This is a genomic window from Streptomyces sp. NPDC017529 (genome assembly GCF_044329785.1).
Lineage (GTDB): Bacteria > Actinomycetota > Actinomycetes > Streptomycetales > Streptomycetaceae > Streptomyces.
Genome location: NZ_JBIRJY010000004.1, coordinates 616,401 through 672,101 on the forward strand (window position 1 = coordinate 616,401; position 55,701 = coordinate 672,101).

Sequence of the window (55,701 nt, forward strand, 5' to 3'; positions counted from 1 at the left end):
GGTGTCGGTGACGTTGCTCGCCACCGGCTTGCCGGGCGCGGAGGGCGGGGTGTCACCGGGCTGCGTACCGTCGCAGGGGCCGCCGTTGAGCTTGCAGCCGGTCACGTCCCCGCCGCCGGAGCCGGTGCCGATGAACCCGAAGCTGACCGAGGCACCGGGGGAGATGGTGCCGTTCCAGCTGAGGTTCTTGGCGGTGTAGTGCCCGGCCGAGCCGCTGACCTGGGCGTCCCAGGCGGAGCCGACGGTGGTGCCGGAGGGGAAGTCCCACTCGACGGTCCAGCCGTTGATGGTGGTGGTGCCGGTGTTCTTCACCGTCCACTGCCCCTGGAAGCCGGTGCCCCAGTCGGAGACCTTGGTGTACGCGGCGGTCGCCGACTCGGCGGCGTGCGCGGGGGAGGCACCGGCCAGGCCGATGAGCGCGGCCACGGGCAGGAGGAGGGCGGTGAGGGCCGCGAGGGCTCTTCGTCGGGCGTGGGTGGTGCGTGTCAAGGTTCCGGGTGTCACGGATGCTCCCAGGTAAGGGGGTGGGGAAGGTGGGGGAACCTGCGCCGCCCGGTGAGCGCTGTGGGGCGCGCTCACCGCAAAGATGTGAAGGGAGCGTAAAAAGGTCCAGACCTACGGTCAAGAGGTCTGGACCAAAGTGGGTGGTGCCCTCCGCCACGCGGGACCGCGGTGGCCGCCACCCGTCTCAGCCGTCGCTGACACCCAATTCCTGCGCCAGTACCGCGGCTTGCACCCGGCTGCGCAGCTCCAGCTTCCCCAGCAGGCGGCTGACGTGCGTCTTGACGGTGGCCTCCGCCATCTCCAGGCGCTCCGCGATGCCGGCGTTCGACAGGCCCAGGCCCAGGCAGCCCAGCACCTCGCGCTCGCGGCGGGTCAGGACGTCCAGGACGGCCGGGTCCGGCGCGGAGCCGCTGCCCGGCTGCCGTACGCCGCGGGGGTTGGCGAACTCCGCGATCAGCCGGCGGGTCACCGCCGGGGCGATCAGCCCCTCGCCGGCGGCCACCGTGCGCACCGCGTCCAGCAGCGCCGCCGCCTCGCTGTCCTTGAGCAGGAAACCGGCGGCGCCCGCGCGCAGCGCCCCGAACACGTACTCGTCCAGGTCGAAGGTGGTCAGCACCAGCACGTCGGCCAGGCCCTCGGCGACGATCTCCCGGGTGGCCGAGACGCCGTCCAGCTTGGGCATCTGAACGTCCATCAGCACGAGGTCGGGCCGCAGCTCGCGGGCCAGCCGTACCGCCTCCTCGCCGTCCGCCGCCTCCCCCGCCACCTCGATGTCGGCGGCGGAGCGCAGGATCAGCACGAGGCCGGCCCGTACGGCGGACTGGTCCTCGGCGATCAGTACCCGGACCGGGCGGCCGGTGGCAGCTGTCATCGTTCCTCTTCCTCCTCGCGGACCGGCAGGGTGGCCCGCACCCGCCATATCTTGCTGCCGGCGGGCTCGCCGCCGTCCTCCGGACCGGCCTCGAACCGGCCGCCGAGCAGCTCGATCCGCTCTCGCATGCCGATCAGGCCGGCACCGGAGCCGGGCGCGCGTGGTCCGGGCCGGTCGCCGAAGGGGCTGGTGACGTGGACGGTGAGCGGGCAGCCGGGGTCGTGGGCGATGCGGACCACGACCTCGCCGGGCGCGGCGTGCTTGAGCGCGTTGGTCAGGGATTCCTGCACGATGCGGTACGCGGCCAGTTCGACCGGCGCGGGCAGCCGCGCGCCGCCGCCCGCAGCCCTGGCGTCCTCCAGGGCGAACGTCAGGCCGCTGCTCGCCCCGTTGACGCGAGCCTGCGCCAGCAGCGCTTCGAGCCCGTCCAGGGACGGTGTGGCCTGGGCCTCCGCCGTACCGCCCGGAGCCTTCTCGTCCCGCAGCAGACCGATCAGGCGCCGCATCTCGGCGAGTCCCTGGACGCTGTTCTCGCGGATCACGCCGAGCGCCTCCCGGCTGGCCGCCGGGTCGTCTATGGCCTGCGCGGCCGTGGAGTGGATCGCGATGGCGGACAGGTGGTTGGCGACCATGTCGTGCAACTCGCGTGCCATCCGGGCGCGTTCCGCCACGATGGCCTGCGTACGGTCCATCTCGGCCAGCAGCGCGACCTGTTCGGCCTCCAGGCGGGCAGCCAGGGCGGCGTTGCGGTGCTCGCGGATGATGACGCCCGTCCAGGCGGGGCCGACGGTGATCACGCCGACGCCGACGCCGATCAGCAGGGCCTGGGGGTCCTGCAGGATCGCCGGCGGGACGACGGTGGCGACGACGGTGAGCAGGATGCTGATGACCGGTACGCGCCGGGCGGTGGCCGGCGGCCCGTACAGCACCGCGGCGTACACGATGTCGGTGAACATCACGACCGTGGCGATCAGCCCGGAGCTGCACACGTCCACGGCGAGCGCGGCGGTGGCCACGGCCAGCGAGGTCCGCGGGGCGACGCGGCGCAGCAGCTCGGCACCGGCCATGACGGCCAGCGCCACCAGTGCCAGCCGGCCGGGCAGGTCCAGCAGCGGGGGGCCGGTGCGCAGCCCCAGCCCGTACAGCAGCAGGCCGCCGAGCAGCCCGCAGACCGCGATGCGCACATCGTCGCGGTGCGGTCGCGCGAGGGCGGCGAAGGGTCGTGCGGTCACGCCTCCATCAAACACGGCGGCGCGCTCCGCTGCCTCCACGGCCCGGCCGAACCGGGGCGGCCGCGCGGTACATCGAAAGATGCAGTGCGGGATCATCGCGTGCGACGAGGTGACGGCCGGTTTCCGGGGCGAGGCTGGAAGGGACAGGAAAGAAGGGGAGTCCCGTGATCGTCGCGTTGATCATCATCTGCGAGGTCGGCTTCTGGGTACTGCTGGCCATCGGGCTGAGCCTGCGGTACCTGGCGAAGCTGCCGCGCACCGGCGCCGCCGTACTGCTGCTGGAGCCGGTGCTGGAGCTGGTCCTGCTGGTCGCCACGGCCGTGGACCTGAAGAACGGCGCGCAGGCCGACATCAAGCACGGGCTGGCCGCCGTCTACATCGGCTTCTCGGTCGCGCTGGGGCACCGCACGATCAAGTGGGTGGACGTGCGCTTCGCCCACCGCTTCGCGGGCGGCCCCCCGCCGGTGCCGGCGCCGAAGTACGGCAGGGAGCGCACGGTCTTCGAGTGGCAGTCGGCGGGCCGCTGGATCCTCGCCGCGCTCATCGCGATCGGCCTGCTGCAGCTCGCGGCCTGGTACGTGGGCGATCCCGCGCAGACCACTTCGCTGCACGACTGGCAGACCAAGATGCTCTTTGTCATCGGCATCAACCTGGTGATCGCGGTGAGCTACACGATCTGGCCGAAGAAGGCCCCGGCCGGCCACCTGCCCCCGGGCGGCGCGCAGGACCGCGACCGCGCGGGGGCGGGCTACCAGGGCCCGCCCGCGTCCAAGTAGCCCGTCCTACCGCTCGCCGCCCGGCACCCACAGCACGTCGCCCAGCTCCTTGTTGGCCGTGCGGGCCAGAATGAACAGGAGGTCGGAGAGGCGGTTGAGGTAGGTGGCGGTGAGGTGGTTCATGGTGTCGCCGTGCCTTTCCAGGGCGGCCCAGGTGGAGCGCTCGGCGCGGCGGACGACCGTGCACGCCTGGTGCAGCAGCGCGGCGCCCGCCGTACCGCCGGGAAGGATGAAGCTGCGGAGCTTCTCCAGGCCCTCCAGGTAGTGGTCGCAGTCGGCCTCCAGCTTGTCGATGTAGGCCTGTTCGACGCGCAGCGGCGGGAACTCCGGGTTCTCCACCACCGGCGTGGACAGGTCGGCGCCCACGTCGAAGAGGTCGTTCTGCACCCGGACGAGGACCTTGGCCACGTCCTCCGGCAGTGAGCCCAGCGCGATGGCCACGCCGATCGCCGCGTTGGCCTCGTTGGCGTCCGCGTACGCCGCGATGCGCGGATCGGTCTTGGCGGTACGGCTCATGTCGCCGAGGGCGGTGGTGCCTTTGTCGCCGGTACGGGTGTAGATGCGCGTCAGATTGACCATACGGGCGAGCCTACGCCGCGGCCTTGCGGAAGGCGCGGGCGCAGACGGCCCCGGCCAGCAGGGCGAGCCCGGCCGCGACCAGCGCGCCGTACAGCACGGGTGCCCCGGTGTAGTCGCCGACGTAGGCCGCGCGGACGCCGTCCACGAGGTAGCGCAGCGGCATGGCGTGCGAGAGCGCGTCGAGCCAGCCGGGAGCCAGGGCCATGGGCAGCATCAGGCCGGACAGCAGCATCGTGGGCATCGTGGCGGCGTTGACGACGGGCCCGAACTCCTGCGGCGTGGCGACCTTCATGGCCAGCGCGTACGAGAGCGAGGACAGCGCGACGGCCGTCGCGGCGACGAACGCGAAGCCGATGAGGACGCCGCCCAGCGGTGCCCGCAGCCCCATTACCAGCGCCGCCAGCACCAGCAGTACCGACTGGAGGGTGAGCAGCGCCGCGTCCCGCAGCACCCTGCCCAGCAGCAGCGCGAGCCGGCTGACGGGCGTCGCCCGCATCCGGGACACCACGCCGTACTGCTTCTCAAGGATGATGGCGAAGCCGCAGAACGACGCGCCGAAGAGCGCGAGTTGGAGCAGCAGGCCGGGCACCAGGATCTGCCAGGAGCTGCCCTCGGAGGCCAGCGGCATACCGGTCAGCAGCGGGCCGAAGAACAGCAGGTACAGCAGGGGCATCAGGACGCCGAAGAACATCTGCGTCTTGGAGCGCAGGGTCTGCCGGGCGTAGCGCCCGAAGATCAGGGCCGTGTCGGACAGGGCGGAGGGCATGCGGGGGCTCCTGGGGGAGGGGTGGTCAGACGGTTGCGGGGGTGCTGTCGGCGGGTGCCGGACCGCGCCCGGTGATCGCGAGGAAGGCGTCCTGAAGGGACGCGCAGGGCGAGCCGGCGTACTCGGTCTTGAGTGCGCGCGGGGTGCCCTCGGCGACGACCACGCCCTGGTCCACGACGACGAGGCGGTCGGTGAGCGCGTCCGCCTCGTCGAGGTAGTGGGTGGTCAGGACGACGGTGGTGCCGAAGTCCGTACGCAGCCGCCGGACCAGCTCCCACAGGCCGGCCCGGCTGCCGGGGTCGAGCCCGGTCGTCGGCTCGTCCAGGAAGAGCACCGCGGGCCGGTGCGTCAGGCCCAGCGCGATGTCCAGGCGCCGCCGCTGCCCGCCGGACAGCGCTCCGCACCTGCGGTCCAGCAGCCCGTCGAGGCCGAGGGCGTGCGCCAGTTCGCCGGCGCGGGCCGCGGCCGCGGCCTTCGTCAGGCGGTAGAGCCGTCCCTGGGTCACCAGCTCCTCGCGTACGGAGACGGCGGGGTCCACGCCGCCGGACTGGGCGACGTATCCGCTGTTGCGCCGTACGCCGGCCGGGTCGCGGGCGAGGTCGCAGCCGGCCACGGTCGCGCTGCCGCCGGTGGGGGCGAGGAGCGTGGTGAGCATGCGCAGGGTGGTGGTCTTGCCGGCGCCGTTCGGGCCGAGGAGGCCGAGGATCTCGCCGCGCTCGGCGGTGAGGTCGATGCCGCGTACGGCTTCGACGGTGCCGCGCGGGGTGGTGAAGGTCCGGGCCAGCCCGGACGCGGTGATGACTGCCATGCGGGACAGAAAAACAGAGAGCCTTAAAATTTGCAATGGCCCCAAAATTCCATGGGGTCCAAGAAGGCCTAGGATGGGCGCATGGCAGAAGGGCTCAGGGAGCGCAAGAAGCGGCAGACCCGCCAGCACATCTCCGACATGGCCACCGGCCTGTTCCTGGAGCGCGGCTTCGACGCGGTGACCATCGCGGAGATCGCCGAGGTCTGCGACGTCTCGGTCAACACGGTCTACAACTATTTCCCGGCCAAGGAAGACCTCTTCATGGACCGCGGCGCCGGGCTGGTGGACCGCCTCGCGCGGTACGTGCGCGGCCGGGACGAGGGGGAGTCCGCCGCCGCCGCCGTCCTGCGCGAGCTGCGCGAACAGGTCGAAGCGGTGTCACCCGTCGTCGGGCTGGCCGAGGGCTACGACCGCTTCATGCGCGTCATCGAGGGCGCCGCGGCCCTCAAGGCCCGCCTCTGGCACCTCCAGCAGGAGCAGCTCACCCGCCTGGAGGAGACCCTGCGGCAGGAGGCCGGCGCGGCGGCGGACGACTGGCTGCCGCTCATGGTGGCGGGCCAGCTCAACTGGGTGCACGCGACCCTCACGACGTACATCGGCCGCGAGATGATGGCCGGGCGCGCACCCGACGAGGTGTCACGCGAAGCGCTCGCCCTGCTGGACGAGCTGGAGGACGCGCTCGGCGGAAAGGTCCTCAACTACGCCGTGCGCGGCGGCCGGTGAGGCCGCTCGGTGTGATGTCCGTCATCTGAGACGTGACGCGCATCTCTAACCCTCCTATCGATCGCCGGTGGGCGCTAACGTCACTGCCGAGAGCCGTTACGTGCACAGCGTGTTAGGGGACAGCCAGTGGCAAAGAAGCTCGCCGTCATCGGGGCCGGACTCATGGGTTCCGGCATCGCGCAGGTCTCGGCCCAGGCGGGCTGGGACGTCGTCCTCCGCGATGTGACGGACGGGGCGCTGGCCCGCGGCAAGGGCGGGATCGAGGCCTCGTACGAGAAGTTCGTCGCCAAGGGGAAGCTGGCGGCGGACGAGGCCGGGCGCGCGCTGGCCAGGATCACCACCACGACCGATCTGGACGCGGCCGCCGACGCCGACATCGTCGTCGAGGCGGTCTTCGAGCGGATCGACGTCAAGCGGGAGATCTTCCAGAACCTGGACAAGCTGGTGAAGGACGAGGCGGTGCTCGCCTCCAACACCTCCGCCATCCCGATCACCAAGATCGCGGCGGCCACCGGGCGCCCCGAGCGGGTGGTGGGCACGCACTTCTTCTCGCCGGTGCCCATGATGCAGCTGTGCGAGCTGGTGCGCGGCTACAAGACCAGCGACGAGACCCTCGCCACCGCTCGCGCGTTCGCCGAGTCGGTCGGCAAGACCTGCATCGTCGTCAACCGCGACGTGGCGGGCTTCGTGACCACCCGTCTGATCTCGGCGCTGGTCGTCGAGGCGGCGAAGCTGTACGAGTCCGGGGTGGCGAGCGCCGAGGACATCGACACCGCCTGCAAGCTGGGCTTCGGGCACGCCATGGGGCCGCTGGCCACCGCCGACCTGACCGGCGTGGACATCCTGCTGCATGCCACCGACAACATCTACACCGAGTCGCAGGACGAGAAGTTCGCGCCGCCGGAGATCATGCGGCGGATGGTCGATGCCGGCGATATCGGACGCAAGAGTGGGCAGGGCTTCTACGAGCACTGATACCGCGCCGGACGGCTACGGGCCCGCGCGCCGCCGCTGACACCGCGTCAGGTGCCGGGCCCGGCACCGCTCCGGTCCCGGTAACGGGCACACCGGTCACCGGTGGCACACCCGTCCCGGCAGCCGGCGCGTCAGCCGCACGGTCCGGCGGCGTCACCCCCAGGGGTGAAATCGGTATCGGTTCGCTTACAGGCGGCAACTTCGCCGCATGAGAGGCAGTCAGTTCTGTAGACGTAACGATCGAGCACTCATCACCCGGGGAGCGCATATGCACATCAGGGGCGACCACGCCGAGCTGGTCGTCGGGGGCCGCCTCGACGTCCGCAGCGCGGCGGACGCCCGTACCGTCCTGCATGCCGCCGTCGACGCCGGCCAGGGCGACCTCGTGCTGGATCTGACCGCGCTGGACTCGTGGGACGCCACCGGGCTCGGCGTGATCATGGGCGCGCACCGCCGCGCCGGGCGGGCCAACCGCCGGCTCGTGCTGCGCGGGGTGCCGCCGCAGATGCAGCGGCTCCTGGTGGCCACCCGCCTGCACCGCATCCTCGCCATCGAGGGCGGTATCGAGGCGGAGTCGCTGCCACGGGTCTGAGGACGTCGGCGTACGGACGCGCCCCGGCCCCCGGCGCAAGATCAATGCCGCATACGCGAAGGATTCTCACAACACTGTGACGTTCCGGGCAGGAACGGACCCCGGCGCTTCGTAGATACTGGGCGAAGGTCTAAGGTTCGGTTCTCCGCCGTCCGGTTTCCACGCCACGGCGGGCACCGGACCAGAAGCGGCGGCCGGGGAGCACCCCGGTCGTAGGCTGGGGGAGTGCGGACGGCCGGGCAAGCAAGCGGTCGACAGCACGCCAAGCGCATCTGGGGGGCTTTTCACCATGGACCCGAACAGCAACCGGGGACCTGAGGAGTACGGGGAGCAGGAGCACCCCGGCCGGCCGCCGGTGCCCGCGCGCGGCGGCTCCGGCGCCGCCCCCGGCGGGCCCGCGCGCATCGTACAGCTCGTTTCGGGCCCCTACCTGCTCACCGTCAACCCCGTCGACGGCAGCGAGATCGAGCCCTGCCCGCCCGGCGAGCAGCCCGCCGTCCCCGGCAAGCACGGCCCCGAGGAGCGCGCCGAACTGGCCCGCGCCGCCGAGCCGCCCGCCGTGCCGGTCTCCACGGGCCGCCAGGGCGCCCTCCTGGAGCGCGAAGAGGAGACCGACCGGCTGGTGCGGCTGCTGTCCCGCGGCAGGTCCGTCCGCGTCACCGGCCCCTCGGGGTCCGGCCGCACACGCCTGCTGGACGCCGTCGCCACCGCCTGCGAGGGCCTCGCGCCCGACGGGGTGGTCCGGCTCTCCGGATACCACCGCACGCCCACCGACGTGATGTACGAGCTGTTCGCCGCCGTCCACCGGGCGCCGCTGCACCGCCCCGACCGCGGCGAGCTGCTGCGCCTGCTCGGCGAGATCGGCGCCATCGTCGTCCTGGACGACCTCGAATTCGGCGGCGCCGCGCTCGACGAACTGCTGGGCGCGACGCCCGAGTGCGCCTTCCTGCTCGCCGCCGCCCCCGACGTCGCGGCCCCCTCCGCCGGCTCCCACCTCGAAGAGGTCTTCCTCGGCGGGATCGGCCGCACCGCGTGCAGAGAACTGCTGGAGGGCGTCGTCGGGCGCCCGCTCGCCGACGACGAGGCCGCGTGGGCCGCCGACCTGTGGTTCGAATCCGAGGGGCTGCCGCTGCGCTTCGTCCAGGCCGGCGCCCTGCTGCGGCAGCGCCTGCGCGGCACCCCGGGCGTGTACGACGAGTACGGCGTCTACGCGGACCAGCCGCACGAGGCGTCCCCGGAATCCGACGACGTCCGGGGCCTGCCGCTGCCGACCGTCGCCGAGGCCGCCTCGCCCGCGCCGCTGCTCGCCTCCGGGCTGAGCGCGGCGGCGCGCGAGACGCTGCGTTTCGCCGTCGCCCTGGGCGGCGAGCTGCCGCACCAGGCGCACCTGCCCGCGCTCGCCCAGGACACCCACGCCGACGCCGCCCTCGGCGAGCTGCTGGACTGCGGGCTGATCACCCCGGCCGGCGCCCACTACCGGCTCGCCGCGACCGTGGCGGACCAGCTCGCGGCCGCCGGGTACGAGGAGGGCGCGGGCGAACGGGCCCTGACCGCGGCCCAGCACTACGCCTGGTGGGCCGGCCACCCCTCGGTCACCCCCGAGCGGGCCGCCGCCGAGTCCGACGCGATCCTGGCCGCGATGGGCGTGCTGACCGGCAGCCGGGACGGCGGCCACCCCAGCGCCGCCGTGCTGCTGGCCCGTACGGCCGCCCCGGCCTTCGCCGCCGCCCTGCACTGGAGCGCCTGGGAGCGCAGCCTGCGGCACGGCGCCGAGGCCGCCAGGATCGCCGGCGAGGTCGCCGAGGAGGCGTACTTCCACCACGAGCTGGGCGTGCTCGCGCTGTGCACCGGCAACCTGGACCGGGCCAGGGCCGAGCTGGAGGCGTCCATAGGGCTGCGCGGCGTGCTCTCCGACCGGCGCGGCGCGGTCGCGGGACGGCGCGCCCTGGCCCTGGTCGCGGACCGCTCCGGCACGTTCACCCCGCCGGCGGGCACGGCGGCGGCCGCCGCCGAGGAGATCCCGGACGCGCGCTCGGAGGAGTCGGCCTCGCCGCCCGGCGGGGTGCCGGCCGCCCTCGCGGCGGCGCCGGCCGTCGACGCCACCGCGCCGACCGTGATCACCCGCAGTGCCGCCCACGGCATCGGCAAGGGCGGTGGCAAGGGCGGTGGCGCGGCCAAGGGGCGCCGGGCCCTGGTGCTCGGCACCCGGCGCAACCTGGTCGCCGCGGGCGCGGGCGCGCTGCTCGTCGCCGTACTGGGCACCGTCGTCACCCTGGGCGCCGTCTCGGGGTCCGACGGCGGCGCGGGCGACAAGGTCAAGACCGAGCAGTCCGCCGAGACGGGCAAGGAGGGCGGCGGCCTGCCCGCCGACCAGCCGGGCAGCGGCACCTCCCGGCCGGGCCAGGGCAGCCGCCCCGGCACCGGCCACGGTTCGCCGGCCCCGGCCACGCCCGGCACCAGCGGCAAGCCGGGCACCGGCGGCCCGACCGCCCCGAGCACCGGCGCGACGGACCCGACGACCCGGCCGACGGACGGCAGCAAGCCGCCGACCGGGCCGAGCACCCGGCCCACCGGCCCGAGCACGTCCGGCAAGCCGACGGACAAGCCCACCGACAAGCCGACGGACAAGCCGACCGACAAACCCACGGACAAGCCGACCGACAAGCCGACGGACAAACCCACCGACAAACCCACGGACAAGCCCACCAGCGGCGACCCGACGGGGACGTCGGGCAACCCGGCACCCGGCAGCGGCGGCGGCAGCGACCCGGAGACCACCGGCGCCGGGAGCGGCCCGACCGACACCTGAGCACGGCCGGCACCTGAACACGGCCGGCACCTGAGAAACGCGCATCGGCCGGGACCCGCGCGGGTCCCGGCCGATGCGCGCGTTCCGGCCCCCGGGAGGCGGCCGGAACGGACTCAGAACAGCCGCAGCTTGTCGTCCTCGATGCCGCGCAGCGCGTTGTAGTCCAGGACGACGCAGCCGATGCCGCGGTCGGTGGCCAGCACCCGCGCCTGCGGCTTGATCTCCTGCGCCGCGAAGACGCCCTTCACCGGGGCCAGATGCGGGTCGCGGTTGAGGAGTTCGAGGTAGCGGGTGAGCTGCTCGACACCGTCGATCTCGCCGCGCCGCTTGATCTCCACGGCGACCGTCCCGCCGTCCGCGTCACGGCACAGGATGTCCACCGGGCCGATGGCGGTGGGGTATTCGCGGCGGATGAGCGAGTAGCCCTCGCCGAGTGTCTCGATCCGGTCGGCGAGCAGCTCCTGAAGGTGCGCCTCCACGCCGTCCTTGATGAGGCCGGGGTCCACCCCCAGCTCGTGGGCGGAGTCGTGCATCACCTCTTCCAGGGTGATGATGAGCTTCTCGCCGCCCTTGTTCTCCACCGTCCACACACTGCCGTCGCCCTCCTTGAGGGTGCAGGGCGGGGACATCCAGTTGAGGGGTTTGTAGGCACGGTCGTCCGCGTGGATGGAGACCGAACCGTCCGCCTTCACCAGGATGAGGCGGGGGGCCGAGGGGAGGTGGGCACTGAGCCGGCCCGCGTAGTCCACGGAGCAACGGGCAATGACGAGACGCATGGTGCGCCACGCTACTCGACCGGGGGCCGCGGGCGCGATTCGCCCCTGGAGGGCCCCGCCCGCGCCCGGCCGGTTGTCTCTGCAATCTCCTGGTGCGGGCCGGGTGCGCGGCATAACGTGGAAGCAGGGGGTCGTGATACGGACACGCTCCGTCGTGATCCTCCCGTCCCATCCCTGAGGCCCTGCCCCGGCGGGGCCGCGAGAGGAGAACCTCATGTCGCTCGACGTCTCACCGGCCCTCCTCGAACAGGCCGAGCGAGGCGAGGTCGACGAAGCGGAATTTGTCGACTGCGTCCGGACCTCCTTGCCCTACGCATGGGGGATGATCAGCTCCCTGGTGGCCCGGCTGAAGGTGGACGGCGGCCAGTTCGCCGACAACCAGACGCCGCCGCCGGACGAGCAGGCGCGCGGTCAGCTGCTGCGCGCGCTGGCGAGTGACGCGATACGCGGGTCGTTGGAGCGTCATTTCGGCGTGCGTCTGGCGTTCCAGAACTGCCACCGGGTCGCGGTCTTCCCGCTCGGCCCGTCGGCGGACGACAGGCTGGCCAAGTTCACCTCGATCCGGGGCCAGTTGCTGAACCAGTCGCCCCAGTTGCGCGACTGCTGACCGGATGCTGCCGCTGCGTACGCGGGATGTGGCGCCGTACGGTGCCGGTGCGCCGGTGGCAGCGAGGAACAACCGGCCCGAGGCCACGGGCGGTTGTGACATGCCGGCGGCGTCCCGCGGCCGAGGTCCCGAGGACCGGCGCCAACGCGCCGGGCGCGGGGGGGGGACCGCGCCGCGGCGCCACCGGCGGACGCGGCGGGCCGGGCGCACGGCCGGCCCGCCACGCCCGGCTCACCCGAGGTGCGGCAGCACCTCGGCGCCCAGCCGCCGTACGTTCTCCTCGGTGGCCGCGAGATCCCCCGAACCCTCGACGAGCAGCGCGAAGCGCCGGATGCCGGTCCGCTCCGCCGAGGCCGCGAGCCGGTCGGCGCACAGCCGCGCGGGGCCCACCGGGTGCAGGTCGCAGAGCAGTTCCGTGTACGCCAGCGGGTCGCGCATGGCGCGGTAGCGGCCGTCCACCGTCTCGTGGGCCGCCAGGCCGCGCCGCAGCCAGCCCGGCATGGCCTTGGTGAGGATCTCGGCGGCGCCCTGGACGGTGTCGGCGATCTGCACCACGCCGGCCGAGACGTGCTCCGCCGCCGCGACCTCGGCCGGGTCCCGCCCGGACGCCAGCGCGGACCGGCGCCACAGCGCGACCATCTCCGCCTTGTCCTCGTCACCGCAGTGCATGCCCAGCAGCATCGGCAGGCCGCGCTCGGCGGCCAGCCGCACCGACCCGGGCGAGGTGCACGCCACGACGACCGGCGGGCCGGTCGGCCGCTCCAGCGACTCGCTGGGCCGCGGCACCACCGCGACCTCCCGGAAGGAGTGTCGTTCCCCTGCGGCGCCGACCCGGGGCTCGCGCAGCCAGCGCAGCAACAGGTCCAGCGACTCGGGGAAGTGCTGTTCGTAGGCGGCCAGTCCCGAGCCGAAGACCTCCAGGTCGACCCACGGGCCACCGCGGCCGACACCGAGGGTGAACCGCCCGCCGGAGGTCAGGTGCAGCAGCGCCGCCTGTTCCCCGAGGGCGACCGGGTGCTGCGTCGGCAGCACGCTGACGGCCGTGCCGACGCCGATGCGGTGCGTCCGCCCCAGCAGCAGCGCGGCGAGCGTCGCCGCCGACGGGCACACTCCGTACGGCACGAAGTGGTGCTCGGCCAGCCAGACCGCATCGAGCCCGGCCTCCTCCGCGACCTCCGCCGAGCGCACCGCCCGGTGCAGTGCCTCCCCCTGTCCCTGGCCGGGAAACTGAGCGGCCAGGATGAAAGCCCCAACGCGCATCGCTCTTCTGCCTCCTCGCAGCCGACGCGACATCCCCCTAATACGCAACAACGTGTGACACGTGCCAAGGGCACGGCCTGGGGGCGAGGTTTCCCGATGATCGCAGGATTGTGGTACGCGGCATCGCCCCCTACGGAGCCGCGTAGGGTGGTGACGGCCCGTGACCCCGCAGATTTCCCGAGGTGCCCAGTGTCTCCGCGTCGAAACCGTCCTCGCGGCGGTGAGAAGCCAGCCGACTTCGCGGGCGGGGGCCGCTACGGTCTCGAACGTACGGAGGAGTGGCGCGGGGAGGAGTGGGTCGTACGGCACCTGGGGGGTGGCGGGGCGGCCAAGCACTACCGGTGCCCGGGATGCGACCAGGAGATCCCGCCGGGGGTGCCGCACGTGGTGGCCTGGCCCCGGCACGGGGACGTGGACGACCGCAGACACTGGCACAAGGCGTGCTGGAACGCACGGGACCGCCGGAGCGCGAAGCTCCAGCGGTCCCGTAACGCGCCGAGGTACTGAGGGTGCGCGTCAGACGTCGCGCTTCTCCAGCGCGGCGTACGCGCCGCCGAGGACGACGGCGGTGACGCCCGCGAGGACGAGCAGCGGCTGCCAGCCCTCCGGCCCGCCGGCGAGGAACGGCTGGCCGTAGATCGCGCCGAGGCTGCTGGGGATCGAGTACTGGATCATCGCCTTCGCGAGCGGCTGCAGGCTCTCCGAACCGATCATGAACACGGCCAGCAGCATGGGCAGCAGGACCAGGCCCGTCATCGCGCTGATGGCGCCCGCCGAGTGCCGCAGCAGCGAGCCCGCGCCCATGGCCAGCAGGCTCAGCAGGGCCACGTACAGACCGGCGCCGACCGTGGCGCGCAGCCACTGGTCGCCCGTCGGCGCCGGGCCGTCGAGCATGCCCGCGTGCAGCAGCGAGACCAGGGTCGTGGAGACCGTGGTGATGACGAAGGTGAGCCCGAACAGGACGATCGCCTTGGCGGTCAGCACCCGTGCCCGGCTGGGGCAGGCCGTGAACGTCGTACGGATCATCCCCGTGCCGTACTCGGAGGAGATCACCAGCACGCCGAGGGGGATGACGCACAGCGTCCCCAGCAGCAGGCCGAACCAGGCACCGCCCAGCAGCGGGTCGAAGGTCTGGTCGGTGGTGGACAGCGCCAGCGCCGTCAGCAGGCCGACGCCGACGACCAGGATGATCATCGCGCCCAGCGTCCACATCGTGGAGCGCACCGAGCGGATCTTCGTCCACTCGGAGGCGAGGGCGTGGCCCAGGTTCGTGCGGCGGACCGGGATCGGCGAGACGTAACCCGGGGCGGCGCCACCGGGACCGCCGCCCTGCCAGGCCGCCGGGACCTGCGGCTGCCCGCCCGCGTGGGCCTCCTGGCCGGGCTGCTGGTACGGCTGCTGCGGGGGCACGGGGCCCGCGGGCGGCTGCTGGGCCTGGAGCATCATGGTGCCCGCGTCCTTGGGCGCGCCGTGCGGGGCGTTCTGGGCAGGCGTGCCCTGCGGGGCCGGCGGCTGCTGGGCCTGAAGCATCATCGTGCCCGGAGCGCCGGCAGGCTGCTGCTGCGCCTGGAGCATCATCGTGCCGGGAGCGCCGGCCGGCGGCTGCGCCGGCGGCTCCGGAGCCCCGGCGGGAGGCATCGGAACGCCGGCGCCGGGGGCGTCGGTGTCGTGCGGCTCAGGCTGCTGCTGCGGCTGCTCCGGCTGCTGAGGGCTGGTCATCGGGCGTCCTCGTGGTGGGGCTTGGAGATGTCGGCGGGGGCGGCGGGCTGGGCGGGCGGCATCGGCGCCGGCGCGCCGGCCTGCGGCTGCCCGTACGGATTGGGCTGCCCGTACGGCGCCCCCTGGCCGGCCACCGGCGGCGGATAGCCCTGGCCCGGCGCGCCGCCGGGACCTTGCGGCGCATAGGGGTTGGGCTGCCCGTACGGGCCCGGCTGCGGCGCCCCGGGCGCGTACCCCTGCGGCGGCTGACCCGGCATACCGGGGCCCTGCTGCCCGTAACCGGGTGCGACCTGCTGGAGGCCCGCCCGCTGGTCGGTCGTCGAACGGTAGTCCACGACGCTCTGCGTCAGCCGCATGTACGCCTCTTCCAGGGACGCCTGGTGCGGCGACAGCTCCCACAGGCGGATGTCCGCGTCGTGGGCGAGGTCGCTGATGCGCGGGAGCGGCAGCCCGGTGACGCGCAGCGCGCCGTCCTGCTCCGGTACGACCTGGGCGCCCGCCTCGCCGAGCAGCGAACCCAGCTTCTCGCGCAGCGCCGGCTCGGTGTCGGGGGTGCGGACCCGGGCGAAGTCGGCGGAGTTGGCCGAGATGAAGTCCTTGACCGACATGTCCGCGAGCAGCTGCCCGCGGCCGATGACGATCAGGTGCTCGGCGGTCAGCGCCATCTCGCTCATCAGGTGCGAGGAGACGAAGACCGTACGGCCCTCGGAGGCCAGCTGCTTCATCAGGTTGCGGACCCACAGGATGCCTTCGGGGTCCAGGCCGTTGACCGGCTCGTCGAAGAGCAGCACCTGCGGGTCGCCGAGCAGCGCCGCCGCGATGCCCAGCCGCTGGCCCATGCCGAGCGAGAAGCCGTTGGAGCGCTTACGGGCGACGTCCTGGAGGCCGACCACGCCGAGCACCTCGTCGACCCGGCGCGCCGGGATGCCGGAGAGCTGGGCGAGCGAGAGCAGGTGCTGGCGCGCGCTGCGGCCGCCGTGCACCGCCTTGGCGTCGAGCAGCGCGCCGACGTGCCGCGGGGCGTTGGGCACCTTGCGGAACGGGATGCCGCCGATCGTGACGCGCCCCTCGGTCGGGGTGTCGAGTCCCAGGATCATGCGCATCGTCGTCGACTTGCCGGAGCCGTTGGGCCCCAGGAAGCCGGTGACGGTGCCCGGCCGCACCTGGAACGACAGCTTGTGCACGGCCGTCTTGGCGCCGTAGCGCTTCGTCAGGCCGACTGCCTCGATCATTCTCCGCCCCTCAGAAATGGTTCGGGGCAGAGGTGCTCTCGTACCCCCGTAAGGGTTAGGAGGTTATCGGGCGGCTGACGGTTCCCGTCAAAACGTGGGCGCAGGGGCGTGTGGGGCCGCCGGGACTCAGGCGTCCCGCTTCTTGAGCAGTACGTATCCGCAGAACAGCACGGCGGCCGTCCACGCGAGCATGATGGCGAACCCGCCCCACGGCCCGTACGGTACGTCGCTGCCGGCGGGCGGCACCACCTGCATCACCTTCTGGCCCGCCTGGTCGGGCAGGTACCAGCCGACCTTCTTGGTGGCCGAGACGTTCCCCAGGATGTTGGAGATCAGGAAGAAGAACGGCATCAGGATGCCGAGCGACAGCATGGGACTGCGCAGCATCGTCGCCACGCCCATCGAGAACACCGCGATGAGCGTCATGTAGAGACCGCCGCCCACGACGGCGCGCAGCACGCCGGGGTCGCCGAGGGCCGCCGCGTGCTCGCCCAGCATGGCCTGCCCGATGAAGAAGGTGAGAAAGGCCGTCACGAAGGAGACGGCGAGGGCGAGCAGCGCCGCGACGGCGATCTTGCAGAAGAGGAAGACGCCGCGCTGCGGTACGGCGGCGAGCGAGGTGCGGATCATGCCGGTGCCGTACTCGTTGGAGACCACCAGCACCCCGAAGACGATCATCGCGAGCTGGCCCAGGCCCATCCCGGCGAAGCTGACGTTGGTGGGATCGAAGGCGAGCCGGTCGCGCGGCGACATGGTGCCGAAGTCGTTCGAGGCGAGCAGGCAGATCAGCGCGCCCAGCGCGACGGTGACGACCAGCGCGATGCCCAGCGTCCACACCGTGGACCGCACCGAACGGATCTTTGTCCACTCCGACCGCAGGACCTGGGGGACCGCCGCCATCGTCACGACCCCCGCTTCTTGTTCCGCCAGCCGGCGCCCCAGCCGTCTTGGCCGGGCGGCCCGCCGGCGGGCGGCGCCCCCGGCGTGCCCGGAGGGGGCGGCGCGCCCGGCAGGCCGTCCTCCGGTGCCGCCGGGCGCGGCCCGTCCGAATGCGCGTGGTACTCCACCGACCCGGCGGTCAGCTGCATGAACGCCTCCTCCAGGGATGCCTGCTGCGGGCTCAGTTCGTGCAGGACGAGACGGTGCCGCGCGGCCAGCTCGCCCAGGTCGGCGGCGCTCGCCCGGTCGACCTCCACCGCTTCGCCGGCCGGCGCCGCCGCGTACCCGGCCTCCCCGAGCACGTCGAGCAGCCGCTCGCGCTCCGGCGACCGCATCCGTACGTACGAGCGGGAGTTCTGCCGGATGAACTCCGGCATCGAGGTGTCCGCGAGCAGCCGGCCCTGCCCGATGACGATCAGGTGCTCGGCGGTCAGCGCCATCTCGCTCATCAGGTGCGAGGAGACGAAGACGGTACGGCCCTGGGCGGCCAGACCCTTCATCAGGTTGCGGATCCAGTGGATGCCCTCGGGGTCGAGCCCGTTGACCGGCTCGTCGAACATGAGGATCTCGGGGTCGCCGAGCAGCGCCCCGGCGATGCCCAGCCGCTGCCCCATGCCCAGCGAGAAGCCCTTCGAGCGCTTCCTGGCCACCGCGGTCAGCCCGACGGTGTCCAGTACTTCGTGGACGCGGGCGCGCGGGATGCCGTTGCTCTGCGCCAGGCACAGCAGGTGGTTGAAGGCGCTGCGGCCGCCGTGCAGGGCCTTGGCGTCCAGCAGGGCGCCGACGTGCCTCAGGGGCTCGGACAGCTGACGGTAGTGCCGCCCGTCGATACGCACCCGGCCCGACGTCGGATGGTCCAGGCCGAGCACCATCCGCATGGTCGTGGACTTGCCGGCGCCGTTGGGGCCGAGGAACCCGGTGACGATGCCGGGCCGCACGGTGAAGGTCAGCCCGTCCACGGCGAGCTTTTCCCCGTAGCGCTTGGTCAGCCCCGCGATCTCGATCATGTACAGCACGCTAAACGCGGTCCTGGGGCCCCGCATCTCGGGCGAATCGGGCACCAGGCGGCCGGTGTCCGGATGTGCCCCACGGCTGCTGAAAGCATTCCGCCCGCCCGGCCTCCCGAGGGAAGGCGGGGCGGGCGGGCGGTGCCTGTGCGCCGTCGTACGAGGTGGCGGCCGTCACGGGGACGGGCGGGGGAACCCGTCGGCCGGCCGCACCGGCGTCACAACGACGAACGGCGCCTCAGCGCGACTGCTGCGCCGGGACGCCGCGGGTGATCGGCTCCTCGTCCGAGGGGGTTCCGGCCGCGGCGACCGCCGCGCCGGTCAGCGTGGCGAGCATCTCGCGGACGTTCGTCAGCTGGGCGTTGATCGAGTCGCGGCGGTTGGTCAGCGCCGCCAGCTCCCGCTCCGACTCGCTGCGGATCCGGTCCGCCTTGGCGTTCGCGTCGGCCACGATGTCCTCGGCCTGGCGCTGCGCCGTCTCCACCGTCTGGCGGGCCCGGCGCTCCGCGTCCGTGCGCAGCTTCTCGGCCTCCAGCCGCAGCTGCTCCGCCCGGTGCTCGATCTCCGCGAGCCGCTTCTCGGCCTTGGCCTGACGCGAGGCCAGGTCCCGCTCGGACTGCTCGCGGCGCTTGGCCAGGTTCGTCTCGAAGTCCGCCGCCGCCTGCGCGGCCTTGGCGCGGGTCTCCTCGAAGAGGGAGTCCGCCTCCTCCCGCTTGGACTGCGCGTCCTTCTGCGCCTCGGCGCGCAGCGCGGTCGCCTCGCCCTGGGCCTTCTCGACGATACGGGCGCCCTCGTCCTCGGCCTTCGCCTTGCGCTCCGACGCGAACTGCTCGGCGTCGTTGCGGACCTGCTGGGCGGCCGACTCGGCCAGCTCGCGGTGCTGCTCGGCGGCCCTGCGGGCCTCCTCGCGCAGGTCCTTCGCCTCTTCCTCCGCGAGCCGGAGGATCTTCTCGACGCGCGCGCCGAGGCCCGCGTAGGACGGTTCGGCGTCGTTGACCTGGGCCTGGGCGTTCTGCGTTTCGAGGTGCAGCTCCTCGATCCGCTTCTCCAGGGAGGTGATGCGGGCCAGGGCGCTGTCGCGGTCGGCGACCAGCTTCGAAATGCGGTCGTCCACCTGACCGCGGTCGTACCCACGCCGCACGAGCTCGAAGCCGTAGGGGGAGGAAGTGTCGCTCATGGGGTTCCTGTCGAAAGAGACCGGTGAGGTGATAAAGGGAATCCTAGGGGCCGCAACGGCGTGTCATCGAGTCAATGCGCGTTTGAAGTGGAGAATGGCCCCTCATTCGGGTGGCTACCCCTCAGACTGCTTGCCACTCGAACGAGTTGCGCCCGCTCCCGCTGCGGCCTTCGCCCCCTCCTTGCCGCCACCGTTCGCGGGTGCCTCGAAAGATTCCAACGCTTCCAGGACATCCTGGACACGGGAGATCTCCGCGTTGATGTCCTTGCGGCGCCGCACCAGCACCTCCAGCTCGCGCTTGCCCTCCTCGACGATCCGCTCCGCCTCCGCGCGGGCCTCGGCGCGCAGCCGCTCCGACTCCCGTACGGCCTCGGCCTTCTTCTGCTCGGCCTCCTTGAGCAGCCCCTCCGCCTTCTTCACCGCGGCGATGCGCACCTTGCTCGCCTCGCTGCTGGCGTCCGACACCATCCGCTTGGCCTTCTCCTCGGCCTCCGCCTGCTGCTGCGTGGCCTGCGCGATCAGCTTGTCGACGCGCTCCCCGGCGTTCTTCATCGTCTCCGACGACTCGCGGCGGGCCCGGTCGTGCAGCTCCTCGACCTCGCTCTCGATACGGGCCCGCAGCTCCTCGGCACGGTCCCTTATCGCGGTGGCGTCCCCGCGGGCCTCGCTCAGCAGCGTGTCCGCGTCCGTACGGGCCTTCTCGACCATCGCGTTGCCCTCGGCGGTGGCCTCGGCGGCGATCCGCTCGGCCTCCTTGCGGGCCGCGCCCACCATCTGGTCGGCCTGCTCCTCGGCGGCGGTCGCCGCCTTCAGCGCCTCCTCCCGGGCCTTGGCGATCAGCTGGTCGGCCTGTTCGGCGGCGTCCGCGCGGCGCTGCGCCGCGTCCTTGCGCGCCGCGTCGACGGTCTGCTCCGACTCCTCCAGGGCCTCGGTGCGCAGCCGGTCGGCCTCCGCCTCCGCGTCCTCCTTGAGCTGCGCGGACTCCGCACGCGTACGGGTGGCGTGCTCCTGCGCGGAGGTGACGGTCTCCGCCGCCTCGGCGCGCAGCCGGTCCGCCTCGGCGGTGGCCTCGGCGATCATCCGGTCCGCCTGCTCGCGGGCGTCGGCCCGGGTGCGGTCCGCGTCCCGCTCGGCGTTCGCGGTGGCCTCGGCGGCGTCCGCACGCAGCTTCTCGGCCTCGCCGCCGGCCTCGGACATCAGCTGGTCGGCCTGCTCGGCGGCGTCCGAACGGGTCTTGTTCGCCGCCTCCCGCGCCTGGTCGCCGATGCGCTCGGCCTCCCGGCGCGCGGTCTCCAGCGCCTCGGCCGCCTCGGCGCGCAGCCGCTCGGCCTCGGCGGTCGCCGCCGCGACCAGTTCCGCGGCCCGCTGCTCGCCCTCGGCGCGCAGCCGTTCGGCGGCCTCCTGGCCCTCGCGGACCGTGCGGTCCGCGTCGTCCTGCGCCGAAGAGGTCAGCTCGGTCGCCTCGGTGACGATCCGTTCGGCCTCCGCGCGGGCCTCGGTGAGCAGCCGGTCCACCTGCTCGGCGGCGTCCGAACGCATCCGGTTGGCGTCGTTGCGGGCCTCCGCGCGGGCGCGGTTGGCGTCCTGCTCGGCCGAGGCCAGCGCGTCGGACGCGTCCGTACGCAGCTGCTGCGCCCTGGCGGAGGCGTCCGAGACCAGCTTCTCGGCCTGCGCGGTGGCCTCCGCGACCAGGCTGTCGGCCTGCTCGGCGGCGTCCGTACGGGCCTGGCCCGCCGCCTCGCGCGCCTCGTCCAGCGTGCTTTCGGCCTCCGCGCGCAGCCGCTCGGCCTCCGCGATGGCCTCCGAAACCGTGCGGTCCGCCAGCGACTTGGCGGCCTCGGCCTCCTCCTGCGCCTCGCGCCGGGTGCGCGCGGCGTCCTCGGAGGCGCGCTCGCGCTCCGCGTAGGCGTCCGCCCGTACCCGGTCGGCCTCCTCCTGCGCCTCGGTCCGCGTACGCTCCGCGGCGTGTTCGGCGGCCGAACGCAGCCCGGCGATCTCCTCCTCGGCCTGCTCGTGCAGCCCGGCGACCGCGTCCCGCACCTGCTGGGCGGTCTGCTCCGCCGCGGCGACCAGCTCGGCGGCGCGCCGGTCCGCCTCCTCGACCAGCCGCTCCGCCTCGGCCTGCGCCTCGCCGACCCGCGTACGGGCCGAGACGAGCAGCTCCTCGCTCTGCTCGCGCGCGTCCGTGCGCTCCTGGTGGGCCTCCTCGCGGGCCTCGCCGAGCAGCTCCTCGGCCTCCCGGCGGCGGCGGGCCGCCTCCTCCTGGGCGGCGGCCAGCGCCTCGGCGGCCTCCGCGCCGGTGCGCTCCGCGGCGGCCGCGGCCTCCGCGCGCACCCGGTCGGCGGTCTCCTTGGCCTCGGTCTTCAGCCGCTCCGCCTCGGCGGCGGCGTCACTGCGCAGCCGTACGGCCACGGACTCGCCCTCGGCGCGCGCGGCGGACGCGTCGGTCGCCGCCTCCGTACGCAGCCGCTCGGCCTCGTCCTCGGCCTGCTGCTGGAGCACCCGCAGCCGCTCGGCCGACTCGGCCTTGAGCCTGGCGGCCTCCTCCTGGGCCTCCCGGCGCAGCCTCTCGGCCTCGCCGCGCGCGTCGCGCAGCGACTCCTCGGCAGCGGCGACCTTCTCCGCGGCCTCGGCGTGCAGCCGGTCCAGTTCCTCCTGCGCCTCGGCCCGGCGCTCGGCGGCGGCCTCCTCGGCCTCCGCACGCAGCCGGCGCGCGGCCTCCTCGGCCTCGGCGCGCAGCGCGGCGGCGGCCTCCTCGCTCTCGCCGCGCAGCTCCTCGGCCTCCGTGCGGGAGCGTTCCAGCGTCTCCTCGGCCTGCTTGCGCAGCGCCGTGGCCCGCTCGACGGCCTCGGTGCGCAGCCGCTCGCTCTCCGCGCTCGCGCCCGAACGCGTCTCCTCGGCGTCGGACTTCGCCTTGGCCAGCAGCTCCTCGGCGGTAGCGGCCGCCTCCTCGATCTGCTGGACCGCCTCGCGGCGCGCCTCGGCCCTGATCCGGTCGCCCTCGTCGACGGCCTCGGCCCGCAGCTGCTCGGCCTCCCCGCGCAGCCGGCGCGCCTCCTCCTGGAGCTCGACGGTCTTGGCGCGGTACTCCTTCGTGTCGTCCTTGGCGGCGCCCTTGAGCTGCTCGGCGGTGTCGTGCGCCTCGCCGCGCAGCCGGTCCGCCTCGGCCTCGGCCTCCCCGCGGACCCGCTCGGCCTCCTCGGCGGCGGCCTTCGTGATGGCCTTGGCGTCCTCGGACGCCTTGGTCAGCACCTCCTCGGCGGACCGCGCGGCCTTCGCGAGCTGCGCGGCGGAGTCCTCCGCAGCCTTGGAACGGGCGGCCTCCTGCGCCTCGGCGACCAGCCGCTCCGCCTCCGTACGGGCGTCCGCGCGCAGCTGCTCGGCCTCCGCCTTGAGGGCGTCGGCCTCCTTCGTGGCCTCGCCGACCAGCCGGGCGATCTCCGCCTTGGCCGTCCGCAGCCGCTGCTCCTGGTCCGACTCGGCGGCCGACAGCCGCTTGGCGGCGCTCTCCTGCGCCTCGGAGACCAGCTTCTCCGCCTCGGCGCGGGCCTCGCGCAGCGCGCGGTCGGCCTCCTGCATCCGGGCCTCGGCGGTCCGCGTCAGCTCGGCTGCCTGGCGCCGCGCCTCCTCGGACTCCGTGCCGACACTGGTGCGCAGCTGCTCGGCCTGGTCCGTGGCCTCCTGGGCCTGGCTGGAGGCGGCGTTCAGCAGCCGCTCGGCGTCCGTACGGGCCCGGCGCAGGATCGCGTCGGCCTCGGTGCGCGCCTGCTCGGCCTCGCTGCCCAGCCGCGCGCGGGTCTGCTCGGCCAGCCGCTGCGCCTCGGCGCGGGCGGCGGACAGCGCCTGCTCGGCCTCGGCCCGCGACTCGTCCAGGAGCCGGCGCGCCTGCGCCTCCGTACGGGAGCGGAGCTGCTCCGCCCACGCCACGTTCTCGTTGACGTGCGACTCGACGGTCTGCCGGCGCTCGTTGAGCTCCTCGTCCAGCCGGCGGCGCCGCTCGACCGCCTCGGCGTGCAGGTCGGCCTCCATGCGCGCCTGGCGCTCGGCCTGCTCCTGCAGCAGCCGCTGCGTCTGGGCGCGCGCCTCGCGCACCTCGCGCTCGGCGTCGGTACGCAACTGGTCGGCCTGGATCTGGGCGTTGCGCAGCAGCTGCTCGGCCTGGTGGCTGACGTTGTCGTAAGCGGGGCGGGCCGCGATGGTGCGCCGCGCCTCGTGGAGCTTGGCTCGCAACACCTCGACCTGGTATCCGAGGTCGTCGGCGTGCTGGACCGCCTTGTCCCGCTCCGTCTTCAGCCGCTCCATCTCGGCCTCGAACTGCGAGAGGTGGTCGTCAGCCTCGTAGCGGTCGTTGCCCCGCACTGCGCGGTCCCATCCGTCCCCTGGTCATGGTGGCGGCCGGCTCCCATCTGCCCGTTCGCAGCGCGAAATGCCTCGTGCGCAACGCGTGCTGGAGCTGACCCTTCCGAAGAAATGGTGTCAGATCATCGGCGGAGTGTGGACCGAGCCCCGACCCGGCCCCCGGCCGAAGGTGCACTCTACCGGCCGGGGAAGGGAAAGGTCAGTGCTCTGTCGTGGAGGTAGACGAGGAAGCGGGGGCGGCAGTTCCCTCGTGGGGGGCCGCGGTGACCAGTTCGGTCAGTACGCCGTGGCAGTCCTTGGGGTGCAGGAAGGTGATCCGCGACCCCATGGAACCGGTGCGCGGCTCGTCGTAGAGCACCCGCACACCCTTGTCCCGGATGGCCCCGGCGTCCCCGTCCACATCCGCCGTACCGAAGGCGATGTGGTGCACGCCCTCCCCGTTCTTGGCGAGCCACTTGCCCACCGCGGAGTCCGCCCGGGTGGGTTCCAGGAGCTGGAGGTACGAGGCGCCGCCGTCCGACGTATCGTTGATCTTGAGCATGGCCTCGCGGACGCCCTGTTCCTCGTTGACCTCGGTGTGGAACACCTCGAAGCCGTACGTGGCGCGGTAGAACTCGACGGTCGCGTCGAGGTTCTCGCAGGCGATCCCGATGTGGTCGATTCGCGTCAGCATGCCTCCAGTGCACCGCTCGCACGCGTGGTTACGCAACGTGCGCGCGATCACACCCGCAGCCCGGTGACCCGGCGCCTACCGCTCAGTACATTGACGGGAACCCTCGTTAACCTCCCTGTACAGGAAGGGCCGCGCTGATGTCGACAGCGAACGGTACGTCCAGCACCACCTCCGTGATCGTCGCGGGCGCCCGTACCCCCATGGGCCGCCTGCTGGGGTCCCTGCGCAGCTTCTCCGGCGCCGACCTGGGGGGCGCGGCCATCAAGGCGGCGCTGGACCGGGCGGGCATCGGCGGTGACCAGGTGCAGTACGTGATCATGGGCCAGGTGCTCCAGGCCGGCGCCGGCCAGATCCCCGCCCGCCAGGCCGCCGTCAAGGCCGGCATCCCCATGAGCGTGCCGGCGCTGACCGTCAACAAGGTCTGCCTCTCCGGCCTCGACGCCATCGCCCTCGCCGACCAGCTGATCCGCGCCGGCGAGTTCGACGTGGTCGTCGCCGGCGGCCAGGAGTCCATGACGAACGCGCCCCACCTGCTGCCCAAGTCCCGCGAGGGCTTCAAGTACGGCGCCGTCGAAATGCTCGACTCGATGGCCCACGACGGCCTCACCGACGCGTACGAGAACGTCGCGATGGGCGAGTCGACCGAGAAGCACAACACGCGCCTGGGCATCGGCCGCGCCGAACAGGACGAGATCGCCGCCCGCTCCCACCAGCGGGCCGCCGCCGCCCAGAAGAACGGCCTCTTCGAGGCCGAGATCACCCCCGTGGAGATCCCGCAGCGCAAGGGCGAGCCGGTCGTCTTCAGCAAGGACGAGGGCATCCGCGGGGAAACCACCACCGAGACGCTGGCCAAGCTGCGCCCCGCCTTCTCCAAGGACGGCACCATCACCGCCGGCACCTCCTCCCAGATCTCCGACGGCGCCGCCGCGGTGGTCGTCATGAGCAAGGCCAAGGCCGAGGAACTGGGCCTGGAGTGGATCGCGGAAATCGGCCCGCACGGAAACGTGGCAGGCCCGGACAATTCCCTCCAGTCCCAGCCCAGCAACGCGATCCGCCACGCGCTGGGCAAGGCGGGACTCGGCGTCGAGGATCTTGACCTGATCGAGATCAACGAGGCGTTTGCCGCGGTGGCCGTGCAGTCAATGAAGGACCTCGGGGTATCCCCGGAAAAGGTGAACGTCAACGGCGGGGCCATCGCGCTCGGCCATCCGATCGGCATGTCCGGCGCCCGCATCGTCCTCCACCTCGCCCTGGAACTGCGCCGGCGCGGCGGCGGCGTGGGCGCGGCGGCACTGTGCGGTGGCGGCGGCCAGGGCGACGCGCTGATCATCCGCGTACCGGGCAAGTAAGCCGCGTACCGCGGCATTCAGCGGCGTACGCGTAACCGAGCTGGGAGGAGCTGGGCAGTGGTGGACGTCCCCGAACTGGTGGACCAGGCACGTCAGGGCCGGCCGCGGGCCGTGGCCCGGCTGATCTCGCTGGTGGAGGGCGCGTCCCCGCAGCTGCGCGAGGTGATGGCGGCCCTGGCCCCCCTCGCCGGCCGGGCCTACGTGGTCGGCCTGACCGGATCCCCCGGCGTGGGCAAGTCCACCTCCACCTCCGCCCTGGTCACCGCCTACCGCCGGGCCGGCAAACGGGTCGGTGTCCTCGCCGTGGACCCCTCCTCCCCCTTCTCCGGCGGCGCACTCCTCGGCGACCGCGTCCGCATGTCGGAACACGCGTCCGACCCCGGCGTCTACATCCGCTCCATGGCCACGCGAGGCCACCTGGGCGGCCTGGCATGGGCCGCCCCCCAGGCGATCCGCGTACTCGACGCGGCCGGCTGCGACGTAGTCCTCGTGGAAACCGTCGGCGTCGGCCAGTCCGAGGTGGACATCGCCTCCCAGGCCGACACGACGGTGGTGCTCCTCGCCCCCGGCATGGGGGACGGAATCCAGGCGGCCAAGGCCGGCATCCTCGAAATCGGCGACGTCTACGTCGTCAACAAGGCCGACCGGGACGGCGCCGACGCGACGGCCCGCGAACTCAACCACATGCTCGGCCTCGGCGAGGCCCGCGCGCCCGGCGACTGGCGGCCGCCGATCGTCAAAACGGTGGCGGCACGGGGCGAGGGCCTCGACGAGGTCGTCGAGGCCCTGGAAAAGCACCGCGCGTGGACCGAGGAACACGGCACCCTCGCGACACGCCGCCGCGCACGGGCGGCCCGAGAGGTCGAAACGATCGCCGTCACCCAGCTGCGGGAGCGAATCGGTGACCTACGGGGCGACCGACGCCTGGACGCGCTGGCCGAACGCATCGTGGCGGGCGAGCTGGACCCGTACGCGGCGGCGGACGAACTGGTGGCGGGCCTCACGGAGCCCGCGGGGCCCGCTTCGCGGGCATAGTTCCGGTTCACGTAATGGGGGTGCGCGTCTTCCGCCTAGGGCCCGGTGGGTGGGGGGCCGGGGCCCCGCAGGGGGCACTCTCCCCCGGCCGGAAGCTGGGGGAGAGATACCCCCCTGCGCGGCCCCGACCCCAACGAAACCAGCGCAACCCCGCGCGAAGCGCAAAGCCCGCGCACCGCGCGTCTAGTCGTCCTGGCCGTCACCGACGGCCGGCGCAGCCGAGACCCGCCCAGAGCGCGGATCAACATTCAGCTTGTGCTCCTTGCCGTCCTTGGACACGGTCTCAACCTCCCAGACCGCATCCGCACGGTGGTCGTCGTCCAGGTCGACCGACGTGACCGTGCCGTACGCGGCGGCAGCCCGGTCCGCCGCCGCCGTGGCGTCGACGGTGGCACCCTTCAGCTCCGCACGGGTGTGCGCGACGCCGTGGTCGTCGTCACCTTCGTGTTCGACGTGCTGCCCCAGCACCTTCCCGTTGCCCGCGTCCAGCGTGACCTCGTGCCACTTGTTGTCCTTGCCGAGGACGTCGACCTCCCAGACCAGTCCGGGCCGGTCCTCGTCGAGGTCGATGCCGGTGACGGTGCCGGGGGCGGCCTTCAGGGCCGAGGTGGCGGCCTCCGTGGCGGATACGGAGGCCGCCTTGGCCTCGCGTGCGTCCTCGTTCACGTCGTCGTCGGGAACGTTGACGCTGGACCGCGGCGTCGAAGACGCCTTCGGCGTGGAGGATGCCGTCCCGGAGTCGCCGAAGGCGACGGCGGTCGCCGTTCCGCCGCCGACGAGGGCGGCCGCGGCAACGGTGGCGATGAGGATGTTGCGCTTCATTGTGGTCTCTCCCCGGTGGGTGAGGTGCTCGATGACGTGATCCACCGTGGCGGAGGGAAGCTGAAGCCAGGCTGAAGTCACCTGAAGCGGGCTTCAGGCAGGCAGTGGCATCGTGGGCGCATGCGTCTGTTGATCGTGGAGGACGAGAAGCGGCTGGCCCTGTCGTTGGCCAAGGGGCTGACGGCCGAGGGGTACGCGGTCGACGTGGTGCACGACGGCCTCGAAGGGCTGCACCGGGCGGGTGAGGGCGTGTACGACCTGGTGGTGTTGGACATCATGCTGCCGGGGATGAACGGCTACCGCGTGTGCGCGGCGCTGCGCGCGGCCGGGCACGACGTGCCGGTGCTGATGCTGACGGCCAAGGACGGGGAGTACGACGAGGCCGAGGGGCTGGACACGGGCGCGGACGACTATCTGACGAAGCCGTTTTCGTACGTGGTGCTGGTGGCGCGGGTGAAGGCGCTGCTGCGCCGCCGCGGGCGGACGGCGCTGCCCGTGTTGCGGCTGGGGGAGCTGAGCATCGACCAGGGGGCCCGCCGTGTGGAGCGTGGCGGCGTGGAAGTGGTGCTGACGGCGAAGGAGTTCGCCGTGCTGGAACAGTTGGCGCTGCGCGCGGGCGAGGTGGTGTCGAAGGCGGAGATCCTGGAGCACGTGTGGGACTTCGCGTACGAGGGCGACATCAACATCGTCGAGGTGTACGTGAGCGCGCTGCGGCGGAAGCTGGGCGCGGGCACGATCGCGACGGTGCGCGGCGCCGGGTACCGGCTGGTGTCCGGTGCGTAGGGTTTTCGGGAAGGTACGGGTCCGGGCCGCGGTGGGCGCCTCGCTGGTGGTGGCGCTCGCGCTGGTCGCGGCGGGGACGGCGCTGCTGCTGGTGCTGAAGAGCAACCTGGTGGGCCAGGCGGATCTTCAGGCGGAGAACGCCGCGCGGGAGGTCGCGACGCAGATCGCGACCGGCAAGCCGTACGAGAAGCTGGACCTGCCCGACGGTGCGGACCGTCCGGTGGTGGTGCTGTCGGAGGACGGCCGGGTGCTGGCGGCGGGCGAGGACGTGCGGGCGGTGGACGGGAAGGCCGTGACGGAGCGGCATCCGCCGGCCGCGCGGCAGCCGGACGACGACGATGACGACGACCACGAGATCAAGCCGGGCGAGGTCGAGGACAAGGCGCGGCTCAGTGGCGGTACGGCGACGGTCGGCCACCGTACGGCGGACTACCGGTTCGCCTCGGTGGAGGCCAAGGACACGCAGGGCGGCAAGGCCGTGGTGCGGGCCGGGGCGCCGCTGTCGGCCGAGCGGGAGGCGGTGGGCTCGGTGCGTACCGCGATGCTCATCGGGCTGCCGTGTCTGCTGCTGGTGGTGGCGGGGGTGACCTGGCTGGTGACGCGGCGGGCGCTGCGGCCGGTGGAGGGGATCCGGAAGGAGATGGCCGTGATCACGGCCAGTACGGACCTGTCGCGGCGGGTGCCGGAGCCGGGGTCGCGGGACGAGATCGACCGGCTGGCCCGTACGACCAACGAGACGCTGGGCGCGCTTCAGGAGTCGGTGGAGCGGCAGCGGCGGTTCGTCGCGGACGCCTCGCACGAGCTGCGCAGCCCGATCGCGAGTCTGCGGACGCAGTTGGAGGTGGGGATCGCGCACCCGGAGCTGCTGGACGCGGAGGGCGCGGTGGAGGATGCCGTTCGGCTGCAGAATCTGGCGGCCGACTTGCTGCTGTTGGCGCGTCTGGACGCGGGGGAGCGGCCGGCGGATTCGCGGATCGACCTGGCGGCGCTGGTGCGGGAGGAGGTCTCGCAGCGGGTGGGCGACCGGATCGCGGTGACGGTGGGGGAGCTGGCGGGTGCGGAGGTCGCCGGTTCGCGGAGTCAGGTGGGGCGGGTGCTGGGGAATCTGCTGGACAACGCGCAGCGGCATGCGGAGGGCGCCGTACGGGCGAGTGTGGTGCGCGAAGGGGAGTGGGCCGTGCTGCGGGTCGAGGACGACGGGCCCGGGGTGCCGCCGGAGGAGCGGGAGCGGATCTTCGAGCGGTTCGTGCGGCTCGACGACGCCCGCAGCCGCGACGACGGCGGGGCCGGTCTGGGCCTCGCCATCGCCCGCGACGTCGCCGAGCGGCACGGCGGCACGCTGGTCGTGCGCGAGGGTTCGGTGTTCGAGCTGCGGCTGCCGGCGGCGTAGCCGTCAGACCTTGCCGCGGCGGCCTCTGAGGTGTTCGGCCACCGGGGCCAGGGACTCTCTCAGGGAGTCGAGGTTCTCGGGGGTGAACAGGTCGATGAAGTGCCGGCGTACGGATGCGACGTGGTGCGGCGCGACCCGGCGCATGGTGTCCCAGCCCTCGTCGGTGAGTACCGCGTAGAGCCCGCGGCGGTCGGACTCGCAGCTTTCGCGGCGTACCAGGCCGGCGTTCTCCATCCGGGTGATCTGGTGGGACAGGCGGCTCTTGGACTGGAGGGTGGCGGCGGCCAGGTCGCTCATGCGCAGCCGCCGGTCCTCGGCCTCGGAGAGGTTGACCAGGATCTCGTAGTCGTTGTTGGTCAGTCCGAACGGCTGCAGATCGCGCTCCAGCTGGTGCATCAGCAGTCTGCTGACGTCCAGGTGGGTGCGCCAGGCACGCTGCTCCTGGTCGGTCAGCCAGGGAGTGTCGCTGTCGGTCGTCATGAATGAATTCTACCCGTGAAAGTTGAATATCGAATTAGTCATGGCTCTGTGACGTGGCTCAGGCGCTTGCTCAGGCGTTCGAGGTCACCGTCCGCAGACTACCGCTCACAGCCCGAAGCGGCGCTGGAGGCCCCCGAGCCCGCCCGGCAGCTGCGGCAGTTGTGAGCCACTTTGGCGAGTTGCCTCACCCCCGCCCGGCACCCCCGCCTCGGCCGCGACCTCGCCCGTGGCCAGCTCCGGCATCAGCTGCTCGGTGGACTGGAGCAGCACCGTGCCGGCCCCCACGAACTCGAACTGGTGCTCCTCGCCGGAGACTCCGCCCAGGCCCGTGTGCGCCCGGACGCCGCCGAGGAATCCGCGCAGGTACTGGTGGTCGTAGTGGTGGCAGGGCGAGGGGCAGTCGGCCCAGCCCACCAGGGCCTGCGGGTCCACCCGGATCGGTGGCTCCATGAAGACGACCGGGCCGTTGGAGGCGGCCACGAACGTGCCCGTGCCGATGAGCGTCAGGAAGCCCGGGATGATCGACTGCTTCAGCGACAGAGATGGCTGAAAGGCGAGCAGGTTGCCCGAGCGAATGGTCAGGTTGCCGTCTTCCAGATCGTAGGAATTGACGTCGAACGCCCGGTCGGCGAGGAGCATCTTGCCCTGGCCCTCGGCGACGACCCAGTCCGCGGCGTGCAATGGCGAATGGAAACTGTGGGCGACCAGGCGGTCCAGCGCGCCGTGCCCGATGCCCTGGAAGTCGATCCGCCCGTAGTAGGCGATCATCTTCCCTTTCTGCAGGAACCACTGGCCGTTCAGGTCCACGCTGAACGTGTAGTCGTTGACGTTGTCGTCCGAGGGGAGCGTGTGGGGGTCGTGGATGACGGGACCGGTCACAGTTTCTCCTCCGACGCCTGTACGTAGACGGTGCCCTGGCCGGATAGCTCCAGTTGGAACGCCTCTCCCGAGCCGCGGCCGACCATGTCGCGCCAGCCGAGGGCCGTGGAGAGCTTGTTGCGGACGTCGCCGCGGTGCGCCACGTACGCCTGCGGGTCGACGTGTACGGGCCGCTGCGGGGTGATCGGCAGCTCGATGACGCCGCCGTGCGCCATCACGGCCACCGCCCCCTGCCCCTTGAGCGTCGTGGTGAACAGGCCCTGGCCGGTGACCTGGCCGCGCACCATGCCCATCACGCCGCCCTGCGAGCCCATGAACATCGTGCCCTGCTGGAGCGTCCCGTCGAAGGCGAGCAGCCGGTCCGCCTCGACGTAGAGGGTCTCGCCGGTCAGGTCGACGACGTGGATGTGGTGGCCGCCGTGGCCGAAGAGAACGGTGCCGCTCCCCTCCACCGTCATCAGGGGCGTCGCCTCGTTGGCGATCCGCCGGCCGATCATCGAGCCGATGCCGCCCTGGCCGCCCTGGATGTTCGGGGTGAAGCTGACGTCGCCCTGATAGGCGAGCATCGCGCCGCGCTGGCTGAACATCCGCTGCCCGGGGCCGATCTGAGCGCGCACCATGCGGGAGTTGACGAGGGTGAACGGCATCAGACCTCCCCGCCGATCGTGTTGCGCTCGCTGGGCTGTACGTACACCAGGCCCTCGCCCTCGAAGCGGATCTGGAAGGATTCGCCGGAGCCCTCCCCTATGAAAGTGCGGAAGTTCACTCCGGACTGGAAGTGCTGCTTGAGGTCGCCGGTGTGCGCGACGTACGCGCCGGGGTCGACCTGGAGCGGATACTGCTTGGTGACGCGCAGCACCACGGCGGGGCCGTCGGAGACGATCGCGGCCTGGCCGCTGCCCTCGACGGTGGTGGTGAACAGGCCGTTGCCCTGGGAGGCGCCGCGCAGCCCGGTGAAGGTGGTGCCGGTGCGCAGCGACGCGTCCGTGCACAGCAGGTTGCTGGACTCCACGTACAGCTTCTCGCCGTGCAGCTGTACGAGGTTGATCTCGCTCGCGCGGTCGGCGAAGTAGCAGGTGCCGTGGCCTTTCACCTCCATGACTTCCATCTGTTCGCCGGTCAGCCGGCGGGTGACCATGCCGCGCAGCCCGTCACCGCCGCCGGTCATCTTCTTGAACGCCATCTGGCCGTCGTAGGCGACCATCGAGCCGTTCTTCGCCTTTACGGCATCGCCGGTCATGTCGACGGCGAGCACTTTGCTCCCCTGGAGCCGAAACTGAGCCACAGGATCGAAGGTAACCGGCGCACCGACCCCTGAACAGTGATCCTTTGCGGGCCTGCAACAATGGTGACGCTCTTGTGAAATGACGCACAAGCGCCCCCGTGCCGCCACCGCCACCCGAACGAGGTTCCCGTGGACATCAAGACCGCATCCGCCCTGCGCCGGCTCCGCCTGGCGTCCGTACCCGAAGCCGCTTCCTGGTTGCTGCTGATCGTCTGCACCATCCTGAAGTACACGACCGACTTCAACGCGGTGCCGGTCCTGGGCCCGGTGCACGGCGTGCTGTTCATCCTGTACGTGCTCTTCTGGCTGGACGCCTGGAACCGCACGAAGTGGTCCTTCGGCACCGCCGCCCTCTACTTCGCCCTGTCCATCGTGCCGACCGGCGGTTTCATCGCCGACCGCCGCCTCAAGCGGGAGGCCGAGGCCACCGTCATCGCCGCGCGCGCCCGCAGGGAAGGCGTGGTCAACGCATGATCGTCGCATTTTCGGTGAGCCCGCTGGGCGTGGGCGAGGACGTCGGCGAGTACGTCGCCGACGCCGTACGGGTGGTCCGCGAGTCCGGGCTGCCCAACCGTACGGACGCCATGTTCACCTCCGTCGAGGGCGAGTGGGACGAGGTCATGGACGTCGTCAAGCGTGCCGTGGCCGCCGTCGAGGCGCGCGCCGGACGCGTGTCGCTCGTTCTGAAGGCCGACATCAGGCCCGGCGTCACCGACGGCCTCACCTCCAAGGTCGAGACCGTCGAGCGCCACCTCGCGGCGGGCTCCGAGGGCTGAGGACGCGCGCTCAGTCCGGCGGCGCGCCGCCCGCGCTGAGCGCGATGCCCAGCGGCGTGCGCTCGTACAGCACCTGGTGCCCGTGCCGGCGCGACGTCAGCAGTCCGGCGTCGCGCAGCACGGACAGCTGCGCCGACACCGACGAGGGCGCGAGCCCCAGCCGGTGCGCCAGGGCCGTGGTGGACGCGGGCTCGTGCAGCGCCGTGAGCACCGCGGCCCGGTTCACGCCGAGCAGCCTGGCCAGCGCCGGGCCCGTCTCCGGCTCGTTCCACAGCCCGCCGATGCCGCGTGCCGGGTAGACGACGGTGGGCTGCCAGTGCGGTTCGAAGGCACTGATCACGTCGGGCCACACGAAGACGCTCGGCATCAGCAGCACGCCCCGCCCGTCCAGGTCCTGGATCTGGAGGAACCGGGCGCGGGTGCGCACCGTGAGGGTGTCGCCCGACCAGGTGATCCGCGGGTCGAGGTCGGCGAACAGCCCCGCCAGCCCACCGCTCGCCAGCTGCCGTGACCGGTAGGCGACCTCGGCCTCCAGCAGGGCGCGCAGCCGCGGCCAGTCCGGGGCCAGCAGCGCGTGCCAGGCCCGTTCGGTGACGTCGGCCAGTTCCCGTACGGCGCCCGCCGGGTCCGCCAGCATCGCGCGTCCCTTCGGGGAGTCGGCGGCCCCCGGCGTGCAGGCCAGCGACTTGGCCAGCTCGGCGCGGGCGATGGCCGGGTCCGTGGCCCGCACCCGCGCCAGCTCCTCGTCGAAGGAGGCGAGCGGCGACTCCGGCGGCGGGCCCAGGAAGTCCGGGGTGTAGCCGGGCTGCGGGGACGGCATCAGGAGTCGCAGCGCGGACAGGTCGAGGCCGGTCAGCGCCTCGCGCATCCGCCGCAGCCACGGCAGGTGGTAGGCGTGCCGGTCGGTGTGTTGCAGCGTCCGTACGGCCTCGTGGGTCTCGCACAGCGGCGAGATGCCGAAGCGGATCCGCAGCAGGTCCTCCGCGCCGAAGCGCATGTCCAGTGGCATGGCCGTGGCCCCCCTTGTCTTCCGTGCCCTGTCTTGACTCTTCCCGGCCGGAAACCCGCCCCGGCACGCATTCGGCTGTGGACGAAAGACTGGGTCCCCGGCAGCCGCGTCGGCACGCTGCCGCCATGCCACCGCCCTCCGGGCCCGGTGCGGACCGGGAGCCCGGGGCCGGATACCGGGCCGTCTTCGCCGTACCGGAATTCCGCCGGGTCTTCGCCGCGCACCTCCTGTCGACGCTCGGCGTGGTCCTGTGCGAGATCGCCCTGTCCGTGCTCGTCTACCGGCTCACCGGCTCCCCGCTGCTGAGCGCCCTGACGTTCGCGCTCGGCCTGCTGCCGTACGTCGTCGGCGGCACCCTGCTCTCCGCGGTCGCCGACCGCTACCCGGCCCGCCGGGTCCTCGTCGGCTGCGACCTGCTGTGCGCGGGCTGCGCGGCGGCGATGGTGGTCCCGGGCACGCCCGTCGTGGTGCTGCTGGCGCTGCGCTGCGCGATCGCCGCCATCGCGCCCGTCTTCGCCGGCACGCGGGCCGCGACGCTCGGCGACGTCCTGGGCGAAGGCGACCTGTTCGTCCTGGGGCGCTCGGTGATCCGCATCGTCAACCAGAGCGGGCAGCTGGCCGGGTTCGCCGCCGGAGGGCTGCTGCTGGCCGTGGTGGCGCCGGGCGCGGTGCTCGCCGTGACCGCCGGTACGTTCCTCGGGTCGGCGCTGCTGCTGCGCTTGGGCACCCGCTCCCGGCCGGCGCGCGGCGCGTCCCGCGGCGCGGTGCTGGGCGCCTCGCTGGCCGGTGTCCGGCGGCTGCTGGCCGACCGCCGCGTCCGGGCGCTGCTCCTGCTGACCTGGCTGCCGCCGGCGTTCGTCGTCGTCCCGGAGGCGCTGCTGGTCGCGTACGCGGATCTGCTCGGCGCCGGTCCTGCGGGGCTGGGGTTGCTGTTGTGCGCCATGCCGGTCGGGGCGGTCACCGCCGAGGCCCTGGCCGGCACCTTCCTCGGCCCGCGCGCCCGCGCCCGGCTGACGTTCCCGCTGGGCGTCTTCTGCGTGCTGCCCTCCCTCGGCTTCGCGGCGCGGCCCTCGCTCGGCTGGGCGGTCCTGCTGCTCGTACTGACCGGCACCGGCATCGCGTACAACTTCGGCGTGGACCGCTGGTTCGCCGCCGCCGTCCCCGACGAGCTGCTGGGGCAGGCGATGACGGTGATGCAGGCGGGACGTATGACGGTCATGGGTCTGGGGATGGGCGCGGCAGGCGCCGCCGCCGAGTACGCCCCGCTGTGGGTGGTGATGCCGGCGGGCGGCGTGGTGGGGGCGGTGTCCGTACTGCTGGTGGTGTCCGAGGTGCGGCGGACCGGCGGCGACCGGTTCCCGGCCCCCGTCGGCGCGGGCGTCCCGGCGTGACCCCCGTACGGGTACCGAAAACTGAGACGGGGCTGACCACGATATGACCGACCGGTAGGGTCGAAGGCGTGCCGAAGCCGCTCAGTCTCGCCTTTGACCCCATCGCCCGTGCCGATGAACTGTGGCAGCGACGTTGGGGAGCCGTGCCGTCCATGGCCGCGATCACCTCGGTCATGCGCGCCCACCAGATCCTGCTGTCCGAGGTGGACGCGGTCCTCAAGCCGTACGGGCTGACGTTCGCGCGGTACGAGGCGCTGGTGCTGCTCACCTTCTCCAAGGCGGGGGAGCTGCCCATGTCGAAGATCGGCGAACGGCTGATGGTCCACCCGACCTCGGTGACCAACACCGTGGACCGGCTGGTGAAGTCCGGGCTGGTCGACAAGCGCCCGAACCCGAACGACGGGCGCGGCACGCTCGCCTCCATCACCGACCGGGGGCGCGAGACCTGCGACCGGGCCACCCGCGACCTGATGGCGATGGACTTCGGCCTGGGCGCCTACGACGCCGAGGAGTGCGCGGAGATCTTCTCGGTGCTGCGGCCGCTGCGGGTCGCGGCCGGTGATTTCAAGGACGACTGATCCGTGGTAGGGGCGGCGAAGATCGCCCCGGAACGGGCGGTTACGCTCGGACCATGAAACGAAGCGTGCTGACCCGCTACCGGGTGATGGCCTACGTCACTGCCGTGATGCTCCTCGTGCTGTGCGCCTGCATGGTGGCCAAGTACGGCTTCGACACGGGCAAGGACCTCACCCTCGTGGTCTCCCAGATCCACGGCGTGCTCTACATCATCTACCTCGTCTTCGCCTTCGACCTGGGCTCCAAGGCGAAGTGGAAGTTCGGCAAGCTCCTGTGGGTGCTGATCTCCGGCACCATCCCGACCGCCGCCTTCTTCGTCGAGCGCAAGGTCGTCCGGGAGATCGAGCCGCTGGTCGCGGACGCCGCGCCGCAGCCCGCGAAGGCCTGAGGCCGCCGGACCGCCGGGCCTGGCCCGGCGGTCCCGTACCGCCCTGCGGGTGCTCTGTGGTGACTGCCGGCCGTCAGCCATCGACAATTACTAGGACGTCCTAGTAAATTTGGAGGCATGGACGCTGACGCGATCGAAGAGGGCCGCCGCCGCTGGCAGGCCCGGTACGACTCCGCCCGGAAGCGGGACGCGGACTTCACCACGCTCTCCGGCGACAGCGTGGAGCCGGCGTACGGCCCCCGCCCCGGCGACTCGGTCGAGGGCTTCGAGCGCATCGGCTGGCCGGGGGAGTACCCCTTCACGCGCGGCCTGTACCCGACCGGCTACCGCGGCCGCACGTGGACCATCCGCCAGTTCGCGGGCTTCGGCAACGCCGAGCAGACCAACGAGCGGTACAAGATGATCCTGAAGGCGGGGGGCGGCGGTCTCTCGGTGGCGTTCGACATGCCGACGCTGATGGGGCGGGACTCCGACGACCCGCGCTCGCTCGGCGAGGTCGGCCACTGCGGTGTCGCCATCGACTCGGCCGCCGACATGGAGGTCCTGTTCAAGGACATCCCGCTCGGCGACGTCACGACCTCGATGACGATCTCGGGACCGGCCGTCCCGGTCTTCTGCATGTACCTGGTCGCCGCCGAGCGCCAGGGCGTCGACCCGGCCGTCCTGAACGGCACGCTCCAGACGGACATCTTCAAGGAGTACATCGCGCAGAAGGAGTGGCTCTTCCCGCCCGAGCCCCACCTGCGCCTGATCGGCGACCTGATGGAGCACTGCGCGCGCGGCATCCCCGCGTACAAGCCGCTCTCGGTCTCCGGCTACCACATCCGCGAGGCGGGCGCGACGGCCGCGCAGGAGCTGGCGTACACCCTCGCCGACGGCTTCGGGTACGTGGAGCTGGGCCTCTCCCGCGGCCTGGACGTGGACACTTTCGCGCCCGGCCTGTCCTTCTTCTTCGACGCCCACCTGGACTTCTTCGAGGAGATCGCGAAGTTCCGGGCCGCCCGCCGCATCTGGGCCCGCTGGATGCGCGACGTGTACGGCGCGGCCGGCGAGAAGGCCCAGTGGCTGCGCTTCCACACACAGACCGCGGGCGTCTCGCTGACCGCCCAGCAGCCGTACAACAACGTCGTCCGTACGGCCGTGGAGGCGCTGGCCGCGGTCCTCGGCGGGACGAACTCCCTGCACACCAACGCGCTGGACGAGACCCTCGCCCTGCCCAGCGAGCAGGCCGCGGAGATCGCGCTGCGCACGCAGCAGGTGCTGATGGAGGAGACCGGCGTCGCCAACGTCGCGGACCCGCTGGGCGGCTCGTGGTTCATCGAGTCGCTGACCGACCGGATCGAGGCCGACGCCGAGAAGATCTTCGAGCAGATCAAGGAGCGCGGCACCCGGGCGGTCCCGAACGGCGACCACCCGATCGGCCCGATGACCTCCGGCATCCTGCGCGGCATCGAGGACGGCTGGTTCACCGGCGAGATCGCCGAGTCCGCCTTCCGCTACCAGCAGGCGCTGGAGAAGGGCGAGAAGAAGGTCGTCGGCGTCAACTGCCACCACGGCTCGGTCACCGGCGACCTGGAAATCCTGCGCGTCAGCCACGAGGTCGAGCGCGATCAGGTAAGGGTGCTCGGGGACCGCAAGGCGGCCAGGGACGACGCCCGGGTGCGCTCCTCGCTGGAGGCGATGCTCGCCGCCGCGCGCGACGGCGGCAACATGATCGAGCCGATGCTGGAGGCCGTGCGGGCCGAGGCCACGCTCGGCGAGATCTGCGGCGTGCTGCGCGACGAGTGGGGCGTGTACACCGAGCCCGCGGGGTTCTGAGGCGGTACGTACCGGGGGCGGGACCGTGCGCGGTCCCGCCCCCGGCGTCGTGTCAGACCACCGCGCCGTTTCCGGCCCTGGCCTTGTCGCGGGGGCGGGCGGCGGGTGCCTCCGGGGCCGGGCGGCGGCCCTCCAGGACGACGGCGGCCGGGGTGGCCGTGAAGACCGTCGAGGCGATGCCGAAGAGCACGCCCGCGAGCAGCGCCACGGAGAAGTCGGCCAGCGAGTCGCCGCCCAGCGCCGCGAGCGCGGCGAGGACGAACAGAGCGCCCATGCCGGTGTTCACCGTGCGGGGCACGGTCTGCACGATCGCCCGGTCGGCGAGCCGGGAGAGCCCTTCCGGACCGCGCGCGGCCCGGCTGCCCTTGGCGGCGCGCCGCAGTTCCCGTACGCGGTCGAAGAGCACGACCGTGTCGTTGACGGAGTAGCCGACGACGGTCAGCAGCGCCGCCAGGAAGACGCTGTCCACCGGCTTGCCCAGCCAGGCGAACAGGCCCACCACCAGCACCACGTCCTGCACCATGGCGAGGACCGCCGCCGTCGCGAACGTCCAGCGGAACCGGACGCTCAGGTAGACCAGCTGGGCGGCGACCGCGATGCCCAGCGCGATCAGCGCCTTGCCGCGCAGTTCGCCGCCCATGCTCGGCCCGATCAGCTCGTCCCGCTCGACATCGACCGTGCCGCCGGGCGCCTGGAGGGACGTACGGATACGTTCCTGCTCGGCGTCGGTCAGCCGCTCGGTCCGTACGGCGATGCCGCCGTCGCCCGACTCCTGCACGACCGCCCGCGGGAAGCCCGCCTCCGAGACGGCGGCACGCGCCGTCTCGGCGTCCACCGTGCGGCTGGTGCTGTACTCGACGAGCCGGCCGCCGGTGAACTCCACGCCGAACTCCAGGCCGCGGACGCCGATCCCGGTGACGGCGAGCAGCAGCAGGCCGGCGCCGATGCCCAGCCAGGTGCGGCGGTGCCGCATCAGCCGCGGCTCGCGGCGGGCCAGCCACCGCCGTACCCGCCCCTCGGACGCCATGCCGGTGAGCGCGGGCCGCCGCTGCACGGAGCGGCGGCGCACCGCCCACTCCGCCAGCACCCGGGTGATGACCAGCGCGGAGACCATCGAGGCCAGCACGCCGATGGACAGGGTGACACCGAAGCCCTTGACCGGTCCGGTGGCGAAGAAGAACAGCAGGCCCGCGGCGAGCAGCGTGGTGACGTTCGAGTCGACGATCGCGCTCCACGCCTTGCCGAAGCCCTCGCGCAGCGGGCGCCGCAGATCGCCGCCGGAGCGCGCCGCGCGGCGCGCGTACTCCTCCCTGGCCCGCTCGAAGACCAGCACGTTGGCGTCCACCGCCATGCCGATCGCGAGCACGAACCCGGCGAGCCCCGGGAGGGTGAGGGTGGCACCGAGGGCGACGAGGACGGCGTACGAGATCAGCCCGTACGCGGCGAGCGCGACCGTGGCCAGCGCGCCCAGCAGCCGGTAGACGACGATGACGAACGCGCCGGTGCACAGCAGGCCGATGACCGCGGCGGTGGCGCTGGCCTTGATCGCGTCGGCGCCCAGCGTCGGGCCGACGGTGCGCTGTTCGACGACCTCGACGGGGACCGGCAGCGCGCCGCCCTTGACGAGGGCCGCCAGGTCGCGGGCCTCGGCGTCGCCGAACCCGCCGGTGATCTGGGCGCTGCCGCCCGCGATGCCGGTCTTGCACGGCACGCTCTGCTGCATGCCGGGCGCCGAGATGATCCGCCCGTCCAGGACGATCGCCACCCGCCGGGCCGGGTCGCCGGGCGCCGCGCACGCCGCCTGCCCGGTGACCCGCGCCCAGGCGTCGGCGGCGGCGCCGCGGAACGCCAGGTCGACGGTCCAGCCGCGGCCGCCCTGCGGGTCGAAGACCGCCTCGGCGTCCTTGACGCCCTCACCGGTCAGCGCGGGCGGGCCGAGCCGCAGCGCCTGCCCCGGCGCGTCCGGGTCGGGGAGGGTGCGAGCGCCGTCCGCGCCCTTGTGCTGCGGGGCGGCCTTCGGGTCCTGCGAGGTGCCGAGTACGGGGTGGAACGTGAGCTGCGCGGTACGGCCGATGACTTCGACGGCCTCCTTCGGGTCCCGCACACCGGGCAGCTCGGCGACGATGCGCTTCTCACCGGAGCGGGACAGCGACGGTTCGGCGACACCGAGGGCGTCGACCCGCTGCCGCAGCACCTCCAGGGCCCGGTCGGTGGCGGCGGAGTCGGCGCGGGTGGTGGGCGAGTCCTTGGTCTCCAGGACGATCTGGGTGCCGCCGCGGAGGTCGAGTCCGAGGCGGGCGGGTGTGGTCAGGGCGAAGAACAGCGACACGGCGACGACGGCGAGCGCGGTCAGCGCACGCCAGGGTCGCCGCGCCGGAGCGCGGGACGGCATGGGTCTCCCCTTCAGGGATACGGAGGCGGGACGCCGGCCGGCGGCGCGCACCGGTGTGCCGCGGCGCGCGGGGGCGCCGCCGGGCATGCCGGTGCTGCGGGCGGCCGTACGCCTGGGGCGTCAGCTGCTCCGTACGAAGGGGGGACCGCGCGGACCGCGCGGGGAGTAGCGGGCCCAGGGCGGGGCCCGTTCCTGCCGGGGGCCGACGGTTTCGCCGCGCCCGAAGGGGGAGTGGTACGGGGCGGGCGCGGCGGACGGCAACGCGTCCTGGAGGCCGGGGAAGCGCGGGTGCGGAAGGACCGCGTACGCGTGGGCGGTGGCCGTCTGGCGGGCCACCGGGCGGTCGGGCGCCGGCCGGGCGTCGGCCCGGGGGTGGCCGGGCGCGGTGTGCGCGGTGAGCATCTGGGGCGCGGTGGCGGACGCCGGCTGGAAAGCGGAGCCGGCGAGGCCGGAAGCGGCGGCCGTCAGCGGGCCGGACGCGGCACCCGCCGTCCCGGACGTGCCGGCCAGGACCAGCAGGACGGCCCACAGTCCGGCCAGCGCGCGGGGCAGGAAGCCCGGCAGCGCGGGGCGCGCTCGTCTGCTCACCGCACGCCCTCCCGATCCGCCCGCCCGGCCTTGTGCACCCGGCCGTGATTCCGGCCCAGGGTAGTACGCCATCTCCGTCCTACCCCGCCGGGAAGCGGAGGCGGAAGACCGCCCCGCCGCCCGGGGCCTGCGCGGCGGTGAGTTCGGCGTGGTGCGCGCGGGCGATCTGGCGCGCCATGGCCAGCCCCAGCCCGGACCCGGGCAGCGCGCGGGCCGCCTCGGCGCGGTAGAAGCGGTCGAAGACGTGCGGCAGGTCCCCGGCCGCGATGCCGGGGCCGTGGTCGCGCACGGTCAGCTCCAACGCGTCCCCCGCCATGGTCAGTTCGGTCTCGACCGGGCCGCCGGGCGGCGAGAACTTCGCCGCGTTGTCCAGGAGGTTGGACAGCAGCCGGGACAGCCGCGCCGGTACGCCGGGGACCGTCACCCCCCTCGTCGCCCCGTCGGTCCGGACCGTGAAGGTGATCTCCGGCCAGTGGCCGCGTGCCGCCTCCACCGCGTGCTCCAGCAGCGCCGCCGGGCGTACCTGCTCGACCAGCGGCTGCGGCTCCTCGTCCCGGGCCAGTTCGATCAGGTCGTTGACGAGGGTGGTGACCTCGCGCAGCTGGCGGGCCAGGGCGCCGGACGCGCGGTCGCGCTGGGCGTCGGTCAGCCGGTCGGCGCGGGCGAGGAGTTCGGCGTTGGTGCGCAGCGCGGTCAGCGGGGTGCGCAGCTCGTGGGAGGCGTCCGCGACCAGCCGGCGCTGCGCGGCGACCGACTGCTCCAGCTCGCCGAGCATGGTGTTGAAGCTGGCGGCCAGCCGGGTGACCTCGTCCTCGCGCCCGGGCGGCCCGGCGGGCAGCTCGATGCGGTGCCGGGCGTCGCGGGTGGCGGCGATGCGTTCGGCGGTGGCGGTGAGCCGGGCGACCGGGGCCAGTCCGGTGCGCGAGACCCAGTAGCCGAGCCCGGCCGCCAGCAGGACGCCGGCGCCGCCGACCCCGGCCAGTGCCAGGGAAGCCTTCTGCACGCCGCGCTCCACGAGGTCCGAGCGCAGCGCCACCTGGAGCGCCTGGTCCTTGCCGCGCAGCCGGACGGTGTACATCCGGACCGGATACCCGGCCACGGTCAGTTGCTTGTAGTACGGCGCCCGCCGGCCGGCGGCGACCTCGCGGGTGGCGTCGTCGACCGGCAGCGCGTAGGGATCGCGTGGGTCCCTGGACTTGTCGGCGGGGACCGACTGGAGGCAGGGCACGGCCTGGTACTGGCAGCCCTTGTCCCCGGCCGACGGGCCGTCCTTGCGGTACTGCTCGGCGTGCTGGGCGGCTGTCTGGGCCAGGCGGAATTCGAGTTGGCGGATCATCTGGTGGCGGGTGATGAAGATCGCCGCCACGCAGACGCCGACCGCCACCAGGGCCACGGCCGCGGACGCGGCGATCGCCAGCCGTGTCCGCAGCGGGCGGCGCCGCCGCCAGTGCGCGCCCAGGCCGCGCCGCCCGCTCACACCCGTCCCGCTTGGTCCAGGCGGTAGCCGACGCCGTGCACGGTGTGCACCAGCCGGGATTCGCCGCCCGCCTCCAGCTTGCGGCGCAGGTAACCGACGTACACGGCCAGGGAGTTGGAGTCCGGCCCGAAGTCGCGGCCCCAGACCCGCTCCAAGATCACCTCGCGCGGCATCACCTGCCCGGGGTGCAGCAGGAGCAGCTCCAGCAGCGCCCACTCCGTACGGCTGAACTCCAGCGGCCGGCCGCCCCGGTGGCCGGTGCGGGTCACCGGGTCGACGACCAGGTCGGCGAAGGACAGCGAGGTGTCCTCGACGGCGGCGGCCGACGCGCGGCGCAGCAGCGCCCGGACGCGCGCGACCAGCTCGTCCAGCGCGAACGGCTTGACGAGGTAGTCGTCGGCGCCCGCGTCCAGCCCGTCCACCCGCTCGCTGACCGAGTCCAGCGCGGTCAGCACGAGGATCGGCGTACGGTCGTCCAGCGCGCGCAGCCGGCGGCACACCGCGAGGCCGTCCAGGACGGGCATCATGACGTCCAGGACGATCGCGTCCGGCTGCCAGGAGGCGACCTCCGAGAGCGCGGCCAGCCCGTCGGCGGCACCGCGCACCGCGTAGCCCTCCACGCTGAGGCCGTCCTCGACGGCGGCCCGTACCTCCGGTTCGTCGTCGACGACGAGGATCTTCGGCGGGGGCGCGGAGGCGGGCTGCTGGGCGGCGCTCCGGTGCGCGGGGTGCGGTGCAGGCGTGGGCGGCATGCACACAGGCTGCCAAACGACGGTCTTAGAACCTTCTTAGGGCGCTTCGCGAGCGTGGCGGCCATGCGCACACCACTCTCAGTCGTCATCGGTGCGGGCGGTACCGGCGGCCACATCTACCCCGGGCTCGCCCTCGCGGACGCCCTGCGCCGGGCCGTGCCCGACGCGGTGGTCTCCTTCGTCGGTACGGAGCGCGGGCTGGAGACGCGGCTCATCCCGCAGGCCGGGTACCGCCTGCACACCGTGGACATGATCCCCTTCGACCCGTCGCTCGGCGCCAAGCGCTACCTGCTGCCGGCGGCGCTGCTGAGATCGGGCAACCAGTGCCGTTCGATCCTGCGCACCCAGGGCGCCCAGGTCGCGGTCGGCATGGGCGGGTATCCGAGCGCGCCGGTCATCGTCGGCGCGCGGATGGCCGGGCTGCCCAGCCTGATCCACGAGTCCAACGCGGTGCCGGGGCGGGCCAACAAGTTCGCCGCCCGGCTCACCCCGCACATCGCGCTCGCCTTCGACCGCAGCCGCGAGCACCTGGTGGGCGGCGAGCAGGCGGAGACGGTCGGCATGCCGCTGGTCGGACCGCTGGCGACGCTGGACCGTACGGCCCTGCGGGCGCGGGCCCGCCGCGAACTGGGCGTGCCGCAGGGCGTCCGGCTGCTGCTCGTCAACGGCGGCAGCCTGGGCGCGGCCCGCCTCACCGAGGCCGCGGTCGGCCTGGCGGCCCGCTACCGCTCCCGTACGGATCTGCGGCTGCTGGTCAAGACCGGGCCCGCCGCCCTGGAGGAGACCAGGGAGCGGCTGGTCGCGACGGGCGGCGCGGCCGTCGCCGAGGCCGTCCCGTACCTGGACCGGATGGACCTGGCCTACGCCGCCGCGGACCTGGTGGTGTGCCGGGCCGGCTCGGCGACCGTCGCGGAGCTGGCGGCGATCGGCATGCCGGCCGTCCTCGTCCCGTACCCGCACGCACCCGGCGACCACCAGACGCACAACGCCCGGGTGCTGTCCGACGCGGGCGCCGCCGCGCTGCTGCCGGACGGCGAGACCACGGCGGAGCGCCTGGACGCGCTGGTCACGCCACTGCTGGACGACCCCGACCGGTTGGCCGCCATGGGCCAGGCCGCCGACCCGGGCACCCACACGCGGGCCGCCGACCTGCTGGCCGCCAAGGTCCTCGCGCTGGCCGGCCACCCCGCCGCGCACCCCACCACCCCCTACCTGAAGGAGTCGGCATGAGCACCAACGACCACCACGCGATCATGGAAGCCCGCTGGAAGGACCGCACGGTCCTGGTCACCGGCGCCGAGGGCTTCATCGGCTCGACGCTGGTGGACCAGCTCGTCGGGTACGGCGCGAAGGTCCGCGCCCTCGTCCACTACAAGCCGTACGCGGACAAGGGCCACCTCGCGCGCTACCTGACGCCCGGCAGCCCCGTCGAGATGATCGCGGGCGACGTGCGCGACCCCGGCCGGGTGTCGGACGCGGTGGCCGGCTGCGACACGGTCTTCCACCTCGCGGCCCTCATCGGCATCCCGTACAGCTACGACTCGCCCGGCGCCTACGTCCAGACCAACGTCGTCGGCACCGAGAACATCGCCGAGGCCTGCCGCCGGCACTCCGTGCGCCGCCTGGTGCACACCTCCACCAGCGAGGTCTACGGCACCGCGCTGACCGCGCCGATCAGCGAGGACCACCCGCTGCAGCCGCAGTCCCCGTACTCCGCCTCGAAGATCGGCGCGGACATGATGGCGCTGTCCCACTGGCACGCCTTCGAGCTGCCGGTCACGGTCGTGCGCCCGTTCAACACCTACGGCCCGCGCCAGTCCGCGCGCGCCGTCATCCCCACCATCCTGGCGCAGCTGCACTCCGGCTCCCGGCAGATCCGGCTGGGCTCGCTCGCACCGACCCGCGACTTCACCTACGTCACCGACACCGCGGCCGGGTTCCTGGCGATGGCCGACTGCGACCGGGCGCTGGGCGAGGTCGTCAACCTCGGTACGGGGCGCGAGATCTCCATCGGCGACCTGGCGCGTGCCCTGATAGCCGCGTCCGGGCGGGAGGCCGAGGTGGTGGTGGAAGGGTCCCGGCTGCGGCCCGCCGGCAGCGAGGTCCAGCGACTGCTTTCGGACAATTCGCGGGCGCGTGAGTGGGCGTCGTGGACGCCCGAAGTGTCCCTGGAGGAGGGATTGAAGCGGACGTCCGAGTGGGTCGCGGAGAACGTGCACCTGTTCGCGGCGGACCGGTACCAGGTCTGAGACCATCGGGGCGACGGGCCGGTCCGCAGCGTCACGCGCCGGGCGGGCCCGTCGCCGCGAGCCCGCCCATCCCGGTCAGCAGCAGCGTGCTGAACTGCTGCGCCCACAGCTCGTCCACCGGCTCCGCGCTGACCAGCGCCCGGTGCACGACCGCGCCCGCGATCACGTCGAAGATCAGCCCCACCGCGCGCCCGGCCGCCGCCGCGCCCTCCTCGCCGGCCGGGTCCGGCGGCAGCTCCCCGCGCGCCTGGGCCCGCTCCCGCCCGAGGACCACCAGCCGCTTCTGCCGTTCCACCACGGCGCTGCGGATACGGGTCCGCAGCGCCTCGTCGGTGGTGGACTCGGCGACCACGGCCATCAGCGCCGTCTTGGTCTCCGGACGCGCCAGCAGCGCCGCGAACTGCAGGACGACGCCTTCGATGTCGGCCTGGAGGCAGCCGCGGTCGGGGAGTTCGAGTTCGTCGAAGAGGACCGCCACGGCGTCCAGGACCAGCTCGTTCTTGTTGGCCCAGCGGCGGTAGAGGGTCGTCTTGGCGACTTTGGCGCGGGCCGCCACGTCGCCCATCGTGAGCTTGCCCCAGCCCAGTTCGACCAGCGCGGCCCGGGTGGCGCCGAGGATCGCGCGGTCCGCCTCGGCGCTGCGCGGCCGGCCCGTGCGGCCGCCGTGGCCGGTCCGGCCCTTGGGGCCCGTACCGTCCGCGGCGGAGCTGGTGCCGGTGAGGGGGCAGCGGTGCATGCGGGCGACCATACCGGCCAGTAGGAGTCACTGAGCCCTTCCTCGTGAGGCAGATCACTCGCCGGGTTCACAGGAGGGGTTGCCGGGGCGGGGCGCCGGACAGTTACGCTACGGGTCGTAGCGAAAGGGTGTGACCGCCAGGCGCGCCCCGGACGCGACAACCACAGGCAGCGGGTGGGGACCCGCCGCCACGGCAGTACCGCCGGCCCTTCGGGACCGGTGCGAACGCGGCACCCCTGTCCTGCGCCGGCACACCGGCGGGACGCACGGACGGGCCCGGCGCCGCGAGCGTTTTCGCGCACCGTGAATTTTCGGCACCGCTTTTCGCAACGGTCCGCGGAAGGGGGGAGGATAGGCCCATGCAGCCACGCAACATGTCCATGAGTGGAGTCGTCGACCTCGCCGCGGTGAAGGCGGCCGGGGAAGCGAAGCAGAAGGCCGAGCAGGCGCGCGCCGAGGCGGCCCGCACCGGCCGGCCCGCCGGCGGCGGTGCCCGCCTGGTGTTCGATGTCGACGAGGCGGGATTCCAGCAGGACATCCTCCAGCGCTCCACCGAGGTTCCGGTCGTCATCGACTTCTGGGCCGAGTGGTGCGAGCCGTGCAAGCAGCTCGGTCCGCTGCTGGAGCGGCTGGCGGGGGAGTACGCCGGCAAGTTCGTCCTGGCCAAGATCGACGTCGACAGCAACCAGGCGCTGTTCCAGCAGTTCGGGGTGCAGGGCATCCCGGCGGTCTTCGCGGTCGTCGCGGGCCAGCCGATCCCGCTGTTCCAGGGCGCGGCCCCGGAGGCGCAGATCCGCCAGGTGCTGGACCAGCTCGTGCAGGCCGCCGAGCAGCAGTTCGGGATCGTGGGCGCGCCCGTCGACCCGGCCGGTGCCGCCGAGGCCGAGGAGGCCCCCGCACCCGTCGGCCCGTACGACGCGCTCCTGGAGGCCGCGAGCCAGGCGCTGGACCACGGCGACCTCGACGGCGCCGTCCAGGCGTACCAGAACGTGCTCGCCGACGACCCGGCCAACCCCGAGGCCAAGCTGGGCCTCGCGCAGGCCGAGCTGCTGCGCCGGGTCAAGGACCTGGACCCGCAGGCGGTGCGCAAGGAAGCCGCCGACGCCCCCGGCGACGTGCCGGCGCAGATCAGGGCGGCCGACCTGGACCTGGTCGGCGGGCATGTCGAGGACGCGTTCGGGCGGCTGGTGGACGCCGTCCGGCGCTCGGCGGGCGAGGACCGCGAGGCCGCCCGCGTCCGGCTGCTGGAGCTCTTCGAGGTCATCGGCGCCGACGACCCGCGGGTGATTTCGGCGCGTACGGCACTGGCGCGGGTGCTGTTCTGACCCTCCGGCGCGCATCCTCCGGCGCCTCCTGAGGCGCTGGGACCCCACCTCTGACAGCGGCCACGTTTTACCAAATCTTGGTAATCGTGGCCGCTGTTACTTTGGGTAAGAGAAGGGTGGGTTTTCGTTCGCGTTTGGCCCCAATTTCCCCATGTCTCATCACCGTTAGCGACAACCCTGGGTGCCCGTGCGATTTCGGGCCGTCGCGGGCCGGTTATCTCTCCGTTACTCGCAAGTAACGAACCCCTTGTGCGACGGCCGCCGATGCACCACGATCGGCCACGCTCGGTCCATTCCCGCCGCCCGGCAACCGGTCGGCGCCGCGGGGTTCGTGGGTCCCCACCGAGTGGCCGGCGGCACCGACGCCGGTCCTGGACAGGGGGGTTCCTGCTCACCCGGCAGGGCCTGTCCGCACGGTCGCGCGAGAGCGCGGCCAGTGGTTGTCGCTCGGGGGTGATCGCCGGTGATTCGGAACGCAGTACGCCTGTACGCCTCCGATACGGGCGCTCTCCTTCCCGAGGACGTAGCACTTCTCCCATCCCAGGTACGGCCGCCACCTCGTCCGAGGCCCGGGCCGTAACCGGAGATGTACGTCCGAGAAGGAGGAAAGTCATGGAGTCCCTGGCTCGTGGCGGGACCAGATGGAAGCGGTTCGCCGTTGTCATGGTGCCGAGCGTCGCGGCGACGGCTGCCATCGGAGTCGCCATCGCGCAGGGCGCGCTGGCGGCATCGTTCAGCGTCTCCGGCCAGCAGTTCAAGGTCACCGCGTCCGAACTGGACGGCACCGGTTTCGTGCAGTACGGAGCACTCGACGGCGGCGACAAGGGTCAGCACCCGGTCGCCGTGGTGGGCTTGGACTCCGCGAAGATCACCAAACTGTGCCAGTCGGTCGTCGTGCCGGTGCCGGTCTTCGGCGATGTGACGATGCAGCTCAAGGCGGGCGGTGGCAAGGACAAGGTCCTGGCGAAGAAGCTCTACATCGACGCCGACGACCTGCAGACCAACGCGACGTTCACCAACGTGGACATCGGCGTCTCGGTGGACCACACCACCAAGGGCCCGGGTCCCGCGAAGCCCGGCGAGGGCGGCAGAGGGTCCTACCTTCCCGGCTCCTTCGCCCAGCAGGCCGAGCATGTGCTGTTCAAGGACGTCAAGCAGCGCGCCTGGGCCACCACGGCCGGCACGTTCCAGCTCAGCGGTCTGCACATGAACGTCAGCCGGGGCAAGAACGAGTGCTACTGACGCACTGAGCGCACGGGTGCGGGGCGCACGCCGGGCGGTGGCGCCGTCCACTGTCCCGCCCGTCCCGCACCCGTACGCCGGTAGCCACCTCAGCGCGTACCTCAGCGCACGTACCACCGATGAGCCAGTCCCGAGGAGCTGTACGACATGAGCGCCGACACGCGACCACGGCTGAAGGAGAACACCGGCCGAAAGCGCACCTCGTTCCGGGAGTGGCGCGGCCAGCGCCCGTTCTGGGGCGGGGTGCTGACGCTGCTGGCCGGCTTCCCGATCATGTACATCCCTTACGCGAACCTCACGATCGGTTCGCTGACCGTGCGTATGGCGACGACCGCGGGCGCCGGCTCGCTGATCATCGGCGTACTCCTGGTCGTACTCGGCCTGACCATGTGGTTCCAGCCCGCCTCCCGCGTCTTCGCCGGAGTGGCGGCGATCCTGCTGTCCCTGGTCTCCCTGGTGGTCTCCAACTTCGGCGCCTTCCTGATCGGCTTCGCGCTGGGACTGGTCGGCGGCGCCCTGGGAGTCTCCTGGGCCCCGGGCAAGCCGGTCGCCCCCGAGGGCGGCGAACCGGCCGGGCCCGCGGGCGGCGCGCCCGGCGGCCTGCCAGGAGCGAGCCCGGTCGACGGGGCGAACGGGGGACACAGTGCCGGGTGACGAGCTGCACGAGAAGGGCGCGGCCGCGAACGGCGCGAGAACCGGGCCGCGCCACGCGGCGCCGCGCAAGCCGCTGCTGACCCGGCTGCACGTGCCCGCGGGCAAGGCGATCGCCATCGCCGCCATGCCGTCCGCCGTCCTGATGGGCATGGGCCTGACGCCGCAGCTGGCGATGGCCAAGCCGCAGCCGGAGAGCCCGTTCAAGAAGGGCCCGTGCGTCAGCGCGCCGGACACGGCGGAGCAGGACGCCAAGGAGAAGGCCGAGAAGGAGAAGGCGGCCAAGGAGAAGGCCGGGAAAGAGAAGGCCGCCAAGGAGAAGGCCGCCAAGGACAAGGCGGACCAGGCCGTCAGGGACAAGGCGGACCAGGACGGGTCCGGCAAGGACTCCGGTGGCGCGGGCGGCAAGGACACCGCCCCGGCGCCCGCCCCGTCCGCCCAGGACCCGGGCCGGACCGAGGACACCCCGAAGCCCGCCCCGTCCCCGTCCGCCGATCCGTCCCCCTCCGCCTCACCCACGGAGGAGAACCCCTGGTACGACCCGCTGGGCCTGGGCAAGAAGCTGCACGACGCCCTCCACCCCGGTCAGCCCCGGCCCACCGCTCCGAGCACGAAGCCCGCCCCGTCACCGTCCCCGTCCTCCGGCAAGGGCTCCGGCAGTACGCCCGGCAAGCCCGCCGGCGGCAAGGCCACCGACCCGCTCAAGGACGCCGGGGACAAGGCCGGGAAGGCCGTCGAGGACGGCAAGGACAAGGCGGACAACGCCAAGGACAAGGCGGACGACGCCCTCCCGTCGCCCTCTCCGTCCCCCAGCGGCAGCGCGGACCCGGGCGCCCCCGACGCGGACGGCAAGAAACCCTTCCCCTGCGTCGAGGAGAAGAAGGTCGCCGGCAAGGACGAGCAGGCCCCGGCCACCGTCCCGAACCAGCCCTGGTACCTGGAGTCCAGCGGCCTGACCCTGCGCGGCCTGGACTACGAGGGCGTCGTCAACCTCACGATGCCCGGCGGACGGACCAAGCAGGCCCTGAAGTTCACCGCCGACAGCATCGACATCGGCGACCTCCACCAGATCGTCGACGGCCCCGCCGGAAAGAAGTACCACGTCCAGGCGGCCAAGGGCTCGACCTCCACGATCCGCGGCGGCAAGGTGACGATGTACACCGAGCGCCTCCAGGGCAACCTCTTCGGCCTCATCCCGATCGTCTTCGACCCGGAGCACCCGCCGCCCCTGAACGTCCCCTTCGCCTACTTCACCAAGGTGAAGATCACCCAGGCGGGCCAGTTCGGCGGCAACCTGACCATCCCGGGGCTGCACCAGTCGATCACGGGCTGAGCACGCGGGCGTACGACCGTGGGCCGCACCCCCAAGGGATGCGGCCCACAGCCGTGTTCGGGTCCCGCTGCGCGTCAGCCGCGCTCGCCGCCCAGGTGGTGGACGCGGACCATGTTGGTGGTGCCGGGGACGCCGGGGGGCGAGCCGGCGGTGATGATCATGGTGTCGCCGTCGTTGTAGCGCTGGAGCTTCAGCAGCTCGGCGTCGACCAGGTCGACCATCTCGTCGGTGTGCTCCACGTGCGGCACGACGAAGGTCTCCACGCCCCAGCTCAGCGCGAGCTGGTTGCGGGTCGCGGCGTCCGTGGTGAAGGCCAGGATCGGCTGGGCCGCGCGGTAGCGCGACAGGCGGCGGGCGGTGTCACCGGACTTGGTGAAGGCCACCAGCGCCTTGCCGTTGAGGAAGTCGGCCATCTCGGCGGCCGCGCGGGCCACCGCGCCGCCCTGCGTACGGGGCTTCTTGCCGGGGACCAGCGGCTGCAGGCCCTTGGCCAGCAGCTCCTCCTCGGCCGCCTCGACGATCTTCGACATCGTCTTGACGGTCTCGATCGGGTACTGGCCGACCGAGGACTCGGCGGAGAGCATCACCGCGTCGGCGCCGTCCAGGATCGCGTTGGCGACGTCGGACGCCTCGGCGCGGGTCGGCCGCGAGTTGGTGATCATCGACTCCATCATCTGGGTCGCCACGATCACCGGCTTGGCGTTCCGCCGGCACATCTCCACCAGGCGCTTCTGCACCATCGGGACCTTTTCGAGGGGGTACTCGACGGCGAGGTCACCGCGGGCCACCATCACGCCGTCGAAGGCCGCCACGACCTGCTCCATGTTGGCGACCGCCTGCGGCTTCTCGACCTTGGCGATCACCGGGACGCGCCGGCCGACCTCGTCCATGACGCGGTGCACGTCGTTGACGTCCTTGGCGTCCCGCACGAAGGACAGCGCGACCAGGTCGCAGCCCATGTTCAGGGCGAACTTCAGGTCGTCGATGTCCTTCTCGGACAGCGCCGGGACGTTGACCGCCGCGCCGGGCAGGTTGATGCCCTTGTGGTCGGAGATGACGCCGCCCTCGATGACGATGCAGCGCACCCGCGGGCCGTCCACCTCGACGACCTGGAGGGCGACGTTGCCGTCGTTGATCAGCACCGGGTCGCCCTTGGAGACGTCGCCGGGCAGGCCCTTGTAGGTCGTGCCGCAGATGGTCTTGTCGCCGGGCACGTCCTCGGTGGTGATGACGAACTCGTCACCGCGCACCAGCTCAACGGGGCCGTCGGCGAAGGTCTCCAGGCGGATCTTGGGGCCCTGGAGGTCGGCCAGCACGCCGATGGCGCGGCCGGTCTCCTCGGCGGCCTTGCGGACGCGGTGGTAGCGCTCCTCGTGCTCCGCGTGGGTGCCGTGGCTCATGTTGAATCGGGCCACGTTCATGCCGGCCTCGATCAGCGTCTTCAGCTGGTCGTAGGAGTCGACGGCGGGGCCCAGGGTGCAGACGATTTTGGAACGGCGCATGGCTCAATCCTATCGTTTGTTTCGGAGCGGAATTATTTGGGCTCGGGTGCCCGGATGCGAGGTGCGGGCCAGGCGCCGAGCCGAGGCCGGCGGCGCCTGGCCGCAGAAGCCGAAGGTCAGTTGCTGACCAGGGCGTATGTCTGGTTGGCGATCTCCAGCTCCTCGTCGGTGGGGACGACGGCGACCGCGACACGGGCGTATTCCGGCGATATCAGCCGCGCCTCGTCGGACCGTACGGCGTTCAGGTCGGCGTCCACCGCCAGCCCCAGCTCCTCCAGGCCCTTGACCGCGGCCTCGCGCACCGGCGCGGCGTTCTCGCCGACGCCCGCGGTGAACGCCACCGCGTCCACCCGGCCCAGCACCGCGCTGTAGGCGCCGATGTACTTCTTCAGCCGGTGGATGTAGATGTCGAAGGCGAGCGCGGCCTGCCGGTCGCCCTCGTCGATGCGGCGGCGGATCTCGCGCATGTCGTTGTCGCCGCACAGCCCGATCAGACCGCTCTTCTTGTTGAGCAGCACGTCGATCTCGTCGGTGTCCATGCCCGCCACCCGCTTGAGGTGGAAGACCACGGCCGGGTCGATGTCACCCGAGCGGGTGCCCATGACCAGGCCCTCCAGCGGGGTCAGGCCCATGGAGGTGTCCACGCAGCGGCCGCCGGCGACCGCCGAGGCGGAGGCGCCGTTGCCCAGGTGCAGCACGATGACGTTGACGTCCTCGGGCGCCTTGCCGAGCAGCTCGGCGGTCTTGCGCGAGACGTACGCGTGCGAGGTGCCGTGGAAGCCGTAGCGGCGGATGCGGTGCGCGTCAGCGGTCTCCACGTCGATGGCGTAGCGCGCCGCGTGCTCCGGCATCGTGGTGTGGAAGGCGGTGTCGAAGACCGCGACCTGCGGCAGGTCGGGGCGGAGCGCCTGGGCGGTCCTGATGCCGGTGATGTTCGCCGGGTTGTGCAGCGGCGCGACCGGCACCAGCCGCTCGATCTCCTTGAGCACCTCGTCGTCGATCACGGTCGGCTCGGTGAACTTCAGACCGCCGTGCACCACCCGGTGGCCGATCGCCGCCAGCTCGGGCGAGTCCAGGCCGAGCCCGTCCGCCGCCAGCTCGTCGGCGACCGCCTTCAGCGCCTCCTCGTGGTCGGCGATGCGGGCCTCGCGCTCCCTCTTGTCGCCGCCTGCGGCCAGCGGGGTGTGTGCCAGGCGCGAGGTCTCTTCCCCGATGCGCTCGACGAGGCCCACGGCGAGCCGCGAGCCGTCGCTCATGTCGAGCAGCTGGTACTTCACCGACGAGGAGCCGGAGTTGAGGACGAGGACGCGGGTGGCATTGGCAGTCATGAAGCAGCTTTCCGTTGGTTGTGGGGGGCGGGCGAGGGGCGTCAGTTGCCGGCGGTGGGCGAGCCGCCCGGTGCCGCGCCCTGCGCCTGGATGGCCGTGATGGCCACGGTGTTGACGATGTCCTGGACGAGCGCGCCGCGCGAGAGGTCGTTGACCGGCTTGCGCAGGCCCTGGAGCACCGGGCCGACGGCGACCGCGTTGGCCGAGCGCTGCACGGCCTTGTAGGTGTTGTTGCCGGTGTTCAGGTCGGGGAAGACCAGGACGGTGGCCCGGCCGGCGACCTCGGACTCCGGCAGCTTGGTCTTGGCCACCGCGGCGTCCACGGCCGCGTCGTACTGGATCGGGCCCTCGACCAGCAGGTCGGGGCGGAGCTGCCGGACGATCTCGGTGGCCTTGCGCACCTTGTCGACGTCGGCGCCGGAGCCCGAGGTGCCGGTGGAGTACGACAGCATCGCGATGCGCGGTTCGACGCCGAACTGGGCGGCGGTGGCGGCGGACTGGATCGCGATGTCCGCGAGCTGCTCGGCGTTCGGGTCCGGGTTGACCGCGCAGTCGCCGTAGACCAGGACGCGGTCGGCCAGGCACATGAAGAACACGGACGAGACGATCTGGGCGCCCGGCCTGGTCTTGATGATCTCGAAGGCGGGCCGGATGGTGGCGGCGGTGGAGTGCACCGCGCCGGAGACCATGCCGTCGGCCAGGCCCTCCTGGACCATCAGCGTGCCGAAGTAGGAGACGTCCGCGACGACGTCGTAGGCCAGCTCGTAGGAGACCCCCTTGTGGGCGCGGAGCTTGGCGTACAGCTCGGCGAAGCGCTCGCGCAGCGGGGAGGTCTGCGGGTCGGTGATCTGGGCGCCGTCCAGGTCGATGGCGAGGTCGGCGGCGCGCTTGCGGATCGCCTCCTCCTCGCCGAGCAGCGTCAGGTCGCACACGTCGCGGCGCAGCAGGACGTCGGCGGCGCGCAGCACCCGCTCCTCGGTGCCCTCGGGCAGCACGACGCGGCGGCGGCCGGAGCGGGAGCGCTCGATCAGCTCGTGCTCGAACATCATCGGCGTGACGCGGCCGGAGCGGGCGACGGAGATACGGTTCGTCAGCTCCGCGGTGTCCACGTGCCGCTCGAACAGGCCGAGCGCGGTCTCCGCCTTGCGCGGGGCCGCGGCGTTCAGCTTGCCCTCGATGGCGAACAGCTCGGCGGCGGTCGGGAAGGAGCCGCCGGGTACGGAGACCACCGGCGTGCCGGGGGCGAGCCGGTTGGCGAGCGCCATGATGTCGGGCCCGGGGCGCTCGTCGAGGGTGAGCAGCACGCCCGCTATGGGCGGGGCGCCGGCGCTGTGCGCGGCGAGCGAGCCGACGACCAGGTCGGCGCGGTCGCCGGGGGTCACGACCAGGCAGCCGGGGGTCAGCGCCTTGAGGAAGGTGGGCAGCATGGCGCCGCCGAAGACGAAGTCGCGGGCGTCGCGGGCGAGCCCCGAGTCGTCGCCGAGCAGCACCTCGGCGCCGAGCGCGTGCACGATCTGGCCGACGGTGGGCGCGGACAGGGAGCCGTCCTCGGGGAGCGCGTAGCAGGGCACCGGCAGGTGGGCGGCGAGCCGCTCGGCGACCGCGGTGCGCTGCTCGGGGGCCACCCGGTTGACGATCACGGCGACGACGTCGCAGCCCAGCGAGTGGTAGGCGCGGTAGGCGTTGCGGGCCTCGGCGCGCACCGACTCGGCCTCCTGGCCCTGGCCGCCGACGACCGGCAGTACCGAGGCGCCGAACTCG

At 72.9% G+C, this 55,701-nt stretch carries 52 protein-coding genes (1 of these 52 cut by a window edge); 23 read left to right on the plus strand and 29 right to left on the minus strand.

Annotation, left to right across the window (positions count from 1 at the left end; genetic code table 11):
- From ACH4K4_RS13430 to ACH4K4_RS13440, 3 genes are all read right to left on the minus strand, one after another.
- On the minus strand, window positions 1–489 hold a 489-nt coding region (locus tag ACH4K4_RS13430; RefSeq protein WP_398167058.1), incomplete at its 3' end, for a cellulose binding domain-containing protein.
- A gap of 199 nt (window positions 490–688) precedes the next feature.
- Entirely contained in the window at window positions 689–1,375 is a 687-nt protein-coding gene (locus tag ACH4K4_RS13435) for a response regulator (protein ID WP_398167060.1), read from the minus strand.
- On the minus strand, window positions 1,372–2,607 hold the full coding sequence (locus ACH4K4_RS13440) for a sensor histidine kinase (protein WP_398167061.1): 1,236 nt from the start codon (window positions 2,605–2,607) through the stop codon (window positions 1,372–1,374). The genes ACH4K4_RS13435 and ACH4K4_RS13440 overlap by 4 nt, the downstream gene beginning before the upstream one ends.
- 164 nt (window positions 2,608–2,771) lie before the next feature.
- Here ACH4K4_RS13440 and ACH4K4_RS13445 point away from each other — a divergent pair, with 164 nt between their 5' ends.
- Window positions 2,772–3,383 carry a hypothetical protein gene (locus ACH4K4_RS13445; RefSeq protein WP_398167063.1) on the plus strand — a complete coding sequence of 204 codons (612 nt, stop codon included), beginning with the start codon at window positions 2,772–2,774 and terminating at the stop codon, window positions 3,381–3,383.
- Window positions 3,384–3,389: 6 nt separating this feature from the next.
- On the opposite strand, the gene ACH4K4_RS13450 is transcribed toward ACH4K4_RS13445, so the two are convergent.
- Genes ACH4K4_RS13450 through ACH4K4_RS13460 form a run of 3 tightly spaced genes read right to left on the minus strand, consistent with a single transcriptional unit; the run spans window position 3,390 to window position 5,536 of the window.
- Window positions 3,390–3,962 carry a cob(I)yrinic acid a,c-diamide adenosyltransferase gene (locus ACH4K4_RS13450; protein WP_398167065.1) on the minus strand — a complete coding sequence of 191 codons (573 nt, stop codon included), beginning with the start codon at window positions 3,960–3,962 and terminating at the stop codon, window positions 3,390–3,392.
- A gap of 10 nt (window positions 3,963–3,972) precedes the next feature.
- A complete protein-coding gene (locus ACH4K4_RS13455) occupies window positions 3,973–4,728 on the minus strand; it encodes an ABC transporter permease (RefSeq protein ID WP_398167066.1) in 756 nt (251 codons plus the stop codon).
- A 25-nt stretch (window positions 4,729–4,753) separates the two neighbouring features.
- Window positions 4,754–5,536, minus strand: a complete 783-nt coding sequence (locus tag ACH4K4_RS13460; RefSeq protein ID WP_398167068.1) for an ABC transporter ATP-binding protein — start codon at window positions 5,534–5,536, stop codon at window positions 4,754–4,756.
- 81 nt (window positions 5,537–5,617) lie between these two features.
- On the opposite strand from ACH4K4_RS13460, the gene ACH4K4_RS13465 reads away from it, so the two are divergent.
- The 4 genes from ACH4K4_RS13465 (at window position 5,618) to ACH4K4_RS13480 (ending at window position 10,635) form a co-directional block, all read left to right on the plus strand.
- A complete protein-coding gene (locus ACH4K4_RS13465) occupies window positions 5,618–6,259 on the plus strand; it encodes a TetR/AcrR family transcriptional regulator (protein WP_398167070.1) in 642 nt (213 codons plus the stop codon).
- Window positions 6,260–6,385: 126 nt separating this feature from the next.
- Window positions 6,386–7,234 (plus strand): 3-hydroxyacyl-CoA dehydrogenase family protein, encoded by an 849-nt coding sequence (locus tag ACH4K4_RS13470; protein ID WP_398167072.1) that lies wholly within the window; start codon window positions 6,386–6,388, stop codon window positions 7,232–7,234.
- Window positions 7,235–7,502: 268 nt separating this feature from the next.
- Entirely contained in the window at window positions 7,503–7,826 is a 324-nt protein-coding gene (locus ACH4K4_RS13475) for an STAS domain-containing protein (RefSeq protein WP_360132056.1), read from the plus strand.
- A gap of 289 nt (window positions 7,827–8,115) precedes the next feature.
- Window positions 8,116–10,635, plus strand: coding sequence for an ATP-binding protein (locus ACH4K4_RS13480; RefSeq protein ID WP_398167073.1), 2,520 nt, complete (start codon window positions 8,116–8,118; stop codon window positions 10,633–10,635).
- Window positions 10,636–10,748: 113 nt separating this feature from the next.
- Here the strand turns inward: ACH4K4_RS13480 and nucS are convergent, their stop codons facing one another.
- A complete protein-coding gene (gene nucS / locus ACH4K4_RS13485) occupies window positions 10,749–11,411 on the minus strand; it encodes an endonuclease NucS (protein WP_360132050.1) in 663 nt (220 codons plus the stop codon).
- A gap of 214 nt (window positions 11,412–11,625) precedes the next feature.
- On the opposite strand from nucS, the gene ACH4K4_RS13490 reads away from it, so the two are divergent.
- Window positions 11,626–12,018, plus strand: coding sequence for an SCO5389 family protein (locus tag ACH4K4_RS13490; protein WP_398167074.1), 393 nt, complete (start codon window positions 11,626–11,628; stop codon window positions 12,016–12,018).
- A 231-nt stretch (window positions 12,019–12,249) separates the two neighbouring features.
- On the opposite strand, the gene ACH4K4_RS13495 is transcribed toward ACH4K4_RS13490, so the two are convergent.
- The gene (locus ACH4K4_RS13495; protein WP_398167076.1) at window positions 12,250–13,278 is read right to left on the minus strand and encodes an LLM class flavin-dependent oxidoreductase; all 1,029 of its coding nucleotides are present in this window, start codon (window positions 13,276–13,278) and stop codon (window positions 12,250–12,252) included.
- 189 nt (window positions 13,279–13,467) lie between these two features.
- Between ACH4K4_RS13495 and ACH4K4_RS13500 the strand changes: the two genes are divergently transcribed.
- Window positions 13,468–13,785 carry an ATP/GTP-binding protein gene (locus ACH4K4_RS13500; protein ID WP_398167077.1) on the plus strand — a complete coding sequence of 106 codons (318 nt, stop codon included), beginning with the start codon at window positions 13,468–13,470 and terminating at the stop codon, window positions 13,783–13,785.
- Window positions 13,786–13,794: 9 nt separating this feature from the next.
- Here ACH4K4_RS13500 and ACH4K4_RS13505 read toward each other — a convergent pair whose 3' ends face one another.
- From ACH4K4_RS13505 to mce, 7 genes are all read right to left on the minus strand, one after another.
- Window positions 13,795–14,997, minus strand: a complete 1,203-nt coding sequence (locus tag ACH4K4_RS13505) for an ABC transporter permease (RefSeq protein ID WP_398167078.1) — start codon at window positions 14,995–14,997, stop codon at window positions 13,795–13,797.
- Complete coding sequence (locus ACH4K4_RS13510) at window positions 14,994–16,229, minus strand: ABC transporter ATP-binding protein (RefSeq protein ID WP_398167079.1); 1,236 nt, start codon at window positions 16,227–16,229, stop codon at window positions 14,994–14,996. Before ACH4K4_RS13510 ends, ACH4K4_RS13505 begins: the two co-directional genes overlap by 4 nt.
- A 126-nt stretch (window positions 16,230–16,355) precedes the next feature.
- On the minus strand, window positions 16,356–17,129 hold the full coding sequence (locus tag ACH4K4_RS13515) for an ABC transporter permease (RefSeq protein WP_398167208.1): 774 nt from the start codon (window positions 17,127–17,129) through the stop codon (window positions 16,356–16,358).
- A gap of 2 nt (window positions 17,130–17,131) precedes the next feature.
- Complete coding sequence (locus ACH4K4_RS13520) at window positions 17,132–18,175, minus strand: ABC transporter ATP-binding protein (protein WP_398167081.1); 1,044 nt, start codon at window positions 18,173–18,175, stop codon at window positions 17,132–17,134.
- A 238-nt stretch (window positions 18,176–18,413) separates the two neighbouring features.
- On the minus strand, window positions 18,414–19,352 hold the full coding sequence (locus tag ACH4K4_RS13525; protein ID WP_398167082.1) for a cellulose-binding protein: 939 nt from the start codon (window positions 19,350–19,352) through the stop codon (window positions 18,414–18,416).
- 114 nt (window positions 19,353–19,466) lie between these two features.
- A complete protein-coding gene (gene scy / locus ACH4K4_RS13530; protein ID WP_398167084.1) occupies window positions 19,467–23,711 on the minus strand; it encodes a polarized growth protein Scy in 4,245 nt (1,414 codons plus the stop codon).
- A 199-nt stretch (window positions 23,712–23,910) separates the two neighbouring features.
- Window positions 23,911–24,384, minus strand: coding sequence for a methylmalonyl-CoA epimerase (gene mce / locus ACH4K4_RS13535; protein ID WP_398167085.1), 474 nt, complete (start codon window positions 24,382–24,384; stop codon window positions 23,911–23,913).
- 173 nt (window positions 24,385–24,557) lie between these two features.
- On the opposite strand from mce, the gene ACH4K4_RS13540 reads away from it, so the two are divergent.
- Both ACH4K4_RS13540 and meaB read left to right on the plus strand, forming a co-directional pair.
- Entirely contained in the window at window positions 24,558–25,733 is a 1,176-nt protein-coding gene (locus ACH4K4_RS13540; protein ID WP_398167209.1) for an acetyl-CoA C-acetyltransferase, read from the plus strand.
- Window positions 25,734–25,790: 57 nt separating this feature from the next.
- Entirely contained in the window at window positions 25,791–26,768 is a 978-nt protein-coding gene (meaB, locus tag ACH4K4_RS13545) for a methylmalonyl Co-A mutase-associated GTPase MeaB (RefSeq protein WP_398167087.1), read from the plus strand.
- Between the two features lie 183 nt (window positions 26,769–26,951).
- On the opposite strand, the gene ACH4K4_RS13550 is transcribed toward meaB, so the two are convergent.
- A complete protein-coding gene (locus ACH4K4_RS13550; protein WP_398167089.1) occupies window positions 26,952–27,590 on the minus strand; it encodes a PepSY domain-containing protein in 639 nt (212 codons plus the stop codon).
- 120 nt (window positions 27,591–27,710) lie between these two features.
- Here ACH4K4_RS13550 and ACH4K4_RS13555 point away from each other — a divergent pair, with 120 nt between their 5' ends.
- Entirely contained in the window at window positions 27,711–28,373 is a 663-nt protein-coding gene (locus ACH4K4_RS13555; protein WP_398167091.1) for a response regulator transcription factor, read from the plus strand.
- On the plus strand, window positions 28,366–29,763 hold the full coding sequence (locus ACH4K4_RS13560; protein WP_398167093.1) for a sensor histidine kinase: 1,398 nt from the start codon (window positions 28,366–28,368) through the stop codon (window positions 29,761–29,763). Before ACH4K4_RS13555 ends, ACH4K4_RS13560 begins: the two co-directional genes overlap by 8 nt.
- 3 nt (window positions 29,764–29,766) lie before the next feature.
- Here ACH4K4_RS13560 and ACH4K4_RS13565 read toward each other — a convergent pair whose 3' ends face one another.
- The 4 genes from ACH4K4_RS13565 to ACH4K4_RS13580 form a co-directional block, all read right to left on the minus strand.
- Window positions 29,767–30,243, minus strand: coding sequence for a MarR family winged helix-turn-helix transcriptional regulator (locus ACH4K4_RS13565; RefSeq protein WP_398167095.1), 477 nt, complete (start codon window positions 30,241–30,243; stop codon window positions 29,767–29,769).
- 105 nt (window positions 30,244–30,348) lie between these two features.
- On the minus strand, window positions 30,349–31,122 hold the full coding sequence (locus ACH4K4_RS13570) for an AIM24 family protein (RefSeq protein WP_398167097.1): 774 nt from the start codon (window positions 31,120–31,122) through the stop codon (window positions 30,349–30,351).
- Complete coding sequence (locus ACH4K4_RS13575; protein WP_398167098.1) at window positions 31,119–31,769, minus strand: AIM24 family protein; 651 nt, start codon at window positions 31,767–31,769, stop codon at window positions 31,119–31,121. The genes ACH4K4_RS13570 and ACH4K4_RS13575 overlap by 4 nt, the downstream gene beginning before the upstream one ends.
- A complete protein-coding gene (locus ACH4K4_RS13580; RefSeq protein ID WP_398167210.1) occupies window positions 31,769–32,377 on the minus strand; it encodes an AIM24 family protein in 609 nt (202 codons plus the stop codon). Before ACH4K4_RS13580 ends, ACH4K4_RS13575 begins: the two co-directional genes overlap by 1 nt.
- 159 nt (window positions 32,378–32,536) lie before the next feature.
- On the opposite strand from ACH4K4_RS13580, the gene ACH4K4_RS13585 reads away from it, so the two are divergent.
- Both ACH4K4_RS13585 and ACH4K4_RS13590 read left to right on the plus strand, forming a co-directional pair.
- Window positions 32,537–32,881, plus strand: a complete 345-nt coding sequence (locus ACH4K4_RS13585; protein ID WP_398167100.1) for a DUF3817 domain-containing protein — start codon at window positions 32,537–32,539, stop codon at window positions 32,879–32,881.
- Window positions 32,878–33,183, plus strand: a complete 306-nt coding sequence (locus ACH4K4_RS13590) for an MTH1187 family thiamine-binding protein (protein ID WP_398028878.1) — start codon at window positions 32,878–32,880, stop codon at window positions 33,181–33,183. The genes ACH4K4_RS13585 and ACH4K4_RS13590 overlap by 4 nt, the downstream gene beginning before the upstream one ends.
- 10 nt (window positions 33,184–33,193) lie before the next feature.
- Here the strand turns inward: ACH4K4_RS13590 and ACH4K4_RS13595 are convergent, their stop codons facing one another.
- Entirely contained in the window at window positions 33,194–34,192 is a 999-nt protein-coding gene (locus tag ACH4K4_RS13595) for a DUF5937 family protein (RefSeq protein WP_398167101.1), read from the minus strand.
- Window positions 34,193–34,317: 125 nt separating this feature from the next.
- Here ACH4K4_RS13595 and ACH4K4_RS13600 point away from each other — a divergent pair, with 125 nt between their 5' ends.
- The 4 genes from ACH4K4_RS13600 to ACH4K4_RS13615 all read left to right on the plus strand — a co-directional run bounded on the left by ACH4K4_RS13600 (window position 34,318) and on the right by ACH4K4_RS13615 (window position 38,365).
- The gene (locus ACH4K4_RS13600) at window positions 34,318–35,583 is read left to right on the plus strand and encodes an MFS transporter (RefSeq protein WP_398167102.1); all 1,266 of its coding nucleotides are present in this window, start codon (window positions 34,318–34,320) and stop codon (window positions 35,581–35,583) included.
- Between the two features lie 68 nt (window positions 35,584–35,651).
- On the plus strand, window positions 35,652–36,161 hold the full coding sequence (locus ACH4K4_RS13605; protein ID WP_398167103.1) for a MarR family winged helix-turn-helix transcriptional regulator: 510 nt from the start codon (window positions 35,652–35,654) through the stop codon (window positions 36,159–36,161).
- A 53-nt stretch (window positions 36,162–36,214) separates the two neighbouring features.
- A complete protein-coding gene (locus ACH4K4_RS13610) occupies window positions 36,215–36,547 on the plus strand; it encodes a DUF3817 domain-containing protein (protein WP_398167105.1) in 333 nt (110 codons plus the stop codon).
- 117 nt (window positions 36,548–36,664) lie between these two features.
- A complete protein-coding gene (locus tag ACH4K4_RS13615) occupies window positions 36,665–38,365 on the plus strand; it encodes a methylmalonyl-CoA mutase (protein WP_398167106.1) in 1,701 nt (566 codons plus the stop codon).
- Between the two features lie 52 nt (window positions 38,366–38,417).
- Here ACH4K4_RS13615 and secD read toward each other — a convergent pair whose 3' ends face one another.
- From secD to ACH4K4_RS13635, 4 genes are all read right to left on the minus strand, one after another.
- Window positions 38,418–40,757: a protein translocase subunit SecD gene (gene secD, locus ACH4K4_RS13620; RefSeq protein ID WP_398167107.1), complete on the minus strand. Its 2,340-nt coding sequence runs from the start codon at window positions 40,755–40,757 to the stop codon at window positions 38,418–38,420.
- A 120-nt stretch (window positions 40,758–40,877) separates the two neighbouring features.
- On the minus strand, window positions 40,878–41,345 hold the full coding sequence (locus ACH4K4_RS13625; protein WP_398167108.1) for a hypothetical protein: 468 nt from the start codon (window positions 41,343–41,345) through the stop codon (window positions 40,878–40,880).
- A gap of 79 nt (window positions 41,346–41,424) precedes the next feature.
- Window positions 41,425–42,822, minus strand: coding sequence for a sensor histidine kinase (locus tag ACH4K4_RS13630; protein WP_398167110.1), 1,398 nt, complete (start codon window positions 42,820–42,822; stop codon window positions 41,425–41,427).
- Window positions 42,819–43,574: a response regulator transcription factor gene (locus ACH4K4_RS13635; RefSeq protein ID WP_398167111.1), complete on the minus strand. Its 756-nt coding sequence runs from the start codon at window positions 43,572–43,574 to the stop codon at window positions 42,819–42,821. The genes ACH4K4_RS13630 and ACH4K4_RS13635 overlap by 4 nt, the downstream gene beginning before the upstream one ends.
- Before the next feature lie 63 nt (window positions 43,575–43,637).
- Between ACH4K4_RS13635 and ACH4K4_RS13640 the strand changes: the two genes are divergently transcribed.
- Entirely contained in the window at window positions 43,638–44,804 is a 1,167-nt protein-coding gene (locus tag ACH4K4_RS13640; RefSeq protein ID WP_398167113.1) for a UDP-N-acetylglucosamine--N-acetylmuramyl-(pentapeptide) pyrophosphoryl-undecaprenol N-acetylglucosamine transferase, read from the plus strand.
- Window positions 44,801–45,823, plus strand: a complete 1,023-nt coding sequence (locus ACH4K4_RS13645; protein WP_398167114.1) for a GDP-mannose 4,6-dehydratase — start codon at window positions 44,801–44,803, stop codon at window positions 45,821–45,823. The genes ACH4K4_RS13640 and ACH4K4_RS13645 overlap by 4 nt, the downstream gene beginning before the upstream one ends.
- Window positions 45,824–45,854: 31 nt before the next feature.
- Here ACH4K4_RS13645 and ACH4K4_RS13650 read toward each other — a convergent pair whose 3' ends face one another.
- Window positions 45,855–46,571, minus strand: a complete 717-nt coding sequence (locus ACH4K4_RS13650; protein ID WP_398167116.1) for a TetR/AcrR family transcriptional regulator — start codon at window positions 46,569–46,571, stop codon at window positions 45,855–45,857.
- A gap of 347 nt (window positions 46,572–46,918) precedes the next feature.
- On the opposite strand from ACH4K4_RS13650, the gene ACH4K4_RS13655 reads away from it, so the two are divergent.
- The 4 genes from ACH4K4_RS13655 to ACH4K4_RS13670 all read left to right on the plus strand — a co-directional run bounded on the left by ACH4K4_RS13655 (window position 46,919) and on the right by ACH4K4_RS13670 (window position 51,110).
- Window positions 46,919–47,884, plus strand: a complete 966-nt coding sequence (locus tag ACH4K4_RS13655; RefSeq protein ID WP_398167118.1) for a tetratricopeptide repeat protein — start codon at window positions 46,919–46,921, stop codon at window positions 47,882–47,884.
- Between the two features lie 612 nt (window positions 47,885–48,496).
- Window positions 48,497–49,126 (plus strand): DUF6230 family protein, encoded by a 630-nt coding sequence (locus ACH4K4_RS13660; protein WP_398167119.1) that lies wholly within the window; start codon window positions 48,497–48,499, stop codon window positions 49,124–49,126.
- A 147-nt stretch (window positions 49,127–49,273) separates the two neighbouring features.
- Window positions 49,274–49,780: a DUF6114 domain-containing protein gene (locus ACH4K4_RS13665; protein WP_398167121.1), complete on the plus strand. Its 507-nt coding sequence runs from the start codon at window positions 49,274–49,276 to the stop codon at window positions 49,778–49,780.
- Window positions 49,770–51,110, plus strand: a complete 1,341-nt coding sequence (locus tag ACH4K4_RS13670) for a hypothetical protein (RefSeq protein ID WP_398167123.1) — start codon at window positions 49,770–49,772, stop codon at window positions 51,108–51,110. Before ACH4K4_RS13665 ends, ACH4K4_RS13670 begins: the two co-directional genes overlap by 11 nt.
- A 74-nt stretch (window positions 51,111–51,184) precedes the next feature.
- Here ACH4K4_RS13670 and pyk read toward each other — a convergent pair whose 3' ends face one another.
- From pyk to pta, 3 genes are all read right to left on the minus strand, one after another.
- Window positions 51,185–52,612 (minus strand): pyruvate kinase, encoded by a 1,428-nt coding sequence (gene pyk, locus ACH4K4_RS13675; RefSeq protein WP_398167124.1) that lies wholly within the window; start codon window positions 52,610–52,612, stop codon window positions 51,185–51,187.
- Between the two features lie 116 nt (window positions 52,613–52,728).
- Window positions 52,729–53,940, minus strand: coding sequence for an acetate kinase (locus ACH4K4_RS13680; protein WP_398167126.1), 1,212 nt, complete (start codon window positions 53,938–53,940; stop codon window positions 52,729–52,731).
- Window positions 53,941–53,981: 41 nt separating this feature from the next.
- Window positions 53,982–55,701, minus strand: partial view of a phosphate acetyltransferase gene (gene pta, locus ACH4K4_RS13685; protein WP_398167128.1) — the 3' portion only. The gene runs 380 nt beyond the window's last position; the window shows 1,720 of its 2,100 coding nt (coding positions 381–2,100); its start codon lies beyond the right edge, outside the window; it ends in the stop codon at window positions 53,982–53,984.

What these genes read in the sequence shown, in the direction of transcription:
- ACH4K4_RS13650 (WP_398167116.1), bottom strand. Translation starts at nt 46,571, where the DNA reads ATGGTCGCCCGCATGCACCGCTGCCCCCTCACCGGCACCAGCTCCGCC.
- ACH4K4_RS13595 (WP_398167101.1), bottom strand. Translation starts at nt 34,192, where the DNA reads ATGCCACTGGACATGCGCTTCGGCGCGGAGGACCTGCTGCGGATCCGC.
- ACH4K4_RS13665 (WP_398167121.1), top strand. Translation starts at nt 49,274, where the DNA reads ATGAGCGCCGACACGCGACCACGGCTGAAGGAGAACACCGGCCGAAAG.
- ACH4K4_RS13600 (WP_398167102.1), top strand. Translation starts at nt 34,318, where the DNA reads ATGCCACCGCCCTCCGGGCCCGGTGCGGACCGGGAGCCCGGGGCCGGA.
- ACH4K4_RS13510 (WP_398167079.1), bottom strand. Translation starts at nt 16,229, where the DNA reads ATGATCGAGGCAGTCGGCCTGACGAAGCGCTACGGCGCCAAGACGGCC.
- ACH4K4_RS13575 (WP_398167098.1), bottom strand. Translation starts at nt 31,769, where the DNA reads ATGCCGTTCACCCTCGTCAACTCCCGCATGGTGCGCGCTCAGATCGGC.
- ACH4K4_RS13555 (WP_398167091.1), top strand. Translation starts at nt 27,711, where the DNA reads ATGCGTCTGTTGATCGTGGAGGACGAGAAGCGGCTGGCCCTGTCGTTG.
- ACH4K4_RS13645 (WP_398167114.1), top strand. Translation starts at nt 44,801, where the DNA reads ATGAGCACCAACGACCACCACGCGATCATGGAAGCCCGCTGGAAGGAC.
- ACH4K4_RS13480 (WP_398167073.1), top strand. Translation starts at nt 8,116, where the DNA reads ATGGACCCGAACAGCAACCGGGGACCTGAGGAGTACGGGGAGCAGGAG.
- ACH4K4_RS13550 (WP_398167089.1), bottom strand. Translation starts at nt 27,590, where the DNA reads ATGAAGCGCAACATCCTCATCGCCACCGTTGCCGCGGCCGCCCTCGTC.
- ACH4K4_RS13475 (WP_360132056.1), top strand. Translation starts at nt 7,503, where the DNA reads ATGCACATCAGGGGCGACCACGCCGAGCTGGTCGTCGGGGGCCGCCTC.
- ACH4K4_RS13455 (WP_398167066.1), bottom strand. Translation starts at nt 4,728, where the DNA reads ATGCCCTCCGCCCTGTCCGACACGGCCCTGATCTTCGGGCGCTACGCC.
- ACH4K4_RS13495 (WP_398167076.1), bottom strand. Translation starts at nt 13,278, where the DNA reads ATGCGCGTTGGGGCTTTCATCCTGGCCGCTCAGTTTCCCGGCCAGGGA.
- ACH4K4_RS13505 (WP_398167078.1), bottom strand. Translation starts at nt 14,997, where the DNA reads ATGACCAGCCCTCAGCAGCCGGAGCAGCCGCAGCAGCAGCCTGAGCCG.
- ACH4K4_RS13460 (WP_398167068.1), bottom strand. Translation starts at nt 5,536, where the DNA reads ATGGCAGTCATCACCGCGTCCGGGCTGGCCCGGACCTTCACCACCCCG.
- ACH4K4_RS13465 (WP_398167070.1), top strand. Translation starts at nt 5,618, where the DNA reads ATGGCAGAAGGGCTCAGGGAGCGCAAGAAGCGGCAGACCCGCCAGCAC.
- ACH4K4_RS13450 (WP_398167065.1), bottom strand. Translation starts at nt 3,962, where the DNA reads ATGGTCAATCTGACGCGCATCTACACCCGTACCGGCGACAAAGGCACC.
- ACH4K4_RS13565 (WP_398167095.1), bottom strand. Translation starts at nt 30,243, where the DNA reads ATGACGACCGACAGCGACACTCCCTGGCTGACCGACCAGGAGCAGCGT.
- ACH4K4_RS13515 (WP_398167208.1), bottom strand. Translation starts at nt 17,129, where the DNA reads ATGGCGGCGGTCCCCCAGGTCCTGCGGTCGGAGTGGACAAAGATCCGT.
- ACH4K4_RS13615 (WP_398167106.1), top strand. Translation starts at nt 36,665, where the DNA reads ATGGACGCTGACGCGATCGAAGAGGGCCGCCGCCGCTGGCAGGCCCGG.
- ACH4K4_RS13660 (WP_398167119.1), top strand. Translation starts at nt 48,497, where the DNA reads ATGGAGTCCCTGGCTCGTGGCGGGACCAGATGGAAGCGGTTCGCCGTT.
- ACH4K4_RS13680 (WP_398167126.1), bottom strand. Translation starts at nt 53,940, where the DNA reads ATGACTGCCAATGCCACCCGCGTCCTCGTCCTCAACTCCGGCTCCTCG.
- ACH4K4_RS13520 (WP_398167081.1), bottom strand. Translation starts at nt 18,175, where the DNA reads ATGATCGAGATCGCGGGGCTGACCAAGCGCTACGGGGAAAAGCTCGCC.
- ACH4K4_RS13635 (WP_398167111.1), bottom strand. Translation starts at nt 43,574, where the DNA reads ATGCCGCCCACGCCTGCACCGCACCCCGCGCACCGGAGCGCCGCCCAG.
- mce (WP_398167085.1), bottom strand. Translation starts at nt 24,384, where the DNA reads ATGCTGACGCGAATCGACCACATCGGGATCGCCTGCGAGAACCTCGAC.
- secD (WP_398167107.1), bottom strand. Translation starts at nt 40,757, where the DNA reads ATGCCGTCCCGCGCTCCGGCGCGGCGACCCTGGCGTGCGCTGACCGCG.
- pyk (WP_398167124.1), bottom strand. Translation starts at nt 52,612, where the DNA reads ATGCGCCGTTCCAAAATCGTCTGCACCCTGGGCCCCGCCGTCGACTCC.
- ACH4K4_RS13435 (WP_398167060.1), bottom strand. Translation starts at nt 1,375, where the DNA reads ATGACAGCTGCCACCGGCCGCCCGGTCCGGGTACTGATCGCCGAGGAC.
- ACH4K4_RS13610 (WP_398167105.1), top strand. Translation starts at nt 36,215, where the DNA reads ATGAAACGAAGCGTGCTGACCCGCTACCGGGTGATGGCCTACGTCACT.
- ACH4K4_RS13655 (WP_398167118.1), top strand. Translation starts at nt 46,919, where the DNA reads ATGCAGCCACGCAACATGTCCATGAGTGGAGTCGTCGACCTCGCCGCG.
- ACH4K4_RS13525 (WP_398167082.1), bottom strand. Translation starts at nt 19,352, where the DNA reads ATGAGCGACACTTCCTCCCCCTACGGCTTCGAGCTCGTGCGGCGTGGG.
- ACH4K4_RS13640 (WP_398167113.1), top strand. Translation starts at nt 43,638, where the DNA reads ATGCGCACACCACTCTCAGTCGTCATCGGTGCGGGCGGTACCGGCGGC.
- ACH4K4_RS13490 (WP_398167074.1), top strand. Translation starts at nt 11,626, where the DNA reads ATGTCGCTCGACGTCTCACCGGCCCTCCTCGAACAGGCCGAGCGAGGC.
- nucS (WP_360132050.1), bottom strand. Translation starts at nt 11,411, where the DNA reads ATGCGTCTCGTCATTGCCCGTTGCTCCGTGGACTACGCGGGCCGGCTC.
- ACH4K4_RS13590 (WP_398028878.1), top strand. Translation starts at nt 32,878, where the DNA reads ATGATCGTCGCATTTTCGGTGAGCCCGCTGGGCGTGGGCGAGGACGTC.